This is a genomic window from Streptomyces sp. NPDC005728, assembly GCF_040630895.1.
Lineage (GTDB): Bacteria > Actinomycetota > Actinomycetes > Streptomycetales > Streptomycetaceae > Streptomyces.
Genome location: NZ_JBEXYL010000001.1, coordinates 57,672 through 115,107, shown reverse-complemented (window position 1 = coordinate 115,107; position 57,436 = coordinate 57,672). Strand labels below are relative to the sequence as shown.

Annotated in this window: 48 protein-coding genes and 3 pseudogenes (2 of these 51 only partly in view); 34 read left to right on the top strand and 17 right to left on the bottom strand. The window is 73.1% G+C overall.

Translation table 11 applies throughout. From position 1 onward, the window contains the following. The 12 genes from ABZ471_RS00480 to ABZ471_RS00425 all read left to right on the top strand — a co-directional run. Positions 1 to 344: the 3' portion of an SRPBCC family protein gene (locus ABZ471_RS00480; RefSeq protein ID WP_359060778.1), read on the top strand. It extends 100 nt beyond the left edge of the window; 344 of the gene's 444 nt are visible here — the last part of the coding sequence; its start codon lies beyond the left edge, outside the window; it ends in the stop codon at positions 342 to 344. Between the two features lie 153 nt (positions 345 to 497). Beyond that, the gene (locus ABZ471_RS00475) at positions 498 to 2,894 is read left to right on the top strand and encodes an MFS transporter (protein ID WP_359060776.1); all 2,397 of its coding nucleotides are present in this window, start codon (positions 498 to 500) and stop codon (positions 2,892 to 2,894) included. Positions 2,895 to 3,047: 153 nt separating this feature from the next. Continuing rightward, on the top strand, positions 3,048 to 5,519 hold the full coding sequence (locus ABZ471_RS00470; RefSeq protein WP_359060774.1) for a SpoIIE family protein phosphatase: 2,472 nt from the start codon (positions 3,048 to 3,050) through the stop codon (positions 5,517 to 5,519). A 139-nt stretch (positions 5,520 to 5,658) separates the two neighbouring features. Beyond that, positions 5,659 to 6,378: a class I SAM-dependent methyltransferase gene (locus ABZ471_RS00465; RefSeq protein ID WP_359060772.1), complete on the top strand. Its 720-nt coding sequence runs from the start codon at positions 5,659 to 5,661 to the stop codon at positions 6,376 to 6,378. A gap of 104 nt (positions 6,379 to 6,482) precedes the next feature. Then, on the top strand, positions 6,483 to 7,316 hold the full coding sequence (locus ABZ471_RS00460) for a M55 family metallopeptidase (protein ID WP_359060770.1): 834 nt from the start codon (positions 6,483 to 6,485) through the stop codon (positions 7,314 to 7,316). Further along, entirely contained in the window at positions 7,309 to 8,613 is a 1,305-nt protein-coding gene (locus ABZ471_RS00455) for a M20/M25/M40 family metallo-hydrolase (protein WP_359060768.1), read from the top strand. Before ABZ471_RS00460 ends, ABZ471_RS00455 begins: the two co-directional genes overlap by 8 nt. Positions 8,614 to 8,617: 4 nt before the next feature. Next, positions 8,618 to 10,582 carry a prolyl oligopeptidase family serine peptidase gene (locus ABZ471_RS00450; RefSeq protein WP_359060766.1) on the top strand — a complete coding sequence of 655 codons (1,965 nt, stop codon included), beginning with the start codon at positions 8,618 to 8,620 and terminating at the stop codon, positions 10,580 to 10,582. Next, the gene (locus tag ABZ471_RS00445; RefSeq protein WP_359060764.1) at positions 10,579 to 11,502 is read left to right on the top strand and encodes an LD-carboxypeptidase; all 924 of its coding nucleotides are present in this window, start codon (positions 10,579 to 10,581) and stop codon (positions 11,500 to 11,502) included. Before ABZ471_RS00450 ends, ABZ471_RS00445 begins: the two co-directional genes overlap by 4 nt. Before the next feature lie 104 nt (positions 11,503 to 11,606). Then, entirely contained in the window at positions 11,607 to 13,394 is a 1,788-nt protein-coding gene (locus ABZ471_RS00440) for a CocE/NonD family hydrolase (protein ID WP_359060762.1), read from the top strand. 59 nt (positions 13,395 to 13,453) lie between these two features. After that, positions 13,454 to 13,699 (top strand): DUF1049 domain-containing protein, encoded by a 246-nt coding sequence (locus ABZ471_RS00435; RefSeq protein ID WP_359060760.1) that lies wholly within the window; start codon positions 13,454 to 13,456, stop codon positions 13,697 to 13,699. A gap of 16 nt (positions 13,700 to 13,715) precedes the next feature. Then, on the top strand, positions 13,716 to 14,267 hold the full coding sequence (locus ABZ471_RS00430) for a GNAT family N-acetyltransferase (RefSeq protein WP_359060758.1): 552 nt from the start codon (positions 13,716 to 13,718) through the stop codon (positions 14,265 to 14,267). 99 nt (positions 14,268 to 14,366) lie between these two features. Continuing rightward, positions 14,367 to 16,361 carry a DUF5107 domain-containing protein gene (locus tag ABZ471_RS00425; protein ID WP_359060756.1) on the top strand — a complete coding sequence of 665 codons (1,995 nt, stop codon included), beginning with the start codon at positions 14,367 to 14,369 and terminating at the stop codon, positions 16,359 to 16,361. Here the strand turns inward: ABZ471_RS00425 and ABZ471_RS00420 are convergent. After that, a complete protein-coding gene (locus tag ABZ471_RS00420; RefSeq protein WP_359060754.1) occupies positions 16,358 to 16,705 on the bottom strand; it encodes a VOC family protein in 348 nt (115 codons plus the stop codon). The genes ABZ471_RS00425 and ABZ471_RS00420 overlap by 4 nt on opposite strands. 92 nt (positions 16,706 to 16,797) lie before the next feature. Here ABZ471_RS00420 and ABZ471_RS00415 point away from each other — a divergent pair, with 92 nt between their 5' ends. From ABZ471_RS00415 to ABZ471_RS00395, 5 genes and pseudogenes are all read left to right on the top strand, one after another. Beyond that, positions 16,798 to 17,232, top strand: coding sequence for a phage holin family protein (locus ABZ471_RS00415; protein WP_359060753.1), 435 nt, complete (start codon positions 16,798 to 16,800; stop codon positions 17,230 to 17,232). Positions 17,233 to 17,352: 120 nt separating this feature from the next. Then, on the top strand, positions 17,353 to 18,714 hold the full coding sequence (locus ABZ471_RS00410) for an NAD(P)/FAD-dependent oxidoreductase (RefSeq protein WP_359060752.1): 1,362 nt from the start codon (positions 17,353 to 17,355) through the stop codon (positions 18,712 to 18,714). Further along, positions 18,711 to 20,558, top strand: a complete 1,848-nt coding sequence (locus tag ABZ471_RS00405) for a transketolase (protein ID WP_359060750.1) — start codon at positions 18,711 to 18,713, stop codon at positions 20,556 to 20,558. The genes ABZ471_RS00410 and ABZ471_RS00405 overlap by 4 nt, the downstream gene beginning before the upstream one ends. Positions 20,559 to 20,670: 112 nt before the next feature. Further along, positions 20,671 to 20,856, top strand: a pseudogene (locus ABZ471_RS00400) (gas vesicle protein); the annotation flags it as partial. Next, entirely contained in the window at positions 20,853 to 21,611 is a 759-nt protein-coding gene (locus tag ABZ471_RS00395; RefSeq protein WP_359060748.1) for a GvpL/GvpF family gas vesicle protein, read from the top strand. The pseudogene ABZ471_RS00400 and the gene ABZ471_RS00395, both read left to right, overlap by 4 nt. 63 nt (positions 21,612 to 21,674) lie before the next feature. Here the strand turns inward: ABZ471_RS00395 and ABZ471_RS00390 are convergent, their stop codons facing one another. After that, entirely contained in the window at positions 21,675 to 22,496 is an 822-nt protein-coding gene (locus ABZ471_RS00390; protein ID WP_359060746.1) for a class I SAM-dependent methyltransferase, read from the bottom strand. A gap of 145 nt (positions 22,497 to 22,641) precedes the next feature. Beyond that, the gene (locus ABZ471_RS00385) at positions 22,642 to 24,129 is read right to left on the bottom strand and encodes a diacylglycerol kinase family protein (protein WP_359060744.1); all 1,488 of its coding nucleotides are present in this window, start codon (positions 24,127 to 24,129) and stop codon (positions 22,642 to 22,644) included. Between the two features lie 80 nt (positions 24,130 to 24,209). On the opposite strand from ABZ471_RS00385, the gene ABZ471_RS00380 reads away from it, so the two are divergent. The 6 genes from ABZ471_RS00380 (at position 24,210) to ABZ471_RS00355 (ending at position 30,593) form a co-directional block, all read left to right on the top strand. Then, positions 24,210 to 24,866, top strand: a complete 657-nt coding sequence (locus ABZ471_RS00380; RefSeq protein WP_359060742.1) for a histidine phosphatase family protein — start codon at positions 24,210 to 24,212, stop codon at positions 24,864 to 24,866. A 93-nt stretch (positions 24,867 to 24,959) separates the two neighbouring features. Further along, positions 24,960 to 26,579, top strand: a complete 1,620-nt coding sequence (locus ABZ471_RS00375; protein WP_359060740.1) for an ATP-binding cassette domain-containing protein — start codon at positions 24,960 to 24,962, stop codon at positions 26,577 to 26,579. An 85-nt stretch (positions 26,580 to 26,664) separates the two neighbouring features. Beyond that, positions 26,665 to 26,922 (top strand): DUF6158 family protein, encoded by a 258-nt coding sequence (locus ABZ471_RS00370; protein WP_359060738.1) that lies wholly within the window; start codon positions 26,665 to 26,667, stop codon positions 26,920 to 26,922. 218 nt (positions 26,923 to 27,140) lie between these two features. Then, on the top strand, positions 27,141 to 28,019 hold the full coding sequence (locus ABZ471_RS00365; protein WP_359060736.1) for a hypothetical protein: 879 nt from the start codon (positions 27,141 to 27,143) through the stop codon (positions 28,017 to 28,019). Positions 28,020 to 28,251: 232 nt separating this feature from the next. Next, positions 28,252 to 29,508: an aminotransferase class I/II-fold pyridoxal phosphate-dependent enzyme gene (locus ABZ471_RS00360; RefSeq protein ID WP_359060734.1), complete on the top strand. Its 1,257-nt coding sequence runs from the start codon at positions 28,252 to 28,254 to the stop codon at positions 29,506 to 29,508. Then, positions 29,505 to 30,593 carry an MBL fold metallo-hydrolase gene (locus tag ABZ471_RS00355; protein WP_359060732.1) on the top strand — a complete coding sequence of 363 codons (1,089 nt, stop codon included), beginning with the start codon at positions 29,505 to 29,507 and terminating at the stop codon, positions 30,591 to 30,593. The genes ABZ471_RS00360 and ABZ471_RS00355 overlap by 4 nt, the downstream gene beginning before the upstream one ends. A 68-nt stretch (positions 30,594 to 30,661) precedes the next feature. On the opposite strand, the gene ABZ471_RS00350 is transcribed toward ABZ471_RS00355, so the two are convergent. Both ABZ471_RS00350 and ABZ471_RS00345 read right to left on the bottom strand, forming a co-directional pair. After that, positions 30,662 to 31,276 (bottom strand): VTT domain-containing protein, encoded by a 615-nt coding sequence (locus ABZ471_RS00350; protein WP_359060730.1) that lies wholly within the window; start codon positions 31,274 to 31,276, stop codon positions 30,662 to 30,664. A gap of 14 nt (positions 31,277 to 31,290) precedes the next feature. Next, on the bottom strand, positions 31,291 to 32,064 hold the full coding sequence (locus ABZ471_RS00345) for an MBL fold metallo-hydrolase (protein ID WP_359061268.1): 774 nt from the start codon (positions 32,062 to 32,064) through the stop codon (positions 31,291 to 31,293). Positions 32,065 to 32,149: 85 nt separating this feature from the next. On the opposite strand from ABZ471_RS00345, the gene ABZ471_RS00340 reads away from it, so the two are divergent. From ABZ471_RS00340 to dnaK, 6 genes are all read left to right on the top strand, one after another. Continuing rightward, positions 32,150 to 32,587, top strand: coding sequence for a hypothetical protein (locus ABZ471_RS00340; RefSeq protein WP_359060728.1), 438 nt, complete (start codon positions 32,150 to 32,152; stop codon positions 32,585 to 32,587). A gap of 102 nt (positions 32,588 to 32,689) precedes the next feature. Then, positions 32,690 to 34,840, top strand: coding sequence for a phage holin family protein (locus tag ABZ471_RS00335; RefSeq protein ID WP_359061266.1), 2,151 nt, complete (start codon positions 32,690 to 32,692; stop codon positions 34,838 to 34,840). Positions 34,841 to 34,917: 77 nt separating this feature from the next. Continuing rightward, positions 34,918 to 35,979 carry a MoxR family ATPase gene (locus tag ABZ471_RS00330; RefSeq protein ID WP_359060726.1) on the top strand — a complete coding sequence of 354 codons (1,062 nt, stop codon included), beginning with the start codon at positions 34,918 to 34,920 and terminating at the stop codon, positions 35,977 to 35,979. Next, a complete protein-coding gene (locus tag ABZ471_RS00325) occupies positions 35,976 to 37,778 on the top strand; it encodes a hypothetical protein (RefSeq protein WP_359060724.1) in 1,803 nt (600 codons plus the stop codon). The genes ABZ471_RS00330 and ABZ471_RS00325 overlap by 4 nt, the downstream gene beginning before the upstream one ends. A gap of 66 nt (positions 37,779 to 37,844) precedes the next feature. Then, positions 37,845 to 38,270 (top strand): OsmC family protein, encoded by a 426-nt coding sequence (locus tag ABZ471_RS00320; RefSeq protein ID WP_359060722.1) that lies wholly within the window; start codon positions 37,845 to 37,847, stop codon positions 38,268 to 38,270. Positions 38,271 to 38,410: 140 nt separating this feature from the next. Further along, positions 38,411 to 40,276: a molecular chaperone DnaK gene (dnaK, locus tag ABZ471_RS00315; protein WP_359060720.1), complete on the top strand. Its 1,866-nt coding sequence runs from the start codon at positions 38,411 to 38,413 to the stop codon at positions 40,274 to 40,276. A 286-nt stretch (positions 40,277 to 40,562) separates the two neighbouring features. Here the strand turns inward: dnaK and ABZ471_RS00310 are convergent. From ABZ471_RS00310 to ABZ471_RS00270, 9 genes and pseudogenes are all read right to left on the bottom strand, one after another. Continuing rightward, positions 40,563 to 40,907: pseudogene (locus ABZ471_RS00310) on the bottom strand (response regulator); the annotation flags it as partial. Positions 40,908 to 41,140: 233 nt separating this feature from the next. Then, entirely contained in the window at positions 41,141 to 41,338 is a 198-nt protein-coding gene (locus ABZ471_RS00305; RefSeq protein ID WP_359060718.1) for a hypothetical protein, read from the bottom strand. A 200-nt stretch (positions 41,339 to 41,538) separates the two neighbouring features. Next, on the bottom strand, positions 41,539 to 42,261 hold the full coding sequence (gene narI, locus ABZ471_RS00300) for a respiratory nitrate reductase subunit gamma (protein ID WP_359060716.1): 723 nt from the start codon (positions 42,259 to 42,261) through the stop codon (positions 41,539 to 41,541). Further along, positions 42,258 to 42,752 carry a nitrate reductase molybdenum cofactor assembly chaperone gene (gene narJ, locus ABZ471_RS00295; protein ID WP_359060714.1) on the bottom strand — a complete coding sequence of 165 codons (495 nt, stop codon included), beginning with the start codon at positions 42,750 to 42,752 and terminating at the stop codon, positions 42,258 to 42,260. The genes narI and narJ overlap by 4 nt, the downstream gene beginning before the upstream one ends. Next, positions 42,752 to 44,356: a nitrate reductase subunit beta gene (gene narH / locus ABZ471_RS00290; RefSeq protein WP_359060712.1), complete on the bottom strand. Its 1,605-nt coding sequence runs from the start codon at positions 44,354 to 44,356 to the stop codon at positions 42,752 to 42,754. The genes narJ and narH overlap by 1 nt, the downstream gene beginning before the upstream one ends. Further along, positions 44,356 to 48,051 (bottom strand): nitrate reductase subunit alpha, encoded by a 3,696-nt coding sequence (locus tag ABZ471_RS00285; protein WP_359060710.1) that lies wholly within the window; start codon positions 48,049 to 48,051, stop codon positions 44,356 to 44,358. The genes narH and ABZ471_RS00285 overlap by 1 nt, the downstream gene beginning before the upstream one ends. 79 nt (positions 48,052 to 48,130) lie before the next feature. After that, on the bottom strand, positions 48,131 to 48,949 hold the full coding sequence (locus tag ABZ471_RS00280; protein ID WP_359060708.1) for an SAM-dependent methyltransferase: 819 nt from the start codon (positions 48,947 to 48,949) through the stop codon (positions 48,131 to 48,133). A 93-nt stretch (positions 48,950 to 49,042) separates the two neighbouring features. After that, on the bottom strand, positions 49,043 to 49,906 hold the full coding sequence (locus ABZ471_RS00275; RefSeq protein ID WP_359060706.1) for a helix-turn-helix transcriptional regulator: 864 nt from the start codon (positions 49,904 to 49,906) through the stop codon (positions 49,043 to 49,045). A 96-nt stretch (positions 49,907 to 50,002) separates the two neighbouring features. Then, positions 50,003 to 50,878, bottom strand: a complete 876-nt coding sequence (locus ABZ471_RS00270; protein WP_359060704.1) for a helix-turn-helix transcriptional regulator — start codon at positions 50,876 to 50,878, stop codon at positions 50,003 to 50,005. A 68-nt stretch (positions 50,879 to 50,946) separates the two neighbouring features. Here ABZ471_RS00270 and ABZ471_RS00265 point away from each other — a divergent pair, with 68 nt between their 5' ends. The 3 genes from ABZ471_RS00265 (at position 50,947) to ABZ471_RS00255 (ending at position 53,218) form a co-directional block, all read left to right on the top strand. After that, positions 50,947 to 52,023, top strand: coding sequence for an ADP-ribosylglycohydrolase family protein (locus tag ABZ471_RS00265; protein WP_359060702.1), 1,077 nt, complete (start codon positions 50,947 to 50,949; stop codon positions 52,021 to 52,023). A gap of 134 nt (positions 52,024 to 52,157) precedes the next feature. After that, positions 52,158 to 52,463: a 4a-hydroxytetrahydrobiopterin dehydratase gene (locus tag ABZ471_RS00260; protein WP_359060700.1), complete on the top strand. Its 306-nt coding sequence runs from the start codon at positions 52,158 to 52,160 to the stop codon at positions 52,461 to 52,463. A 5-nt stretch (positions 52,464 to 52,468) separates the two neighbouring features. Continuing rightward, positions 52,469 to 53,218 (top strand): class I SAM-dependent methyltransferase, encoded by a 750-nt coding sequence (locus tag ABZ471_RS00255; RefSeq protein ID WP_359060697.1) that lies wholly within the window; start codon positions 52,469 to 52,471, stop codon positions 53,216 to 53,218. On the opposite strand, the gene ABZ471_RS00250 is transcribed toward ABZ471_RS00255, so the two are convergent. Both ABZ471_RS00250 and ABZ471_RS00245 read right to left on the bottom strand, forming a co-directional pair. Next, on the bottom strand, positions 53,196 to 53,321 hold the full coding sequence (locus ABZ471_RS00250) for a hypothetical protein (RefSeq protein WP_359060695.1): 126 nt from the start codon (positions 53,319 to 53,321) through the stop codon (positions 53,196 to 53,198). The two genes, ABZ471_RS00255 and ABZ471_RS00250, sit on opposite strands and share 23 nt — an antisense overlap. Positions 53,322 to 53,488: 167 nt before the next feature. Then, positions 53,489 to 54,010, bottom strand: coding sequence for a hypothetical protein (locus ABZ471_RS00245; protein WP_359060693.1), 522 nt, complete (start codon positions 54,008 to 54,010; stop codon positions 53,489 to 53,491). A gap of 40 nt (positions 54,011 to 54,050) precedes the next feature. On the opposite strand from ABZ471_RS00245, the gene ABZ471_RS00240 reads away from it, so the two are divergent. After that, positions 54,051 to 55,019: a YafY family protein gene (locus tag ABZ471_RS00240; protein WP_359060691.1), complete on the top strand. Its 969-nt coding sequence runs from the start codon at positions 54,051 to 54,053 to the stop codon at positions 55,017 to 55,019. A gap of 38 nt (positions 55,020 to 55,057) precedes the next feature. Further along, positions 55,058 to 56,935 carry a rhamnogalacturonan lyase gene (locus ABZ471_RS00235; protein ID WP_359060689.1) on the top strand — a complete coding sequence of 626 codons (1,878 nt, stop codon included), beginning with the start codon at positions 55,058 to 55,060 and terminating at the stop codon, positions 56,933 to 56,935. Positions 56,936 to 57,187: 252 nt separating this feature from the next. Here the strand turns inward: ABZ471_RS00235 and ABZ471_RS00230 are convergent. Beyond that, a pseudogene (locus tag ABZ471_RS00230) lies at positions 57,188 to 57,436 on the bottom strand (cellulose-binding domain-containing protein) (its annotated part continues 159 nt past the right edge of the window); the annotation flags it as partial.

Here is a 57,436-nt window from a genome sequence, read left to right as displayed (position 1 = left end):
TCCCCGAACACTTCAGCGAGTACGAGGTGCGCGAGGGCGGTGACGGCGAGGGCACCCTCGTCCACTGGAAGCTCCAGGCCACCAGCAAGCGCGTGCGTGACTGCCTCCTGGAGGTCGGCGAGCCCACCGAGGGCGAGCTGGTCGAGAAGGACCGCAACTCCTCCATGGTCACCACCTGGCGCGTGACCCCGGCCGGCGAGGGGAAGTCCCGGGTCGTCGTCACCACCACCTGGACGGGCGCCGGCGGCATCGGCGGCTTCTTCGAGAAGACGTTCGCCCCCAAGGGCCTCGGCAGGATCTACGACGCGATCCTCGCCAACCTCGCCGCCCAGGTGGAGAAGTAACCCCAAACCCCGGCCGGCGAGGGGGTGTTGCACCCCTCACCGGTTCGAGTGGATCGCCGTCCTGTCCGGGATGACGCCGTAACTTGCCGTACTTGTTCGCAGTTGTCGCCTTACGCGGGAAATCTGTGACAGGTGTGACGAGGGGAGCGGTACGTGGGCGGGACGACTCTGGTGCAGCACGAGACGGCCGTGGCGCGGGCTCCGAAGGAGACCGCCGCCGAACCGCCGCCACCCGCCCCGGCCCCCGAAATCGGCGCGCGCCGGGTGCGGTTGGTCTTCCTCGGACTCATGCTGGCACTGCTGCTCGCAGCGCTGGACCAGATGATCGTCGCCACCGCGCTGCCGAAGATCGTCGGCGAACTGCACGGCCTGGACCGGATGTCCTGGGCGATCACCGCCTATCTGCTCACCTCCACCATCGGCCTGCCTCTGTACGGCAAGCTCGGCGACATCGTCGGCCGCAAGGGCGTCTTCCAGTTCGCGATCCTGGTCTTCGTCGTCGGCTCCGCGGCCGCCGGGCAGGCCCGGAGCATGGACCAGCTGATCGCCTTCCGCGCCGTCCAGGGAGTCGGCGCGGGCGGGCTCATGATCGGCGTGCAGGCGATCATCGCCGACATCGTGCCGCCCCGACAGCGCGGCCGCTACATGGGCCTGATCGGCGCCGCGTTCGGCCTAGCCTCCGTCGCCGGCCCGCTGCTCGGCGGCTACTTCACCGACCACCTCTCCTGGCGCTGGTGCTTCTACATCAACGTCCCCTTCGGGCTGGTCACCCTCGCCGTCGTCGCCGTCGTCCTCAAGCTGCCCAAACCACAGGTCCGCGCCCGCCTCGACGTGCTCGGCGCACTGCTGCTCGCCACGGCCTCCACCTGCCTGGTGCTGCTGACCAGCTGGGGCGGCACCGAGTACGCCTGGGACTCCCGGCAGATCCTCGGCCTCGGCGCCGGCGCCCTCGCCGCCACCGCCCTCTTCCTCGTCGCCGAGCACTTCGCCGCCGAACCCCTCATCCCGCTCCGGCTGTTCAGGGACTCCGTCTTCAACGTCACCGGCCTGGTCGGCCTGGTGATCGGCGTCGCCCTGTTCGGCGCGGCCAGCTATCTGCCGACCTTCCTGCAGATGGTCGACGGGGCGAGTGCCACCGAGTCCGGCCTGCTGATGCTGCCCATGATGGCCGGCATCGTCGGCGCCTCGATCATCGGCGGGCAGCTCATCAGCCACACCGGCCGCTACAGGATCTTCCCCGTCCTCGGCGGCGCCCTCTCCGCCGTCGGCATGTGGCTGCTGTCCCGCCTGGAGACCGACACACCCCGGCTGCACTACAGCATCTGGATGGCGGTCCTCGGCGCCGGCATCGGCCTGGTGATGCCCGTCCTGATCCTCGCCGTGCAGAACTCCGTGCGCCCCGCCGACCTCGGCACCGCCACCAGCGCCAACAACTACTTCCGGCAGATCGGCGGCAGCGTCGGCGCCGCCGTCTTCGGCACCCTCTTCGCCGACCGGCTCACCGACGCCCTGCGCCGTGAACTGCCCCCGCGCGCGGGCGCCGGGCTGCCCGACCCGGAATCCCTCACCCCGCAGCTCGTCCACACGCTGCCACCGGCCCTGCGCGACGCCTACATCCGCGCCTACGCCGACGCGATGCCCCGGATCTTCCTCTACCTCGTCCCGGTGCTCGTCCTCGGCCTGCTCATCGCCTTCTTCCTCAAGGAGAAACCGCTGGTGTCCCACAACGCCACCGAGACGGAGCCCGCCACCGTGAACACCCCGATCCCACAGGCCCGTTCGCCGCATCCCGCCGGACTCCCGGTGTGCGGCACGGTCCAGCACCCCGACGGGACCCTGGTGCCCCGCGCCGCGCTCACCCTCATCGACGTCGCCGGCCGGCAGATCGGGCGGGGCGCGAGCGGCGAGGACGGACGGTACGCGCTCGCCACCCCCGGCTCCGGCTCGTACGTGCTGATCGCCGCCGCGGGCGGCCACCAGCCGCAGGCCGTCTCCGTCACCGTCGGCGAGCGGCCCGTCGAACTCGACGTCGTCCTCGGCGGCGCCGGACGCCTCGCCGGCAGCGTCCTGACCGCCGACGGCAGCCCCGTCCGGGAGGCCACCGTCACCCTCACCAACGTGCACGGCGAGGTCGTCACCGCCACCCGCAGCGGCCGCGAGGGCGGCTACGTCATCACCGAACTGGTCGCCGGCGAGTACACCCTCGCCGCCAGCGCCCCCGCCTTCCGCCCCGCCGCGCTCCCGGTCACCGTCCAGGCCGCCCGGGAGACCCGGCAGGACATCGAACTCGCGGGCGGCGCCGTCCTGAAGGGCACCGTCCGGGCGGGCGGCGGCCGCCCCGTCCAGGACGCGCGCGTCACACTCCTCGACGCAGCCGGCAACGTCGTCGACACCCTCACCACCGGAGCCGACGGAACGTTCCGGTTCGTGGATCTCTCCTCCGGCGAGTACACCGTGATCGCCGCAGGTTACCCGCCGGTCGCCACCGTGCTGCAGGTCGCGGGCGGCGGCCGCACCGAACGCGACCTGCAACTCGGCCACGAGGACTGAGACGGAGCGCCGCAGGGCGCTGAGCTGCGCGCCGGTGCGATCCGGTGAAACCAATTCCAGGATTGCCACACATCGCCACCGGCCACCGCCGTACCGTAGTGGCGGGCGGCACAGATCGTTTGCGAACAGCCGTGGGGAGAGAGGGCCTGGGCCATGGACCGTGGCAGCGAGCGGGACACACCTCCCGGCCGCGGCGCCGGCGACAGCGCTGCAGGCCGGATTCCGCTGGCCGTGGTGGTCGTCGACCGCGGCGGTCTCGTCTCCCACTGGAGCAGCGGCGCGCGCCGCCTTTTCGGCGTGGACAGGGAGGACGCGATCGGGCGTTCCGCCATGGACCTCCTGCCGGTCTCCGGCGCCCTCTCCGACGACCTGCACGGCGACGCGATGCCCGACGCCCACGGCTCCTTCGCGACGTACGACGGGCTCGGCCCCGACCTCGAGGCCTCCCTCGGCGGCCGCACCGACTACCCGACCGCGGGCCGCGCCCGCCTCTTCCCCCACCAGGACGAACCGTCCGGCACCCCGCCGGCCGACGGCACGCGGATCGACGTGCTGTGGTGGGCCTACCCGCTGGTCGGCCCCGGCCCCGCCCGGCTGCTGGTGCTCGCCGCCGACGCCACCCGGCTGCGCGACGAGCGCGGCTACGACGACGAGACCGCCGAACGCATCGCCCCCGGCTTCGCCCGCCACACCGAACTGCCCGCCTCCGCGGAACTGGAGCGCCGGCTCCCCGAGATCCTGCCCAACATGGGCCCCGGACTCAGCAGCCGGATCGTCTCCCAGGTCCTCGAACTCGGCTACCCCGTCCTGGAGTTCAGCCAGTACGACCGGGTGCCCGTCACCCCCTACTGGGGTGTGCCGCGCCGCCCCGGCCGCACCGAGGCCGTCGTACCGCAGCAGCGCACCGCGTCCGTGATCCTCGCCGGCGCCGAGCAGGACCTCGAGTACGCCGCCGTGCGTGAGCGGCTGGAGTTCCTCAATGAGGTCAGCTCCGGCATCGGCACCTCGCTCGACCTCGGTGAGACCATCCGCGAGGTCACCAGCGCCGCCGTGCCCCGCTTCGCGGACTTCGCCGGCACCCATCTGCGCTCGGCGGTCCTGGCGGGCGAGGGTTTCCCGGACGGCCCGCCCGACGCGACCACCGTGATGCACCGCGTCTGGGTCGAGCACAACGACGAACCCGGCCGCTGGGACGACACCGTGCCGGTCGGCGAGACGTTCGCCTTCCCCGAACACACCCCGTTCCACAAGTGCATGGTCACCGGCGAACCGGTCCTCATCCCGAGGGTCACCGAGGAGCTGTCCAACCGCATCTCCGGCGAGTTCGAGAAGCGCGACCTCAGGCCTCTGATCGGCGGCCGCTCCCTGCTCATCGTCCCGCTCAAGGCGCGCAACGTCGTCCTCGGCTTCATGGTGCTCATGCGCCGCCCCGACCGCCCGGCGTTCGACGACATGGACCGCACCACCGGCGCCGAACTCGCCGCCCGCGCAGGCCTCGTGCTCGACAACGCCCGCATGTACACCTACCAGGAGAACGTCGCCGACACCCTCCAGGACAACATGCTGCCGCAGGTGACCCCGCGGATGGCCGGCTGCGACGTGGCGACGCGCTATCTGCCCGGCACCCGGCTCGGCCGGATCGGCGGCGACTGGTTCGACACCGTCAAACTGCCCGGATCGCGCACCGCCCTCGTGGTCGGCGACGTCATGGGTCACGGCCTCAACTCGGCCGCCATGATGGGCCAGTTGCGCACGGCCGTGCAGACCATGGCCGCCATGGAGACCCCGCCGGCCAGGCTCCTGCGCAACCTCGACGACCTGGCCCGGCGCCTCGGCGAGAACTACCTCGCCACCTGTCTGTACGCGGTCTACGACCCGATCCGCGGCGAACTCCACCTCGCCAACGCCGGACACATCCCGCCCGTCCTGGTGCACGCCGAGGACGGCCGCAGCGAACTGCTCGACCTGCCGACCGGCGCCCCCATAGGAGTCGGCGGTGTCGCCTTCGAATCCACCGTCGTCCCCGTCTCACCCGGCGACCGGCTGGTGCTGTGCACCGACGGACTGGTCGAGGTGCGCGGCTCCGACATCGGCGAGGGTCTCGCCGCGCTCTGCGAGTCCGCCGCCCACCCCGCGGCCTCGATGGACGCCGCCTGCGACACCATCATCCGCGCCCTCAACACCCGCGGCGGCCGCAAGGACGACGTCGCCCTGCTCATGGCCCGGCTCAACGGCATCCCCGACGACCACGTCGCCGAATGGCACCTCGAAGCCGACCCGCGCGAGGTGGCACGGGCCCGGCGCCTGGTCCGCGAGCGGCTGGCCGACTGGGGCCTGCCGCAGGCGGTGGAGACGGCGCAGCTGCTGGTCAGCGAGGTCGTCACCAACGCCGTCCAGTACGGCGGAGGCGGTCGGGTGGGACTGCGCGTGGTCCGCACCGACGCCCTGCTGTTCGAAGTCACGGACGACGAACCGGGCCTGCCCGCCATGCTCGGCACCGGGCCCCACGACGAGTCGGGCCGCGGCCTGCGCGTGGTCAGCCGGCTGGCCCGGGAGTGGGGCGCCACCGCAACCGGGCACCGTAAGACCGTCTGGTTCGAACAGGCCCTCACAGGAAGACGCTGAACAGGGGGCGTGCGGCCTGCCTGCGCGCCCCCGCGGGTGACCGGGGTCCACACATCCGGTGAAGGTGACCTCCCGACCCTTGCCCCGCGTACCGCCCTCGCGATATCCCGATCACGGAACCGACCGTGGGGAGAGCGCGATGAACGTCTCGGACAACTACCGCAACGCGTGGGAGAGTTACTGGCGCGAAACCTCCGACGCGACGGGCGAGGCGATCTGGGACTCCGATCCCGCGCTCACCGCCGTGCCGCACAGCGAACTGCTGGTGCCCCACGCGGACACCACACGCACCATCGTGGACCTCGGCTGCGGCAACGGCACCCAGACCCGCTACCTCGCCACCCGGTTCGCCCGCGCCGTCGGCGTCGACCTCTCGCACGCCGCCATCGCACACGCCCGCCGCTCCACCAGCGGCGGCGATGTCGAGTTCCAGCAGCTCGACCTGACCGACACCGACGCCGTACGGGCCCTGCACGACCGGCTCGGCGACAGCAACGTCTACATGCGGGCCGTCATCCACCAGAGCGAACCGGACGCCCGCGCCTCGGTGGCCGCCGCCGTCGCCGAGATCATCGGCAGCGAGGGACGCGCCTTCGTCGTCGAGCTCACCTCCGGCTCGCGGGACGTCCTCAAGCGCGCCTCGGCCGGCCCCGACGGCCCGGGACCCAAGCTGCGCCGCGTCTTCCACCACGGCCTCAAGCCCGCCGACGCCGACGACGAGGAGATCCCGCGCCTGCTCGTCGAGGCCGGCCTGGAGGTCCTCGCCGACGGCGCGACGACCCTGCCGCAGACCGAGTACCTCGCCGACGGCACCCGCATCGACCTGCCGGCGCGCTGGTTCGTACTGACCGGAAAGTGAGCCGGTCCCGGACACCGGATCACGGGGGGGCGGCAGGGCGGGCGGGACACCGCGCCGCCGCCCCGTCGTAGCCTGTCCCTGCCGGGACGCGTAACGTGCGCAGCATGAAGATCCTGATCAGCGCGGACATGGAGGGTGCCACCGGCGTCACCTGGCCGGCCGACGTGCTCCCGGGAACACCGCAGTGGGAGCGGTGCCGGTCGATGTTCACCTCCGACGTGAACGCCGCCGTACTCGGCTTCTTCGACGGCGGCGCCGACCAGGTGCTCGTCAACGAGGCCCACTGGACCATGCGCAACCTGCTCCTGGAGCAACTGGACGAGCGGGTGGAGATGCTCACCGGGCGGCACAAGGCGCTGTCCATGGTGGAGGGCGTACAGCACGGCGACGTGGACGGCATCGCGTTCATCGGCTACCACGCGGGCGCCGGCATGGAGGGCGTCCTCGCCCACACCTACCTCGCGAACCAGATCACCGGGGTGTGGGTGAACGACGTCCGCGCGAGCGAGGGTCTGCTGAACGCGCATGTCGTCGCCGAGTACGGCGTACCGGTCGTCCTCGTCACCGGCGACGACCTGGCCTGCGAGGATGCGCTGGGATACGCCCCCGAGGCGCTGAAGGTCGCGGTCAAGGACCATGTGTCCCGGTATGCGGCGGTCTGTCGCACTCCGGCCCGGACCGCCGCCGACATCCGCGCGGCCGCCGAGGAGGCCGCCGGGCTGGCCGTGCGCCACGAACCGGTACGGGGCGGCCCGTTCACCGTCGCCGTCGAGTTCGACGCCGAGCACCTGGCCATGGCGGCTACCGTCGTCCCGGGCGTCGCCCGCACCGGCGAGCGGAAGGTGGCGTACACCAGCGACACCATGTACGAGGGAATCAGGACCTTCAAGGCGGTCACCACGATCGTCTCGGCCGCGGTGGAGGAGCAGTATGGCTGACCAGCAGGCACTGGACGAGGTGGTCGAGTTCACGTCCGGTCTGATCCGGATCGACACCACCAACCGGGGCGGCGGCGACTGCCAGGAGCGGCCCGCCGCGGAGTACGCGGCCGAGCGCCTGGCCGCAGCGGGCCTGGAGCCCCTGCTGCTGGAGCGGACAGCGGGGCGCACCAACGTCGTCGCCCGGCTCGAGGGCGCCGACCCGTCCGCCGACGCCCTGCTCGTGCACGGCCACCTGGACGTGGTGCCGGCCGAGGCCGCCGACTGGAGCGTGCACCCGTTCTCCGGCGAGATCCGCGACGGCGTCGTGTGGGGCCGCGGCGCCGTCGACATGAAGAACATGGACGCGATGATCCTCGCGGTCGTCCGTTCCTGGGCCCGGCAGGGCATCCGCCCCCGCCGCGATCTCGTCATCGCGTTCACCGCCGACGAGGAGGCCAGCGCGGAGGACGGTTCCGGGTTCCTCGCCGACCGGCATCCGGAGCTGTTCGAGGGGTGCACGGAAGGCATCAGCGAGTCCGGCGCCTTCACCTTCCACGACGGCGCCGGACGGCATATCTACCCGATCGCGGCGGGGGAGCGCGGCACCGGCTGGCTGAAGCTCACCGCACGCGGCCGCGCCGGGCACGGCTCCAAGGTGAACAAGGAGAACGCGGTGACCCGGCTCGCCGCCGCCGTCACGCGGATCGGCGAGTACGAGTGGCCGCTGAGGCTCACCCCGACCGTCCGGGCCGCCCTCACCGACCTCGCCGCCCTCTACGGCATCGACCCGGACTTCTCCGACATGGACCGGCTGCTGGACAAGCTCGGCCCGGCCGCCAAGCTGGTCGAGGCGACCGTACGCAACAGCTCCAACCCGACCATGCTGGACGCCGGCTACAAGCTGAACGTGATCCCCGGGGAGGCGGTCGCCTTCGTGGACGGCCGCTATCTGGCGGGCGGCGAGGACGAGTTCCGCACCACCCTCGACCGGCTCACCGGCCCGGACGTGGACTGGGAGTTCCACCACCGCGAGGTCGCCCTCCAGGCCCCGGTGGACTCGCCGACCTTCGCGAAGATGAGCGCGGCCGTCCAGGAGTTCGCCCCCGAGGGACACGTGGTGCCGTACTGCATGTCCGGCGGCACCGACGCCAAGCAGTTCTCGCGGCTCGGCATCACCGGCTACGGCTTCGCGCCGCTGAAACTCCCCGAGGACCTCGACTACCAGGCGCTGTTCCACGGCGTCGACGAGCGGGTCCCCGTCGAGGCGCTGCACTTCGGCGTCCGGGTCCTCGACCGCTTCCTGCGGACGGCCTAGGCGCATGGCGGACGAGGTGCTGAAGCAGGCGTACGGTTCCTGGCCCTCGCCCATCGACGCGGCGCTGGCCGCCGCGCACGACGGGCAGCCGGAGTGGGTGGGGTTCGTCGGGGACGAGGTCTGGTGGACCGAGCCCCGGCCGGCCGAGGGCGGCCGCCGGGCACTGGTGCGGCGCACCGCCGACGGCGTGGAGGAGTCGGTGCTGCCCGCGCCGTGGAACGTGCGCAGCCGGGTCATCGAGTACGGCGGCCGGCCCTGGACCGGGGCGATGCGGGAGAGCGGACCCCTCGTGGTGTTCACGCACTTCGCCGACCAGCGGCTGTACCGGTGCGAGCCCGGCGGCGAACCACGCCCGCTGACCCCCGTCTCGCCCGTGGGCGGCGGGCTGCGCTGGGCGGAACCCCAGGTGGACCTCGCCCGCGGCGAGGTGTGGTGCGTTCTGGAGGAGTTCACCGGGGACGGCCCGGACGACGTGCGGCGGGTCCTGGCCGCCGTGCCGCTCGACGGCTCGGCCGCCGACGACCGGGCCGCCGTACGCGAACTCACCGACGGCCGGCACCGGTTCGTCACCGGCCCCCGGCTCTCGCCCGACGGCCGCCGGGCCGCCTGGCTCGCCTGGGACCATCCGCGGATGCCGTGGGACGGCACGGAGCTGCTGGTCGGCGAGGTAAGTGACGACGGCACACTGCATACGGTCGACACGGTCGCCGGCGGTCCGGAGGAAGCCGTCGCGCAGGTGGAATGGTCTACAGACGGCCGTCTTCTGTATGCAAGCGACAGCAGCGGCTGGTGGAACCTCTACCGGGACGGCACCCCGCTGTGCCCGCGCGAGGAGGAGTTCGCCGGGCCGCTGTGGAAGCTCGGCCTGCGCTGGTTCGCGCCGCTGGACAACGGACTGATCGCGGTCGTACACGGTCGAGGGTCGACCGTACTCGGGATACTGGATGCAGAATCCGGCGAGCTCGTCGACACCGCCGGACCGTGGACCGAGTTCGCGCCCGCCGTCGCGGCCCACGGCACCAGGGTGGTCGCCGTCGGCGCCGGCGCGCATACCGCATACGAAGTGGTCGAGCTGGACACCAGGAGCGGACGTGCCCGGGCGATCGGCGCCCGGCACCGGGATCCCGTCGACCCCGCGTACTACCCCGAGCCGCAGATCCGCACCTTCACCGGGCCCGGCGGCCGCGAGGTGCACGCCCACGTCTACCCGCCGCACCACCCCGGCCGCACCGCCCCCGACGGCGAGCTGCCGCCGTACGTCATCTGGGCGCACGGCGGACCCACCAGCCGGGTGCCGCTCGTGCTGGACCTGGAGATCGCCTACTTCACCTCGCGCGGCATCGGTGTCGCCGAGGTGAACTACGGCGGCTCCACCGGATACGGCCGTGCCTACCGCGAGCGGCTGCGCGAGCAGTGGGGCGTGGTGGACGTCGAGGACTGCGCGGCCGTCGCCCTCGCCCTCGCCGAGGAGGGCACCGCCGACCGGAGCCGGCTCGCAGTCCGGGGCGGCAGCGCGGGCGGCTGGACCACCGCCGCCTCTCTGACCACGACCGACGTCTACGCCTGCGGCACCATCATCTACCCCGTCCTCGACCTCGCCACCTGGGGCTCCGGGGAGACCCACGACTTCGAGTCGCGGTACCTGGAGTCGCTGGTCGGCCCGCTCGCCGAGGTACCCGCCCGGTACGCCGAGCGCTCGCCCACCGCGCACGCCGACCGGCTCACCGTGCCCTTCCTGCTGCTCCAGGGCCTGGACGACGTGATCTGCCCGCCCGCCCAGTGCGAACGCTTCCTCGCCCGGATCGAGGGCCGCGGCGTGCCGCACGCCTATCTCACCTTCGAGGGGGAGGGACACGGGTTCCGGCGCGCCGAGACCCTGGTCCGCGCCCTGGAGGCCGAGCTGTCCCTGTACGCCCGGGTGTTCGCGCTGGACGCACCCGGTGTCCCGGAGCTGGAGCTGCACACGTGAGAGAACTGGTACGGCCCGCCCGGCTGGCCCCCGGAGCGCGCGTGGCCGTCGTGGCCACCAGCGGCCCGGTGCCCGAGGAACGGCTCCAGGCGGGGCTCGACGTGCTGCGCGGCTGGGACCTCGACCCGGTGGTGGCCCCGCATGTGCTGGACCGGCACGGGGAGTTCGGCTACCTGGCGGGCACGGACGCCGACCGGGCCGCCGACTTCCAGCGCGCCTGGTGCGACCCGGCGGTGGACGCGGTGCTGTGCGCCCGCGGCGGGTACGGCGTGCAGCGGATGATCGACCTGCTCGACTGGGAGGCGATGCGCGCGGCCGGGCCGAAGGTGTTCGTCGGCTTCAGCGACCTCACCGTCCTGCACGAGGCCTTCGCCACCCGCCTCGGACTCGTCACCCTGCACGGGCCCATGGCGGCCGGCATCGACTTCGTCAAGAACGAGCGGGCGCAGCGGCATCTGCGGGCCACGCTCTTCGCGCCGGAGACCGTGCGCACCATCACTTCCGGCGGGACGGCCCTGGTCCCCGGCCGGGCCCGCGGTGTCACCCTCGGCGGCTGCCTGGCCCTTCTCGCCGCCGAACTCGGCACCCCGCACGCCCGCCCCTCGGCGCGCGGCGGACTGCTGTGCCTGGAGGACGTGGGCGAGGAGACGTACCGGCTGGACCGCTACCTCACCCAACTTCTTCGATCGGGCTGGCTGGAGGGCGTGCGCGGGGTGCTGCTCGGCTCCTGGGAGAACTGCGATCCCTACGAACGGGTGCGGCCCATGCTCGCCGACCGTCTCGGTCCGCTCGGCGTCCCCGTCGCCGAGGAGTTCGGGTTCGGGCACTGCGCGGGCGCGTCGACCCTTCCCTTCGGAGTCGCGGCCGAACTCGACGCGGACGCGGGCACATTGACGCTGGACGAGCCCGCCCTGCGCTGAGCCTCGCTACTGAATCTCCGTCAAGAAACCACCCGCACGGTGGTTGACCATGATCTGACACGTGTCACAGCATGACTTCCGGCCGGTATCCGCGTTGCCTCAGTATGGAGGTATCCGTGTCCCGACGCGTGCCCAGATTCCGGGCCCCGCTCGCTCTCGTCCTGGGCGCCGCCCTCGCCGCGCCCCTCGCACCCACCGCTCCCGCTGCCGCGGCCGGCCAGTACAGCGTCACCGCGCTGAAGTTCACCGTCCGGGCCGGCGGTCGCACCTGTACGGTCGACGCCGACCTCTACCGCCCCGCGGGCGTGGACAGATCCCGCCCGGCACCCGCCGTGCTCGCCACGAACGGCTTCGGCGGGAGCAAGTCCGACGGCTCGACCGACGCCATCGGCAAGGCCTTCGCCGAGCGCGGATACGTCTCGCTCGTCTACTCCGGTCTGGGATTCGGCAGGTCCGGCTGCCTCATCTCGCTCGACGACCCCGGTGTCGACGGCACGGCCGCCTCCCGGCTCATCGACTTCCTGGGCGGGAAGCGGGCCGCCGACGACGGCACCGAGGCCGACTTCGTCACCCTCGACTCCGCCGGCGACCCGCGCGTCGGCATGGTCGGCGGTTCCTACGGAGGCGCGATCCAGCTGGCGACGGCTTCCGTCGACCACCGCGTCGACGCGCTCGTGCCCATGGTCACCTGGAACGACCTGGTCTACTCGCTGACCCCGAACAACACCTCCCGGACCGTCCCGGGCGCCTACAAGTGGCAGTGGGCCAACGGCTTCTACCTCACCGGCGAGAGCCAGCCGCTGACCGTGCCCGACCTCGACCCGTCCCGGATCAACTCCCTCGCCTGCCTGCACTTCGTCACCAAGGTCTGCGACACCATCCACACCCTCAACTCCGGCAGCTACCCGGCCCGCGCCACCGCCGAACTGCTCGCCTACGCCCGGAGCGTCTCCCCGGTGTCGTACCTGAGCCGGGTCGAGGCGCCCACCCTGCTGGTGCAGGGGCAGGCCGACACTCTCTTCAACCTCAACGAGGCGACGGCGACGTACAGGACACTCACGTCCCAGGGCACGCCCACGAAGATGATCTGGCAGTCCTGGGGCCACAGCGGCGGCACGACCGACCCGGCCGCCGGCGAACTCGACCTCTCCCCGGGCAGCTTGGAGTCCACGTACGTCGGCAGGCGCATCCTCGCCTGGTTCGACCGCTACCTCCACCGGCGAGGCGACGTCGACACCGGCCCGGCCTTCGCCTACTACCGTGACTGGATCACCGACCCGCACCGTACCTATGCCACCGCCGCCGGCCTTCCCGTCCTCAGCCGGAAGCTCTACCTCTCCGGCGACGGCAAACTCGTGGACAACCGCACGAAGGTGGCCCGCGGCGGCCGCACCTACCGCAACCGGCTCGTCTCCACGAGCCATTCGGAAAGCTCCCTGACCGGGACCGCCGGGCTGCAGGACCCCGTGCCGTACGACACCCCGGGCACGTACCTGGGCTGGACCAGCGAGCCGCTCGCCCGCACCACGGACGTCGTCGGCGCGCCCCGGGCCACCCTGAAGGTCGTCTCGCCGCAGGCCGAGCGGACGCAGAACTCGGGCGACGCCGCCGACAAGCTCGTCCTGTTCGCCAAGGTGTACGACGTCGCGCCCGACGGGACGCAGACGCTCGTGCACCGGCTGGTCGCGCCGGTCCGCGTGCCCGACGTGACCCGGACCTTCACCGTGACCCTGCCGGGCATCGTGCACCGGTACGACAAAGGACACCGGCTGCGGTTCGTGATCGCGGCGAGCGACGACGCGTACTTCGGCAACCGGGGGATCAAGCCGGTCACCGTGGTGAGCGCGCCCGGGGACACCGGGGAACTGGAGCTGCCGGTGCTCGGCGGGTGAGTCACCCGGAGGGCGCCGCCCGCCGTGCGGCCCGGCGCCCTCGGCCCCAGCCTGGTCGCATGAGCCCGAAGACCTCGGACGGCGGCAACGCCACCGGCGGCCGGGGCGGGCTGACGACCCCCGCCCGGATCACCGTGTACGCCCTCGCCCTCCTCGCGCTGATCTTCGTCTTCGAGAACACCGGTGCCACGAGGATCCGGCTGCTGGGTCCCGAGGTCACCATGCCGCTGTGGACGGCCCTGCTCGCCACCGGCCTCATCGGTGCGCTGTGCGGGGCCTACGCCATGAGGCGCCGCGACCGCTGACGCGTACCCTTGCCGGATGCCGCACACCGCCTCCCACTACCTCGCCGAGGGCCCCCGCGTGGGCATCCGCCCCTTCACCCCCGAGGACGGCGCCGAGTTCACGGCCCGGGCCAGACAGAGCAAGGACCTGCACCGGCCGTGGCTGTTCCCGCCGGACACCGACGAGGCCTACGCCGCCTACGCCGAGCCGCTCATCAAGGACCCGGCCCGGGCCGGGTTCCTTGTGTGCGAGAGGGACACCGGGGACATCGCCGGGTTCATCAACATCAACAACATCGTCCGGGGCGGCTTCCAGTGCGGCGCCCTCGGCTACGGCGCCTTCGTGCACGCGGCCGGCCGGGGGCTGATGCGCGAGGGCCTGGAGCTGGTGATCGGATACGCGTTCGGGCCGCTGGGACTGCACCGGCTGGAGATCAACGCCCAGCCCGGCAACGCCGCCTCCGTCGCACTGGCACGGGGCGCCGGCTTCCGCCTGGAGGGCTTCTCGCCGGCCATGATCTTCATCGACGGCGCCTGGCGGGACCACGAACGCTGGGCCCTCACCGCCGAGATGCGCTCCGGCGGCTGACCGTCTCCCCGGCCAGGGCGTACGGCAGGCGCCACGGCCCGGGCTTTGCGCAATCCTGACCGGCAGCTCCCCTGGCCGACTCGCCGCACGCCGGGTTCCATGGCCATCGTGACGAGGATCCGACGTGAGGTACTGACCCTGCCCGCCGCGCAGTTGGGACCCGACAACCCCCTGCCCCCGCTCCGCCTGCTCGACGAGGCCCCCCAGGGTGACGACCGGGAACGCGACGACCTCCCCCGGGACGTGGCCCGCCAGCTCGCTTACGAGCCCCTGCGCAGCCTGCTCCCGGCGCGGGTGCGCGACGGGTACGGCAGAACCCGCGAGCCCCGCACCCTCGACGCCCTGGTGATCGAGAACGACCTGCTGCGCGCCACCGTCCTGCCCGGCCTCGGCGGCCGGATCGCCTCCCTGGTCCACCTGCCCACCGGCCGTGAACTCCTCTACCGCAACCCGGTGTTCCAGCCCGCCGACTTCGCCCTCAACGGCGCCTGGTACTCCGGCGGCATCGAATGGAACATCGGTGCCACCGGCCACACTGCCCTCTCCTGCGCACCCCTGCACGCCGCCCGTGTCCCCGCCCCGGACGGCGGCGAGATGCTCCGGCTGTGGGAGTGGGAACGGCTGCGCGACCTGCCCTTCCAGGTCGACCTGTGGCTTCCGGAGGGCTCCGGCTTCCTCCACGTCGGTGTCCGGATCCGCAACCCGCACGAGCGCCCGGTGCCCGCGTACTGGTGGTCCAACACCGCCGTACCCGAGGACCGCCGGATCCTCGCCCCCGCCGAGGAGGCCTGGCTCCCCGACTCCCCCGAGGGCGCGGCGGGCACCCCCGACGGCTGCCGGCGCCGCCTGCGCCGGGTGCCCGTCCCCTCGTACGACGGCATCGACCGCACCCACCCCCTCAACAGCCCTTACGCCGCCGACTACTTCTACGAGGTGCCGAACGGCCGCCGCCGCTGGATCGCCGCGCTGGACGCCGACGGGCACGGGCTGGTGCAGACCTCCACCGACGTGCTGCGCGGCCGCAAGCTGTTCGTCTGGGGCAGCGGGCCCGGCGGCCGGCGCTGGCAGCAGTGGCTGACCGAGCCCGGCACCGGCGGCTACTGCGAGATCCAGGCCGGACTCGCCCGTACCCAGCTGGAACACGTCCGGCTGGAACCGGAGAGCGAGGTGTCCTGGATGGAGGCGTACGGGCCGCTCGACGCACCGCGCGACGGCGAGTGGACCGCGGTCCTCCAGGGCGCCGAGGAGCGGCTGGCGGCGGTGCTGCCGCGCGATCGCGTCGAGGAGGCGTACGCGGCCTGGAGGCCGTACGCCGACACCGAACCCGGCGAGACCCTGGCCACCGGCTCCGGCTGGGGCGCGCTGGAAGCCCTGCGCGCCGGCTGGAAACTGCCCGGGACGCCCTTCCCCGAGACCACCCTCGGCGACGCGCAGGCGCCCTGGCTGGAGCTGCTGCACACCGGCTCCCTGCCGGAGCCGCGCCGGGTCCGACCGCCCGGCGAGACACTGGTCGCCCCGCACTGGCGGGACATGCTGGAGACCGCGCCCGCCACCCCGCACACCGAGTACCACCTCGGCGTCGCCCAGTGGCACGCCGGCGACCGCGCCCAGGCGGTCCGCAGCTGGGAGCGGGCCGTCCCGCTCGCGCCGTCCCAGTGGCCCCTGCTGCGCTGCCTCGCCGTCGCCGACCAGGAGGCCGGCCACCACGAGCGGGCCGCCGAACGGTACGCGGAGGCCTTCGAGGACCTGTGCCGGGAGCGGCGCGACGACGGCGAGACCTGGACGGCCGCCGTGGCCGCGCTCGGCCGGGAAGCCCTGGAGGCGCTTCTGCGGGCCCGGCGCACGGCCGACGCCCGCGCCGTCTGGGACGGGCTGCTGCCCGCCGTCCGCCGGCGCGGCCGGTTCCGGCTGCTGGAGGCCGAGCTGCTGCTCGCCGAGGGGCGCCGCGCCGACGCCCGGGCCGTCTTCGACGCGGGTTTCGAGGTGGCGGACCTGCGGGAGGGCGCGGAGGTGCTCGGCCGGCTCTGGGCCCGTCTCACCGACGAGCCCCTGCCGGCCCGCTACGACTTCCGGATGCGCCCGGACAGCCCCTAGCCCGCTTGGTCGACGTACTCGAAGACCGAGCCGTCCGGATGCACCGCGATCAGGTTCCGGCCCACCGGCGTCGGCACCGGTCCCGCGAGGATCCGGGCGCCCAGGTCCGTGAGCAGCCGGTGCGCCTCGTCCACGTCCTTCACCGCGATCGTGGCCGCCACCTTGCGCAGCAGTTCCAGCTCGGACTCGGGTCCGCTCATCAGCAGGAAGGACCCGATCGCGGCGACCTCGACGTCCCCGCGCCGGAACCGGAGCGCCCTGCCGCCCGCCAGACGCTCGTAGAAGGGGATCGTGGCTTCGAGGTCGTCGACGCAGATGCGCAGCGAGGCGCCCAGAATCTCCATGCGCAGGAGCCTAGTTGGGGCGGCCGGGCCCGCACAGACCGTGGGCGATGCCGGTGCCGTTACGCATCCTGCCGGGCGGGTACCCGCAGTTCATGGACCGTTTGGATCACCTGGAACATCTGGACAAGCACCTCGTCGACGAGCTGGCCCAGGTGGCGCGCGAGACGGTACGCGACGAGCTGCGCGAGCAGACCCGCAAGCAGCGCCGCACGGCCGTGCTCTACGCCGCCTCGGGCACCCTCGCCCTGTACGCGGGCGGCGCCCTCGCGCTCGCCCTGGGCCTCGGCCTGGCGGCCGGCCTGCCCGGCTGGGCGGCCGCGCTGATCACCGCCGCGATCCTGGGCGTCCTCGCCCACGTGCTGCGCGGCGCCGCCCACCCGAGACACCCCCACGGCTCCGCCGCGGGCCCGGGCGGCACCTCCACGGCCACCCCGCCCGGCGGGCTCGGCGTGCCCTACCCACCGATGCCGCCCCAGTCCCCGACCCGCCCGGACCTCGACCCCGAGGGCCCGCACCACCGGGCCTGACCGCATGGCCGCGCAGCCCGCCGGGACGGACCGGCGTCCGGGTGAGACGAGCGGCGTTTGGGTGGCGCGGCCCCGGTTACGCGGAAGGCCTCGGAGGAACCACACCGCCGGAGGCACACCGTGAGCCGACCACGCGTCGTCATCGTCGGCGCCGGTTTCGCCGGGTACCGGGCCGCCCGCACCCTCGCCCGCGTGACCCGGGGCCGCGCCCGCATCACGCTCCTCAACCCGACCGACTACTTCCTGTACCTGCCCCTTCTGCCCCAGGTGGCCGCCGGGATCCTGGAACCCCGCCGGGTCACCGTGTCGCTGCCCGGCACCCTGCACGGGGTGCGGCTGCTGCTCGGCGAGGCGGACGGTGTCGACCTCGACCGGCGCAGCATCCACTACACGGACCCCGAGGGCGGCACCGGCAGCGTCGGCTACGACCGGCTGGTGCTGGCCGTCGGCAGCGTCAACAAGCTGTTGCCGGTCCCCGGCGTCGCCGAGCACGCGCACGGGTTCCGCGGGCTGCCCGAAGCGCTGTACCTGCGCGACCACGTCACCCGGCAGGTGGAGCTGGCCGCGGCGGCCGACGACCCGCGCCACCGTGCCGCCCGGTGCACGTTCGTCGTGGTCGGCGCGGGCTACACCGGCACCGAGGTGGCCGCGCAGCTGCAACTGCTCACCGACAGCCTCGCGCGCCGCCTGCTGCCCGGCACCGCGCGGCCGCGCTGGATCCTGCTGGACGTGGCACCCCGAGTACTGCCCGAGCTGGACGAGCGGCTCTCCCGCGCGGCCGACCGGGTGCTGCGGGCGCGGGGCGTCGACGTACGGACGGGCACCTCCGTGAAGGAGGCCACGCGCGAGGGGGTGCTGCTCAGCGACGGCGGGTCCGTCCCGTCGCGGACCCTGGTGTGGTGCGTCGGGGTCCGGCCGGATCCGCTGGTCGAAGCGGTCGGGCAGCCGGTGGAGCAGGGACGGCTGATCGTCGATCCGTACCTCCAGGTGCCGGGCCGCTCCGACGTCCACGCCTGCGGGGACGCGGCGGCCGTGCCCGATCTGGAGCGCCCCGGCAGGTTCACGCCCATGACGGCCCAGCACGCCTGGCGGCAGGGCAAGGTGGCCGGCGAGAACGTGGCCGCCTCCCTCGGCCTCGGCCGGCGCCGGCGCGCCTACCGCCACCGCGACCTGGGCTTCGCCGTCGACCTCGGAGGCGTCCAGGCGGCCGCCAACCCGCTCGGCGTCCCGCTGTCCGGCCTGCCCGCCGGCGTGGTCACCCGCGGCTACCACCTGGCCGCGCTGCCCGGCAACCGCGTCCGCGTCGCCGCCGACTGGCTGCTGGAGGCCGTACTCCCGCGCCAGGCCGTCCAGCTGGGCCTCGTACGGTCCTGGTCGGTCCCCCTGGACACGGCCTCACCGGAGCCGGCCCGGCAGCGGCCCGGCGGCGAGCCCGCCCGGCAGCAGACCCTTCCCCGGAATCCGCTCCAAGGAGACTCATGAACACCGCCGAACTCGCCGAACTCGGCCAGCAGTTGCGTGTGGACAGTGTGCGGGCCGCCGCCGCGGCGGGGTCGGGGCACCCGACCTCCTCGATGTCCGCCGCCGACCTGATGGCCGTCCTGCTCGCCCACCACCTGCGCTACGACTTCGAACGCCCCGAACACCCCGCCAACGACCGCTTCGTCCTGTCCAAGGGACATGCCTCGCCCCTGCTGTACGCCGCCTTCAAGGCGGCCGGTGCCATCGAGGACGGCGAGATGGTCACCTTCCGCAAGCTCGGCAGCCGCCTCGAAGGACACCCGACCCCGCGCCGGCTGCCCTGGGTGGAGACGGCCACCGGCTCGCTCGGCCAGGGCCTGCCGGTCGGCGTCGGCATCGCGCTGGCCGGCAAGCGCCTGGACCGTGTCGGCTACCGCGTGTGGGTGCTGTGCGGGGACAGCGAGCTGGCCGAGGGCTCGGTGTGGGAGGCCGCCGAACACGCCGCGTACGAGCACCTGGACAACCTGATCGCGATCGTGGACGTCAACCGGCTCGGCCAGCGCGGCCCGACCCGGCACGGCCACGACCTGGGCGCCTACGCCCGCCGCTTCCACGCCTTCGGCTGGCACACGATCGAGGTCGACGGGCACGACGTCGACGCGATCGACCGGGCCTACGGTGCGGCGCTGGCGACGACCGGGCAGCCCTCGGTGATCCTCGCCCGCACCCTCAAGGGCAGGGGTGTCGCCTCGGCCGAGGACCGCGAGGGCCTGCACGGCAAGCCGCTGCCCGAGCCCGAGGAGGCCGTCACCGAACTGGGCGGACGGCGCGACCTGCACGTCCGGGTCGGCGAGCCGCCCGCCGCCGCGATGCTCCGCTCCGCCACCACCGAGGTCCTGCGGCTGCCGCACTACGACCAGGGGGACCAGGTCGCCACCCGGGACGCCTTCGGCGCGGCCCTCGCCGCGCTCGGCACCGCCCGCGGCGACGTCGTCGTCCTGGACGGCGAGGTCGGCGACTCCACCCGTACCGAGGTGTTCGCCAAGGAGCACCCCGACCGCTTCTTCGAGTGCTACATCGCCGAACAGCAGCTCGTCGCCTCCGCCGTCGGCATGGCGTCACGCGGCTGGACGCCGTTCGCCGCCACGTTCGCGGCGTTCTTCACCCGCGCCCACGACTTCGTGCGGATGGCGGCGATCAGCGGCTCCGGGATCAACCTGGTCGGCTCGCACGCCGGCGTCGCGATCGGGCAGGACGGGCCCTCGCAGATGGGCCTGGAGGACCTGGCGATGTTCCGGGCCGTGTACGGCTCGACCGTGCTGTACCCGTGCGACGCCAACCAGACCGCCCGGCTGGTCACGGAGATGGCCGCCCTCGACGGCGTCCGCTATCTGCGGACCTCGCGCGGCAAGAGCCCGGTCGTCTACGGACCCGAGGAGGAGTTCCCGGTCGGGGGCAGCAAGGTGCTGCGCTCCGGTGACCGGGACCGGCTGACGCTCGTCGCCGCCGGGGTCACCGTGCACGAGGCGCTCGCCGCCGCCGACCGGCTCGCCGAGGAGGGCATCGCGGTGCGGGTGGTCGACCTGTACTCCGTCAAGCCCGTCGACGCGGAGACCCTGCGCCGGGCCGCCGAGGAGACCGGCTGTCTGGTGACCGTGGAGGACCACCACCCGGAGGGCGGCCTCGGCGACGCGGTCGCGGAGGCGTTCGGCGACGGCCGGCCGGTGCCCCGCCTGGTCCGGCTCGCGGTGCGCACCATGCCCGGCTCGGCCGCGCCCGACGAGCAGCTGCACGCGGCCGGCATCGACGCCGCGGGCATCGCGGCCGCGGCGAAGCTGCTGGTCGAGGAGGCGATCGTGCGGTGAGTACGGACCCCGACGACGGGGTGCGGACGATCCGGGCGGGCCGCCGTACGGTGGAGATCCAGCGGCCCGGGAAGGTGCGCCCGCGGGCGGCCGCACGTTCGCCGAGGAAGATCTTCGGCTCATCGTCGCATCGGTCGACAAGGCCGCGGAGATGGGCATTGACTGGTGGGAGACCGACCCCGCTCTCTCCGCCCGGGCCCGCCAGGACGCACCCGCCCGGGAGAACGCCGAGCCGAGGGAGCGGCCGGCGCGTCACGAGGAGCTGGAACCCGGCCGTGTGCCGAAGGAGGCCCCATGACCGGACTGCGGTACGTCTACGCCGTCTGCCGCCCCCTCGGCGCGCCCCTGCAGGCCGAACTGACGGGCATCGGGGGCGCCCCGGCCGCGCTGCTGCACCACCACGGCCTGGTCGCGGTCGTCAGTACGGTCCCGGAGCAGGACTTCTGCGAGGAGGCACTGCGGGCCCGCCTGGAGGACCTCGACTGGCTGGCCGCCACCGCCCGGGCCCACCAGGGCGTGATCGACGCGCTCACCACCGTCACCACCCCGCTGCCGCTCCGGCTCGCGACCGTCTTCCTGGACGGCAGCGGGGTGCGCGCGATGATCGAGGACCGCGAGGACGACTTCCGGCGCATCCTCGACCGGCTGGAGGGCCGGGTCGAGTGGGGCGTCAAGGTGTACGTGGAGAGCGAGCCCACCGAGCCCGCCGCCTCCGCCGCGGCGCCCCCGTCCAGCGGGCGGGACTACCTGCGCAGGCGCCGTGAGTCCACGCATGCGCACGAGGAGAGACGGCGCAGTGCCGAGACGTTCTCCCGGACCCTGCACGAGCGGCTCTCCCGGTGTGCCGAGGACTGCCGGCTGTACCCGCCGCAGAATTCCGCGCTCTCCGGAACGCCGGACCGTAATGTGCTCAACGCGGCCTATCTGGTGTCCCGGGCGGACTCCGAGGAATTCGTGGAACTGGTGGACCGCACGAAGGACGAGCTGCCCGGGACACATGTGGAACTCACCGGCCCCTGGGCCGCCTACTCGTTCACCGGGGAGGACCGGTGACGCCGGGCGCCGGGAGACCGACCTGAACGCGCTGATCGGCTCAGCCGGTGCGGTGGGCCGGACTCAGGCCTCCTTACGGCACAGAATCTCCCCGTGGAGCACCGCGAACCAGCCGTCCTCCCGCCGGCCCCACTCCCGCCACGCCTCGGACACCGCCCGCAGGTGCTCCGGCGTCGCGTGGCCGCCCTGCGTGGCCCGGTCGGCGTAGGCCGAGGCGAGGGTGCGGTCCGCCCACAGCCCGCTCCACCAGGCCCGCTCCTCGGGCGCGGCGAACGTCCAGGTGCCGGTGGTGGCCGTGAGGTCCCGCAGGCCCGCGGCCAGCGCCCAGGACCGCAGCCGGCGCCCGGCGTCGGGCTCGCCGCCGTTGGCCCGGGCGACCCGCTCGTACAGGTCCAGCCAGTCGTCCAGGCCCGGCACCGCCGGATACCAGGTCATCGCCGCGTAGTCGGCGTCGCGTACGGCGATGAACCCGCCGGGCTTCGTCACCCGGTGCATCTCGCGCAGCGCCTGCACCGGGTCGCCGACGTGCTGCAGGACCTGGTGGGCGTGGACCACGCAGAACGTGTCGTCGGGGTAGTCCAGGGCGTGGACGTCGGCGACCGCGAAGTCCACGTTGGCCAGGCCGCGGCCGGCGGCGGTGTCCCGGGCCTGTTCCAGGATCCCGGGCGCCCGGTCGACACCGGTGACATGGCCCTCGGGGACCAGTTCCGCCAGGTCGGCGGTGATGGTGCCCGGGCCGCAGCCGATGTCCAGGATCTTCATGCGGGGCTTGAGCACGCCGAGCAGATAGGCCGCGGAGTTGGCGGCGGTCCGCCAGGTGTGCGACCGCAGCACCGACTCGTGGTGCCCGTGTGTGTAGACGGCGGTCTCCTGCGCTTGCGGCATGGCTGTACCCCTTCGCCCCTCGTCGACGGACCGGGCAGGCGGGCCCTGCGACCCCCTGACGCGGTACGTCGAACGGTACGCGCACGTGCCGAATAATGAGACCCGCGTTTCAAGATATGGACAACAGGCGCCTGGTGACCCCTGGTCAGGGCAGGGGCCGGTACACCGTCAGCGCCTCGGGCAGCTTCTCCACCAGCACCTCGCCGCCGACCTCGGCGACCTCGCCGTCGTACGCCAGCGGCGTCCCGGGCGCCAGACCGGTCAGCCGCAACCGGGTCACCTGCTCCGCCGCATGGGCCCGGGACCGGGTGAGCGGACCCGCCGCCGCGGCCGCCAGCAGCCTGAGCGCCGGCCGGCGGCCGCCGTGCACGACCCGCACGTCCAGCCGCCCGTCCGCCAGGTCGGTCCGGCGGCCGGGCGCGAGCCCCATGCGGTGGTACACCCCGTTGCCCACGAACAGCAGCCACAACGGGCCGCGCCGCCCGCCCAGGTCCGCCTCCAGCGGATGCCGGTCGGCGCGCAGCACCCGCCACGCCCCGAGCACCCCGGCCGGCCAGCCGCCGATCCGGGACGACCAGCGCTCCCGCTCCCGCACCAGCTCCGGATAGACGCCCAGAGCGAGCGTGTTGAGGAAGACACCCTCGCGGTCAGCCGCCTCGAACCGGCCGACGTCCACCCGGACCGCCTCGCCCCGCCGGACCGCGCGGGCCGCCTCGCGCTCGTCCTCCACCCCGAGATCGTGGGCGAAATGGTTGAGCGTGCCCCCGGGCAGCACCGCGAGCGGCAGACCGTGCCGCAGGGCGACCGCGGCCGCCGCGTTCACCGTCCCGTCGCCCCCGCACACCCCGAGCGCCCGCGCCCGCACGGCCGCCCTCTCCAACTCGGCCCGCACGTCCGGAGGTTCGCACTCCACGACCTCCGCCTCGGGCAGCGCCTCCCGGAGGACACGCACCCCCTCCGAGCCGCCCGAGGCCCGGTTGGCGACGACCACGAGCCCCTCGCCCTCGGACAGCGCCGGCGCCCCGGCCCGCGGCCGGGCCGGCGGCGCGACCTGGGCACGGGTCGGCACCAGGCCCCGTACGGCGAACGCGGCACCCGCGCCCAGCGCGGCCCCCGCGAGCACGTCGCTCGGAAAGTGCACGCCCGTGTAGACGCGGGACATGGCCACCGAGAACGCCACCGGAGCCACCACCGCCCCCCACGCCGGTGACTCCAGGGCCACGCCGGTCGCGAAGGCGGCGGCCGACGCGGCGTGACCGGACGGGAACGAGGTGGTGATCGGCTGCCGCCCCAGCCGCCGGACATGCGGCACCGGGTCAAGCGGCGGCCGCGCGCGCCGCACCGACCGCTTGCCGAGGGTGTTGATGGTCACGGAGGCCAGGCTCAGCGAGGCGATCCCGCGGAGGGCGGCACGCCGGGCCCGCGGCGTACGGCTCGCCGCGATCACCGCGGCCGTCGCGAACCACAGCACCCCGTGGTTCGCGCTCCGGCTCAGCAGCGGCAGCACCCGCTCGGCGCCCGGCCAGTGCCGGCCGGCAGCCGCCTCGAACAGCCGGGCGTCCAGGGCCAGCGGCACCTGCAGGGCACGCCGGCCGGTCGTCGGGACAGCGGTGAGATCCACGTCAGGGCTCATGGGATGCGGTTACCCTGAAGCGGTCGTTTCTTGCGCTTTTCCTACGCTGACGGCCTGACCGAAGCGAGAGGAACCCCCGGATGCGCCTGCTCCTCGTCCGCCACGGCCAGATCCCGTCCAACGTGGACCACCTGCTGGACACCGCCGTACCCGGCCCGGGCCTGACCCCGCTCGGCGAACGGCAGGCCGCCGCCCTGCCCCGGGCGCTCGCGGGCGAGGACATCGAGGCCCTGTACGCCTCCACCCTGATCCGCACCCGGCTGACGGCCGCCCCGCTGGCCGCCGCCCGCGGCCTGGAGGTGATCGTCCGCGCCGGCATCCGCGAGGTCTCCGCCGGCGACCTGGAGATGCGGCCCGGCGACTCCCCGGAGGGCAGGCAGTACATGCGTACGGTGTTCGCCTGGGCGGCCGGGGACACCGCTCTGCGGATCCCCGGCGGCGAGAACGGGGAGGAGGCCCTGTCCCGGTACGACGCGGTGATCGCCGAGGCCGCCGCGAGCGGCGCCGGAACCGTCGCGATGGTCAGCCACGGCGCCGCCGTCCGCCTGTGGACCGCCGCCCGCGCCGACAACGTCGACATCGCCTTCGCCGCCGCCCGCCCGCTCGACAACACCGGCGTGGTGATCCTGGAGGGCTCCCCGTCCGACGGCTTCAAGGCCCTGACCTGGGCCGGCGCCACGGTCGTACCGGCGGGCGACAGCGGCCCGGCCGGAGAACCCGTGGACGCGGCCGGCTGAGCGGGCAGCCGCCGCCGGTCCCGGCCGGACCGGCGTGCCCCGGTCGGATATGCGTTTGCCCCAGGTCGGGGGTGCCCCACAGAATGCCTCCTCATGGGACACCTGGAAGCCGCGCACCTCGAGTACCACCTCCCCGACGGGAGGACGCTGCTCGGCGATGTCTCCTTCCGGGTCGGCGAAGGCGCGGCCGTCGCTCTGGTCGGCCCGAACGGCGCCGGCAAGACGACCCTGCTCCGGCTGATCTCCGGCGAGCTGAAACCGCACGGCGGCACGGTCACCGTCTCCGGCGGCCTCGGTGTGATGCGCCAGTTCGTGGGCTCCGTCCGGGACGAGACGACGGTACGCGACCTCCTCGTCTCCGTGGCACCGCCCCGCATCCGCGAGGCGGCCGAGGCCGTCGACCGGGCCGAGCACGCCCTCATGACCGTCGACGACGAGGCCGCCCAGCTCACCTACGCCCAGGCCCTCGCCGACTGGGCAGAGGTACGCGGGTACGAGGCCGAGACGCTGTGGGACATGTGCACCACCGCCGCACTCGGCATGCCGTACGAGCGGGCCCAGTGGCGGCAGGTGCGCACCCTCTCCGGCGGCGAGCAGAAACGCCTCGTCCTGGAGGCGCTGCTGCGCGGCACCGACCAGGTCCTGCTCCTGGACGAGCCGGACAACTACCTGGACGTCCCCGGCAAGCGGTGGCTGGAACAGCAGCTGAAGGAGACCCGCAAGACGGTCCTGTTCGTCTCCCACGACCGCGAACTCCTCGCCCGCGCCGCCGAGAAGATCGTCTCCGTGGAACCCGGCCCGGCCGGCGCCGACGCCTGGGTGCACGGCGGCGGCTTCGCCACCTACCACGAGGCCCGCCGCGAACGCTTCGCCCGCTTCGAGGAACTGCGCCGCCGCTGGGACGAGAAGCACGCCCAGCTGAAGAAGCTCGTCCTGAACCTCCGTCAGGCCGCCGCCGTCAGCCACGAGATGGCCTCCCGCTACCAGGCCGCGCAGACCCGCCTGCGCAAGTTCGAGGAGGCCGGCCCGCCGCCCGAGCCGCCGCGCGAACAGGACATCACCATGCGCCTGAAGGGCGGCCGTACCGGCGTGCGGGCCGTCACCTGCAAGGGACTCGAACTGACCGGCCTGATGCAGCCCTTCGACCTGGAGGTCTTCTACGGCGAACGGGTCGCCGTGCTCGGCTCCAACGGCTCGGGCAAGTCGCACTTCCTCAGACTCCTCGCCGGCGAGGACGTGGCACACACGGGGGAGTGGAAGCTCGGCGCACGGGTCGTCCCCGGCCACTTCGCGCAGACCCACGCCCACCCCGAGCTGCAGGGCCGCACCCTGCTCGACATCCTGTGGAAGGAACACGCCCAGGACCGGGGCGCGGCCATGTCCCGGCTGCGCCGCTACGAACTGACCGGCCAGGCCGAACAGTCCTTCGACCGGCTCTCCGGCGGCCAGCAGGCCCGCTTCCAGATTCTCCTGCTGGAGCTGCAGGGAGTCACCGCGCTGCTGCTCGACGAGCCCACCGACAACCTCGACCTGGAGTCCGCCGAGGCTCTCCAGGAGGGCCTGGAGGCCTTCGAGGGCACGGTCCTCGCGGTCACCCACGACCGCTGGTTCGCCCGCTCCTTCGACCGCTTCCTGGTCTACGGCAGCGACGGCCGCGTCCGCGAGACCCCCGAGCCCGTCTGGGACGAACGCCGGGTGGAACGGACCCGGTAGCCCCGAGCTGCGCCAAAGGGCCCGGGGAGCCGGATCTTCGTACAGTGGATGCAGGAACGCGAGCTACGACGAGCGGGGCACCACCATGACCGGAGTCGACCCCAGCCGACTGGACGACCAGCAGCTCATGAAAGAGCTGGAGACGATCCACCGCACGCGCCACGACACCCTCCTGTACGGCTCGAACGACGCGCTGCGGGCCCACAACGAGCGCATGGCGCAGCTCGAGGGCGAGTACCTGCGCCGTAACCCGCGCCGCCTGGTCAGCTCGGGCCGCACCCGCGAGGGCGCCCGCGAGCGCGGCTGCGGCGAAACGGCGGCTCCGGGCACGTCCGGCACCTGAGGCGGCCTCCCCCTTTCCTGTCTCTCCACCTCCGCGGAAACGGTCGCGGCGGCCGGCGCAGGGTCACCCGTCAGGCCGTTCGCGTCCCGCTAATGGGGTCCGGCCGCGCGCGGTACGGCGTCCGCCGGGCTGTGATGGCAACGAGGGGCACGCAGGCCGTGTCCCACGGCCGCACCACCGGCCGCCTCCGTTCGCCGTCTCGCCGAGGAGCCCGCCCCATGCGCCGCACCGCCCGTGCCCTGTCCGTCACCGTTCTGGCCGGCGCCGCGCTCGTCATGGCGGGGCCCGCCGCGACCGCGCACCCCGCCGACGGGGAGATCCCCGGACCCGCACCCTCCGGCAGCACCCTCACCCGGTCCGTGCCCTGCGACGACCTCGCCGGGCCGCCACCGGACACCCTGGACGTCCCCTCGCAGCTGACTGCGGACGGCACCACCCGGTGTGCCGAGGGCCTGGAGTCCGAGGGCCTGGAGTCCGAGGGCCTGGCGGCCGACGGCCAGGAGAGGGGCCAGGGCCAGGGGCAGGAGCTGGAGCAGGGAGAGGTGCCGGGTCCGGCGCTGGAGCCGGGACAGGAGCCTGGGCCGGCCCAGGGGCAGCGGCAGGAGTCGGGGACGGCCCAGGAGCCAGGGCAGGGGCAGGAGTCCGGCCAGGGGCAGGAATCCGGGGCGGGGCAGGCTTCAGGTGAGGGGCAGTGGCAGGAACCCGGGTCGGGTGAGGACTCGGGGCAGTGGCAGGAGGCCGGGGCCGGGCAGGCCTCGGGTCAGGGCCAGAGTCAGGGCCAGAGTCAGGAGCAGGGGCAGGTTCCAGGCCAGCGGCCGGAGGAGGGGCGGGAGTGCGCGGCGGGCGGCTCCTGCACCGGTGACCAGGAGTGCGGGGACTCCCCGGACGCGTCCTGCTCCGAAGGGCACGGCTGCCGCGAGGCCGGCGACGACGCCGACTGCGGCTCGGCGTCCGAACAGCAAGGGGTCGCGGCGGGGCAGGGCGGCACCTTCGACGACTCGGTTCCGGCACTGGTCGTCGGCGGTGTGCTGATCGCCGCCGCCTTCGGCGGCGCCGGCTACCGGCTGTGGGGCCGCCGACGGCCGTCGGCCGGCTGACGCGTCGCCCGGACCAGCGCGGTGACCGGGACGACTCCGGATCACCGGCCACGGCCGTCCGTCCGCCGGGCACGGATTCCCGGGGCACCACCAGCAGACACCGTACGCACGAGCCACGCTCCCGGCGGCCCGGGAGCAGCCACACTGGAGCATCCGGGCGGGAGCGGCCGACGAGGAGAGCACGGCCCGGACGGGAACACCACACGGCACCACGGACTGCGCGGAGGCGGACATGCGGCGGACGCACCCGGAGGGCCACGGCCCCGTCCGTTACGGGCCGCCGCTGCCCGGCGACGGCCTGCCCGTCCTCCCGGAACTCGTCGCCGTCCTCGCCGCCGCCGCAGGCCGCTCCGAAGCCCAGCCCGTCGGCGGGTCTCCCGCCCTGCTGGAGGCGGCCTGCGGCTACTGGACCCGGCGCGGACTGCCCTGCGTCCCCGACCGCGTGGCCGCCGGCCCCGGCGCCCCCGCGCTGCTGCTCGCCCTGACCGCCGCGCTCGCCGGCGACACCGGTGACGTGCTCGTGCCGCGCCCGTGCGCCGCCTGGTGGGCGCCCTACGCCCGGCTGCTGGGCAGGCCCGTCTTCCATGTGCCGACCCCGGCCGAGAGCGGCGGCGTCCCCGACCCGTACGCCCTGCTGGAAACCGTCCGCAGGGTTCGTACCGAGGGCGGCGATCCCCGGCTGCTGGTGCTGTCCGTCGCCGACGACCCCACCGCCACCGTCGCCCCGCCCGAGCTGCTGCACGAGACCGTCGAGGCGGCTGCCGCCGAGGGCCTGCACCTGGTCAGCGACGAGACCTGGCGCGACACCCTGCACGACCCGCACGCGACCGTCCTGCTCAGCCCCGCCGAGATGCTGCCCGACCGGGTCACCGTCGTCACCGACCTGGCCGGCGCCCTGCTGCCGGCCGGCTGGCCCGCCGCGGTCGCCCGCTTCCCCTCCACCGGTGCGGGGGAGCACCTCCACGCGCGCGTGCTCGACATCCTCACCGCGCTCGGCGCCCGGATCGCCGCACCGGTCGCGGCCGCGGCCGGGTACGCCCTCGACGAACCCACACCCGCCACCGAGCGCCGCGAGGCCGTCGTACGCCTGCACGCGCGCGTGGCCGCCGCCGCGTACGGCACGGTCGTCGCCGCGGGCGCCTTCGCCCGGCCGCCACAGGCCGGCCGCCACCTGTACACCGACCTCGGCCCGCTGCGCGAGGCGCTCGCCGCACAGGGCGTCGGCGACGCCCAGGAACTGGAGGACCTCCTCACCACCCGGCTCGGCATGCCCGCGCCCGGCGGCCACCGCTTCGGCGACGACCTCGGGGCGCTGCGCGTACGGCTCGCCACGGGGCCCCTGCTGGGCGGCACGGACGAGGAACGCACGGAATGCCTCACGTCACCCGCACCGCTGGAACTGCCACACGTGCAGCGCGCGTTGACGTCCTTGGGGTCGGCCTTCGGCGATCTCCGCGACGACGCTCGGCGACGGGAGCCTCCTCGATGACGCAGCAGACGCACGAGCCCGAGTCCGCCACCCAGGCCCCGGCCACCCGCAGCGGCGAGGCCGGCGCCCCCGCAACCCCGGCCCCGGCCCCCCTCGCACCCCCGTTCCCGCCGCTGGCCGAGCCCCGCCCGCTGGGCGAACACCGGGTGTGGCCGCGGACCTTCCACGACCGGCTCACCGCGCCCCTGCCCGGCCTCAAGGCCCTGGCCCGCTTCGCCCGCGAGGGCGCCGTACGCCCCGGCCTCGAAGGCCTCACCGACGTCCCCCGGATCCCCTGCGCACCCGGCCCGCTGCCCCGCACCGACAGCCGCACGCTCGCCGTCACCTGGGCGGGACACGCCAGTTGGATCGTCCGGGCCGGCGGTCTGACCGTCCTCACCGACCCCGTCTGGTCCCGCCGCATCATCGGCACCCCGGCCCGCATCACCCCCGTCGGCATCGACTGGGACACCCTCCCGCGCGTCGACGCGGTCGTCATCAGCCACAACCACTACGACCACCTGGACGCCCCCACCCTGCGCAGGCTCCCGCGCGCCACACCGGTGTTCGTGCCTGCCGGCCTCGGCAGCTGGTTCCGGCGCCGCCGGTTCACCTGCGTCACCGAGCTGGACTGGTGGGAGGGCGCCGAACTGTCCGGCGTCCGCTTCGACTTCGTGCCCGCCCACCACTGGTCCAAGCGCACGCTGACCGACACCTGCCACAGCCTCTGGGGCGGCTGGGTTCTCACCACCCCCGACGGACAGCGCCTCTACTTCGCCGGCGACACCGGCTACGGCCACTGGTTCTCCCGCATCGGCCGCCGCTACCCCGGGATCGACCTGGCCCTCATGCCCATCGGCGCCTACGACCCCCGCTGGTGGCTCCGCGACGTCCACTGCGACCCGGAGGAGGCGGTACAGGCCACCCTGGACCTGGGCGCGAGAAGAATGGCGCCGATGCACTGGGGCACGTTCGTCCTCTCCGCCGAGCCGGTCCTGGAACCGCTGACGCGGGTGCGGACGGCATGGGAGAAGGCAGGGATGGACCGGCAGGACCTGTGGGATCTGCCGGTCGGGGGCTCGAGGGTCCTGGACCGCACTTCCTAGGGGCGCGGCGAACCGCCCGACCGGCCGCTGCGCACCCGTACTCGGAGGACGACCGAACCCCGACGGCGCTACCGCGAAACGCGCCGCACCACACTCGGAACCGCACTGATCACCAGCGTCACCCCGACCGCGGCCACCACACCCTCCCACGGCTCCGCGAACAGGGACCCACCGAGGATCCCGATCACCTGGTACGTCAACGCCCACGCGAGGCACGCCGGCAGGTTCCCCCTGCTGAAGCGCCGCAGGGGCCACTCGGCCACCAGGCAGGCCAACATCACCGGCAGCCGCCCGGCCGGCACCAACCGCGACAGCACCAGCACGGCCACCCCGTGCTCGGCCAACTTCTCCCGGGACCGAGCCAACCGCTCCTCCGGCGCCCGAGCCCGGATCGCCTCCAGCCAGCGCGACCCGTTCCGCGACCGCATCCCCCGCTGCCCCAGCCAGTACAGCGTCGCATCCCCCAGAAAGGCCGCCAGCGAAGCCGTGAGGAACACCAGCAGCAAAGAGAACGGCGCCGTCTGATGAAACGCCACCACGGCCGCCGAACTCACCAGCGCCCCGGTAGGCACCACCGGCACCAACGCCCCGATGAGCACCAGCAGGAACAGAGACGGATACCCCACCGCCTGCTGCGTGGACTCCGGCGGCACCGTGGACGTCGAAGCAGCGGCCAGCGCCACCGCGGCCGGCCATCTCACCGCGCGACCTCCAGACGCACACTCTCCCCGTGCCCGAGCTTGTGCACCGCCACCTGCGGAGCGGCCGCGGCCGCCAGGCGTACGAACTCGTCGCCCGGCGCGTGGAATTCGTGCGGGCGCACCGCGTCCATGCCGATCGGCCAGTACGTCCCGTAGTGCACCGGCACCGCGGCCCGCGGCGCCAGCCGGGCCAGTGCCCGCGCCGCCCGCCCCGGGTCCAGGTGCCCCTCGCCGAGGTACGGTCCCCAGCCGCCCACCGGCAGCAGGGCCACGTCCACCGGCCCGACCTCCTCGGCCATGCTGTCGAACAGCCCCGTGTCCCCGGCGAAGTAGGTCCGCGCCTCGCCCTCGACGACGTACCCGAGCGCGGGGGAGCGGTGCGGGCCGACCGGCAGCCGGCGCCCGTCGTGCCGCGCGGGCACCACCCGCACCAGGAGGCTCCCGACCCGGACCTCGTCCCCCGGGACCACCTCGGAGATCCGCAACTGCCGCAGCCTGCGCAGCCCGGGCACCGCGCGTGGTGCGCCCCGGGGCACGAGCAGGCGCGTGCCCGGGGCGAGGGCGGCCAGCGAGGGCACGTGCAGATGGTCGGCGTGCAGATGGGAGACCAGCGCCACGTCCGCGCGGCGGGCCTCGGCGGGGGGCACCGCGCCCCGGCGGCGCCTCAGATGCGCGAGCCAAACGGCGAACAGAGGATCGGTGAGCACCCGTATGTTCGAATCCTGGAGCGTGCAGGTGGCGTGACCCCACCAGGTGATCTCCACCGGCACCCTCTTCGCCCCCTTCACGCGACTCCCCCGAAGCCTACGGGCAGGAGTAGGGTCGGCGGCGAAACCCGGAGGTGAGGGGGACGCCATGGGACAGCTGCGGGGTGCCTCGGGCGGGCTCGGGCTCGTGCCGGTGCGGGTCACCGCCATCGCCAGCCTGACACCCCTGGAGGAGCTGGAGGCCGACCCCTTCCTGGTGGACTCCCGCAGCCAGCACGCCATGTGCGCCCGATGGGCGGCGGAACGCGGCTACGTGGTGGTGCGGGAACTGCTCGTCGGCGGGCTGCGTTTCGACCACTGCAAACTGTGGGACGGGGTCCGGCCCGGCGTCGACCTGTTCGTCGCACCCAGCCGGCGCGTACTGGAGCGCGCCCTGTCCTCGGTGGAGGAGTTCACCGCCGAGTGCGCACGGCGCGGGGTGCGCGTGGAGACCGTGGGCCGCGCCGAGCCGTCGTACGACGCGCAGATGAAGGCACGCGTGCACCGCCGGCTGTCGATGCCGACGGCCGGCTACGACGGACGCTGACGCAGCCGACCCGACCGGGCCTCCCACTCCCCGTGTGACAAGGTGGAGTCAGGCCCGGCGAGCGAGCGGGCCGGGACGTGAGGTGTACGGGGCGTGCGGGGCGTGCGGTGCGTACGGTGGCGGCGGATCGCCAGCCAGGTCGGGCGGAGCGCCACGGTATGGGCGGTCTCCACGCTCACCATGCTCGTGCTCGCCGGCCTCCTGCCCGACTTCCGGCTCCAGTCCGCCGACGGCGACAGCGCCACGCAGATAGCCGTCACCGCCGCGTGCGGCGCCGGCGCCTTCGGTGTGCTCTCGGTCGTGGTGTGGCCGCTCCTGATACGCCTCCTGCTGCTCGTGCCCGCCCTCGTCCTCGGCCTGCTGGTCTTCTTCCTCAACGGCTCCCTGCTGCTGCTCGCCCTGCGCATCAACCCCTCCGGGCGCGGCGAGGCCGCCCCGGAGACCGCCGTCATCGTGGCCGCCGCGATGTCCGCCGTCGCCTCGGCCACCGGCGCCGCCCTCGCCGTACGCGACGACGACGCCTACCGCCGCCGCCTGCTGCGCCTCGCCGACCGCCGCCGCAGAGCCGGTCCGCCGTGTGCGGTCACGCCCGGCCTGGTCTGCGTCCAGCTCGACGGCGTCGGCCACGACGTCCTCACGGAGGCGATCCGCAAGGGCCTGATGCCGACCGTCGGCCGCTGGCTGGCGACAGTTGACGGTATGCAGGAGACGGGTGACGTTATGCGGGAGACGGGCGACGGTATACAGCCGACCCACCGGCTCACCCCCTGGCGCACCGACTGGTCCAGCCAGACCGGCGCCAGCCAGCTCGGCATCCTGCACGGCAGCACCTTCGACGTCCCGGCCTTCCGCTGGTACGAGAAGGACCGCGGCGAGGTGATGGTATGCAATCGCCCGACGAGCGCCGTCGAACTGCAACGCCGCGCCATACTGCATACAGGCGACGGTGGACTGCTCACCGTCGACGGCGCCAGCCGCGGCAACCTGTTCGGCGGCGGCGCCGGCGAACAGGCCCTCGTCCTGTCCATCGCCACCCGCCGCCGCGGCCGGGACCACCGTTCCCGCGCCGGCTACTTCGCCTACTTCTCCGACCCCGCCAACGCGGTGCGCACCGCCCTGTCCTTCGTCGCCGAGGTCGCCCGCGAGATCGGCCAGTCCGTCCGGGCCCGGATCCGCAGGCAGCGGCCCCGGGTGAGCCGCGGCGGCCTCTACCCCTTCGTGCGCGCCTTCGCCACCGTCGTCGAACGGGACGTCGTGGTCGCCGCCGTGATGGGCGATCTGCTCGCCGGCCGCACCGCCGTCTACGCCGACCTCGTCGCCTACGACGAGGTCGCCCACCACTCCGGGCCGCACAGCCAGGACGCCGAGAAGGTCCTCCAGCGCCTCGACCGGTCCCTCGCCCTCATCGAGAAGGCCGCCGAACACGCCCCGCGCCCCTACCGGATCGTGATCCTGTCCGACCACGGCCAGAGCCCCGGTGAGACCTTCCGCGCCCGCTACGGCCTCACCCTCGCCGACCTCGTCCGCGCCGGCTGCGGACTGCCCGTGCCGCGCCGGGCCATGGGGGTCCCCCCACGCGTCGAGCAGTGGGGGAGCACCCGCAGCGGCGCCGAGGCACGCACCGCCGTCCGCGCAGCCCTGCGGCGTCCCGTGGAGGAGAAGGGCGAACGGCACCGCCCCTCCCGCGGCTCGGAACCCATCGTGCTGGCCTCCGGAAACCTCGGCCTGGTCTCCTTCCCGGACGTCTCCCACCGCATGACCAAGGAGGAGATCGAGGCCCGCCACCCCGCCCTGCTCACCACCCTCGCCGACCACCCCGGCATCGGCTTCCTGCTGGTGCGCAGCGAGGCACACGACGGCGTGCTCCTCGGCCCCTACGGCACCGAGATCCCGCTGGCGGAACTGGACGAGCGCCCCGGCCCCCTGGCCCGGTTCGGCCCCGGCGCCGCCGACGCCGTCCGCCGCACCCACTCCTTCCCGCACACCGCCGACATCATGGTCAACTCCTGCCACGACCCCGCCGACGGCGAGGTCCTCGCCTTCGAGGAGCAGATCGGCTCCCACGGCGGCCTCGGCGGCGCCCAGTCCCGGCCCTTCCTGCTCTCCCCGCTCACCCTGTCCGCGCCGGCCGGGGAGGGCGAGGAGCTGACCGGCGCCGAGCACGTGCACCGCGTCCTGCGCCGCTGGCTGCGCGAGGCGAACGGCCCCCAGGTGCCGATCGGCACGGAGGCCGAGGAGGAGCGGGCCGCCTGAAAATCGGCTGCGCCCGAGGGGACGGACACCCACACTGTCCGAGTCGCACATCCTCGACCCCCCAAGGAGCCTCTGCTTTGCAGGCTGCCGTCACGGTCACCCCCGCCCGCCTTCCCGAACTGCTGCTCGGCCTCGCCACGGTCCGGCCCGTCTTCGTCTGGGGTGCCCCCGGCATCGGAAAGTCGTCCCTGGTACGGGAGTTCGCTGCCTCGCTCGGCCTGGAGTGCGTGAGCCTGCTCGGCACCCAGCTCGCCCCCGAGGACCTGATCGGCGTGCCGCAGATCCGCGACGGGCGCTCCGTGTTCTGCCCGCCGGAGACCATCGCCCGCGACGAGCCGTACTGCCTGTTCCTGGACGAGCTGAACGCGGCCACCCCCGATGTGCAGAAGGCCTTCTACTCGCTCATCCTCGACCGCCGCATCGGCAGCTACGAGCTGCCCGAGGGGTCCATCGTCATCGGCGCCGGCAACCGCGCCACCGACAACGCCCTCGCCCGGCCCATCGCGTCCGCCCTGGTCAACCGGCTCGCCCACGTCCACCTGGAGGCCTCCCCGAAGGACTGGCTCGCCTGGGCCGCGGGCCACGGCATCCACCCGTGGATCCTGGACCACCTCACCGACCGGCCCGACCACCTGTGGTCCAAGCCGCCCAGGACCGAGGAGCCGTTCTCCACGCCCCGCTCCTGGCACATGCTCTCCGACGCCCTGCACTCCTTCGGCCCCGGCCTCGACGAGCCCACCCTGACCGTCCTCGCGCACGGCACCCTCACCCCCGCGCACGCCACCGCCTTCTGCGGCTACGTCAAGATCGTCCGCAGCCGGTTCGGCATCGAGGCGATCCTCCGGGGCGACGCCCGCTGGCCGCACCGCCCGGAGGACCGCGACCTGCTCTACTACCTCGCCGAGTCCTTCCGCGGCCGCCTGGTCAAGGAGCTGCCGGCGAGCAAGGAGCACATGTCGGCGAACGGCCGGCAGACCGCCTACCGCGCCAAGTCGCTGCTGGTGCAGCTCGCCGAGATCTCCGTCGAGGTCGCGCAGAGCGTCATCGCCGCCGACGCCGACGGCAACCCCGTCCTGCCCGCCTGGTTCCTCATCGAGGCCGCCCGCGACATGCCCCGGCTGGTCGAGGCCCGGCGATGAGCAGCCGTACGGCGAAGAGCAGGAAGAAGCCGGATCCGGCCGCCGAGGACTGCGCCAAGGGCGTCCAGCTGGTGTGGGCCAACCCGGCGCTCGCCGCGATCGAGGCCGACATGTGCCGCCGCGAGGACTGCCCCGACTCGCCCCGCCAGGGCCTGGTCCGCATCGACTCCGGCGGCCGCGCCCACCTCCACCCCACCCGCCGCGCGGAGCCCGCCGAGTGGGCCTGGGCCATCGCCCACGGCCTGATCCACCTCGGCTTCGGACACGTCCCCGCCGCCAGGGGCGAACGCGTCCGGCCGGACCGCTACGACCTCGCCGCACGCTGTGCCGTCGTCAACCGCTTCCTGCTCACCTTCCCCGTCGGCCGCACCCCCGACGACCTGCCCGCCTCCTACCCCGCCGGAGACGAGGAGCAGATCGCCGCCCGCTGGCGCCGTGCCGCACACATCCCGGCGAGGTACGAGCACTGCGGCACCGCCGGCACCGAACCCGACCAGCTCCTCGTGCCCTGGACCGGACACCTCCAGCGGCCCCCCGACTGGCAGCTCGCGTTCGCCCACGGCCTCACCCGCACCATGGCCACCGCCATGGACCTGGCCGGCGGCCGCCGCGACGCCATGACCGGCGGCCCCACCCGGCTGCGCCCCTGGGAGCGGGCCCTGAGCTGGTTCGTCTCCTCCTACCCGCTGCTCGGCGGCATCGCCGCCGGCATCACGCTGGTCGCCGACGCCGAACTCGCCCGCGCCCACGGCATCGCCGTCGCCGCCGTCAACGCCGAGGCCGGCGAGATATACGTCAACCCGCTGCGCACCTTCGAGGACGAGGAGTGGCGGTTCGTCCTGGCCCACGAGATGCTGCACGCCGCCCTGCGCCACGGAGACCGCTGCGGCACCCGCGACCCCTACCTGTTCAACGTCGCCTGCGACTACGTCATCAACGGCTGGCTCGCCGAGATGCAGGTCGGCACCATGCCCGACGGGCTGCTGCACGACCCGCAGCTGGCGGGTCTGTCCGCCGAGGAGGTCTACGACCGCATCGCCGGCGACCTGCGCCGCATCCGCCGCCTCGCCACCCTGCGCGGCAAGGGCCTCGGCGACGTCCTCGGCGCCCCCCTCGGCCCGCCCGGCACCCCCGTGGACCTGGACGAGTTCTACCGCCGCGGCCTCGTGCGGGGCCTGGACCTGCACCAGGGGCAGCAGCGCGGCCTCCTGCCCGGCGGGCTGGTCGAGGAGATCCGCGCGCTCAGCCACCCGCCGCTGCCCTGGGACGCCCGACTGGCCCGCTGGTTCGACGAGTTCGTGCCGAGCCCGCAGCCGGTACGGTCCTACGCCCGCCCCTCGCGCCGCCAGTCCGCCACCCCCGACATCCCCCGCGCCGGCCGCCACTTCCCGCCCGAGGAGATCGCCCGCTGCACCTTCGGCGTGGTCCTCGACACCTCCGGCTCGATGGACCGCACCCTGCTCGGCAAGGCCCTCGGTGCGATCGCCTCCTACGCCGGGGCCCGGGACGTACCGGCCGCCCGTGTGGTGTTCTGCGACGCAGCCCCGCACGACGCGGGCTATGTGCCGGTCACCGAGATCGCCGGCCGGGTACGGGTGCGCGGGCGCGGCGGTACGGTCCTGCAGCCCGGCATCGACCTGCTGCACCGCGCCGAGGACTTCCCGCCGGGCGCTCCGGTGCTGGTCATCACCGACGGCTGGTGCGACACCCTGCGGGTGCGGCGCGAGCACGCCTATCTGATCCCGCAGGGCGGTCGCCTCCCGTTCACCCCGCGTGGCCCGGTCTTCAAGGTGCAGTGAGCCCGGATGTGATCGGATGGGGGACGCAGGAACCCGTACACGGGACCACACGCGAAAGGAACCACCGTGGCTACCACGCGCACCGCACACACCGTCTGGGAAGGCAACCTTCTCGAGGGCAACGGCGTCGTCAGCTTCGACTCCTCCGGTATCGAGCGGCAGCCGGTCACGTGGGCCTCGCGCGCCCAGGACGCGAACGGCAAGACCAGCCCGGAGGAGCTGATCGCGGCCGCCCACTCCAGCTGCTTCTCCATGGCCCTCTCGCACGCCCTGGCCGGCGCCGGCACCCCGCCCGCCCGCCTGGAGACCAAGGCCGACGTCACCTTCCAGCCCGGTGAGGGCATCACCGGCATCCACCTCACCGTCCGCGGCGAGGTGCCGGGCCTGGACGCGGACGGCTTCGCCTCCGCCGCCGAGGACGCCAAGAAGAACTGCCCGGTCAGCCAGGCCCTGACCGGCACGACCATCACCCTGACGGCCGAGCTGGCCTGACCGTCGTACCACCTCGGCGCTGCCGCACTCCCGTGCAGGGGGTGCGGCAGCGCCGTTTCCGGGAACCCTTGCATTGACAGCGCTGTACGGACGTCTTGTGCTGGAAGGGCGTGAGGCGCCCGGGCGGAAGGGGACGGACCATGGCACGTGCGGTCGGGATCGATCTCGGGACGACGAACTCGGTGGTGGCCGTCCTGGAGGGCGGCGAGCCCACCGTCGTCGCCAACGCGGAGGGCGCGCGCACCACACCCTCCGTGGTGGCGTTCGCGAAGAACGGCGAGGTACTGGTCGGCGAGGTGGCCAAACGGCAGGCCGTGACGAACGTGGAGCGCACCGCGCGCTCGATGAAACGGCACATGGGCGACGCGCACTGGCGCTTCCCCGAGCAGGGCTCCGTCGACGGCGCCCGGCTGCGCGCACAGGAGCTGTCGGCGCGGGTGCTGCAGAAACTGAAGCGGGACGCCGAGGCCTACCTCGGCGAGGACATCACGGACGCCGTGATCACCGTACCGGCGTATTTCGACGACGCCCAGCGGCAGGCGACCAAGGAGGCCGGGGAGATCGCCGGCCTCAAGGTGCTCAGGATCATCAACGAGCCCACGGCCGCCGCCCTCGCCTACGGCCTGGACCGCGGCGAGGAGCAGACCGTCCTCGTCTTCGACCTGGGCGGCGGCACCTTCGACGTGTCCCTGCTGGAGATCGGCGACGGCGTCATCGAGGTGAAGGCCACCAACGGCGACACGCACCTCGGCGGCGACGACTGGGACCAGCGGGTCGTCGAGTACCTGGTCAAACGGTTCAAGGGGCAGTACGGCATCGACCTCGGCGCCGACAAGATGGCCGTGCAGCGGCTGCGCGAGGCCGCCGAGAAAGCCAAGATCGAACTGTCCTCGTCCTCGGAGACCTCGATCAACCTGCCCTACATCACCGCCTCCGCCGAGGGCCCGCTGCACCTGGAGGAGAAGCTGACGCGCGCCCAGTTCCAGGAGCTGACAGCCGACCTGCTGGACCGCTGCAAGCAGCCCTTCCACCAGGCGGTCGAGGACGCCAGGGTGCAGTTGTCCGCGATCGACCACGTCATCCTGGTCGGCGGCTCGACCCGGATGCCCGCCGTCACCGACCTGGTCAAGGACCTCACCGGCAAGGACCCGCACAAGGGCGTCAACCCCGACGAGGTGGTCGCGGTCGGCGCGGCCCTCCAGGCCGGAGTCATCCGCGGCGACGTCAAGGACGTCCTGCTCCTCGACGTCACCCCGCTGTCCCTCGGCATCGAGACCAAGGGCGGCATCATGACCAGGCTGATCGAACGCAACACCACGATCCCGACCCGGCGTTCGGAGATCTTCACCACCGCCACCGACAACCAGCCCTCGGTCGGCATCCAGGTCTACCAGGGCGAACGCGAGATCGCCGCCTACAACAAGAAGCTCGGCGTCTTCGACCTCACCGGCCTGCCGCCCGCCCCGCGCGGCGTCCCGCAGATCGAGGTGGCCTTCGACATCGACGCCAACGGCATCATGCACGTCTCCGCGAAGGACCTCGCCACCGGCCGCGAGCAGAAGATGACCGTCACCGGCGGCTCCGCCCTGCCCAAGGACGACATCGACCGCATGATGCGGGAGGCCGAACAGTACGCGGAGGAGGACCGCAAGCGCCGTGAGGCCGCCGAGACCCGCAACCAGGCCGAGCAACTCGTCTACCAGACGGAGAATTTCATCCGCGACAACCAGGACCGTGTGCCCGCCGGCACCCGCACCGAGGTCGAGGCGGCGGTCACGGAACTGAAGACCCTGCTGGAGCAGAACGCGGACCCGGCAGCCCTGCGCACAGGAGTCGAGAAACTCGCCACGGTCAGCCAGAAGATGGGCCAGGCGATGTACGCCCAGGCCCAGCCGTCGGCCTCCGGCGCTCCGGCCGAGGAACAGAGCACCGGTGCCGACGAAGAGGGCGTGGTGGACGCGGAGATCGTCGACGACGAACGCGACGCGAAGGGCGGTGCGGCCTAGGGCCTGTCCGGCGGATCAGGCCGACTCCGGACCGAGTACGGGTCGTCCGTCGCCCTGCCGCCGCTTCTCGGGACGAGCGGCGCCGGGAACCGATGAGTCCATGAGCCTGGGATGTTGCCGTGCCAGGTGCAGGGTGATGCCAACGGTCAGGCCGCCACCGGAATCGGCGCTCAGCGCCAGATCCGCCCGGTGTGCTGTGGCGATGGCCGAAGCGAGTGCGAGTCCCAGACCGTGGCTGCGCGGGGCTCGTTGCCGGCGGTGCGCCCTCCGCCACGGTAGAAGGGTTCAGGGCGTGCAGCCGCGCGACCGGCTCCGGGAACTCGAACGGTTTGGTCAGGTAGTCGTCCGCGCCCAGTTCCGGCCCGGCGACCTTTTCGCCCGGACGGCGTGCCGCAGTCAGCATCAGGATGCGGCAGGTCGGGTGGTTCTCCACGATCAGCTTGCAGAGCCGGTCGCCGTGGATACCCGGCAGATCCCGGTCCAGGACGGCGGCGTCGTACTCGGTCACGGCCAGGCTCTCGAGCGCCGCGTCGCCGTCGTGGACGATGTCCACCGCCATGGCTGCCCGGCGCAGCCCGCTCTGCAGCGCCTCGGCCGGCATGACCTCGTCCTCGATCACCAGCACCCGCACCGGGCCACCTCCTTGTCCACCGACCCCGCCGGCGCGCTCCGCCGCAAGCGAACGTCGTTCTCGATCAAGCACACACATCCCGCCCCCACCGGACACGGGGCCCTCGCACCCGGCAGGGATAACTCGGACAATCCTGGGTTCCGCCGATCACGGACGCGGAGGGAGGATGCACCTCGGCATCAGGCAGGCCTCCGGCTGCTCCGACCTCCGCCGACACGCCTCGGGGCGCACAGTCACCGGGCGACAGCGGCGGTGTCGGTGCCGCCGGTCCGGCCGACCTCGACCGGCTCTCCCGGCTTGACGTTGTCGAGGTTGTCGGGCTTCGCGCCCGGCACCTCCGTCAGGGTCGGGGCGGAGCCGGAGGTCGACGCGGCCGCGAAGCCGGCACCACCCGAGCACCCTGCGACGACGATCGCGGCGGCAACGGCCATCTGGGCCCTACGAGTCAGCTTCGACTTTCTCTCCTGTGGCGGTTTCCTTCCGCATGTCGAACGACACGTGGTCCGCCGGGACCGTCCGGCGACGCAAGAACGAAACCGGTTCAGGCACATGGTCAACGTCTCGTGGAACCCATAGGAATTCCATACCCGCTCCCTCCCCCTGGACCTGGCGTCCCTCGACCTCGGCATGGCTAACCGCCCAGCCGCTCCCAGCCCCGCCGCTCCGGACGCGGGCCGAGCTGCTCCGGATCCCGTGTCCTGTAGACGACATACGGCCGCGACAGGTACGGCACCGGTGCGCTGAACATGTGCACCAGCCGGGTGTACGGCACCAGTGCGATCAGGACCATGCCGACCACCGCGTGCACCTGGAACAGCACCGGGGCGTCCGCCATCAGCTGGGTGTCCGGCCGGAGCATGAACAGACTGCGCGCCCACGGAGCGATCGTCTGCCGGTAGTCGTATCCGTTGCCCGACACATGACTCAGCTTGGCGACCATGCCCAGCACGACGGCGGAGACCAGGAACAGGTACATCACCTTGTCGTTCACCGTCGTCGCCCGGAACACCGGTGCCCGCGTCCGCCGCCGGTGGACGAGAAGCCCCAGGCCGCAGAGCGCGAGAGCACCGGCGAACGTACCGCCGTACAGCGAGAACAGGTGGTACGTGTGTTCGCTGACGCCGATCGCGTGTGTCCAGGACTCGGGCACGAACAGCCCGACCAGATGCCCGGCCAGCACGAACAGGATGCCGTAGTGGAAGACGGGCGAGGCGATGTTCAGCAGCCTCGACTCGTAGATCTGCGACGAGCGCGTGGTCCAGCCGTACTTGTCGTAGCGGTAGCGCCAGGCCAGCCCGGCGACCAGCAGTGCGAAGGCGATGTAGGGCAGCGCGCCCCACAGGAGAGTGGTCATGAGCGCGCTCCGGTGTATGCGGTCGGCAGTGTGGCGCATACCGCATCCAGGACGCCTGCATACGGTGTGCCGTAGTCGGTCAACCGGGAACACAGCTGTTCCAGGCCGTCGCGGTATGCGGTCAGCAGACCGGTGTTGCCGGTGCGGGCGGTGAACTCCAGGACCGCCGGCAGGAAGTCCGGCAGCTCCTCGCCGCTGAACTCCAGCCCGTGCTCCCGGTAGACGTCCTTGAACCGGACCAGGGACATGCCGCGCCGCCGGGTGTCGCCGTCCCGCCACCAGCTCAGATACAGGCTGTGCCGGTTCCTGAAGTCGAAGACCTGCACATAGTGCGCGGCCAGCTCCTGCGGCGCGGTGACCGCCGCGTGGTCGGTGAACGTCCGCAGCTGCGGGGCGGCTTCGCGCAGCAGCGGCAGCCGGGCGAAGAAGTCGTCGTCCGGATAGGTCAGGCAGAGCGCCGCCGCCTGGTACAGCACCGCGTCCGAGGGCATCAGGTCTCCTTGGCGTCGTCCGCCTGGTCAGAGGTCTGCCGCCTGCGCAGCAGATGGAAGTTCTCCACGGACACCAGCGGCAGCTGCCTGCGGCCGGAGTCCTGGCCGAACGGGCCGTCGCCGCCCATGCCGGGCCCGCCGTCGTAGTCGAGGCTGCACCCGCCGGGCAGGGCCGACTCCTCCAGCCGGCGGGCGTCGCCGACGGCGGCGGTCGGGATGACGTACCGGTCCTCGTACTTGGCGATCGCCAGCAGCCGGTACATCTCCTCGACCTCGTGCGGTTCCATGCCGACGGCGGCGACGACCGCAGGGTCCGGTTCCTCGCCGAGGTTGATCGCACGCATGTGGGAGCGCATCGCCGCCAACTTGTCCAGCGAGGCCCGCACCGGAGCGGTGTCGCCCGCGGTGAACAGCTCCGCCAGGTACTCCAGCGGAATGCGCAGCGTGTCGATGGCGCCGAACAGGTTCTGCGCGTCCTCCCCGTCGTGCCCGGTCTCGGTCAGCGCCTCCACCACCGGCGACAGCGGCGGGATGTACCAGACCATGGGCATCGTCCGGTACTCGGGATGCAGAGGCAGCGCCACCCGGTACCTGCTGATCAGCGCGTGCACGGGGGAGCGGCGGGCGGCCTCGGTCCAGTCGCGCGGGATGCCCGCCACCGCGCAGGCCCGCCGCACCTCCTGGTCCTCGGGGTCGAGGAACACGCCCAACTGGGCCTCGTACAGGTCCTTTTCCTCCCGCACGGACGCGGCCGCGGTCACCCGGTCGGCGTCGTACAGGATCACGCCCAGGTAGCGCAGCCGGCCCACGCACGTCTCCGAGCAGACCGTCGGCAGGCCGACCTCGATACGCGGATAGCACAGGGTGCACTTCTCGGCCTTGCCGGTGGCGTGGTTGAAGTACACCTTCTTGTACGGGCATCCGGTCACGCACATCCGCCAGCCCCGGCACTGGTCCTGGTCCACCAGCACGATGCCGTCCTCGGCCCGCTTGTACATCGCCCCCGACGGGCAGGAGGCCACGCACGAGGGGTTCAGGCAGTGCTCGCAGATGCGCGGCAGATAGAACATGAAGGTCTGCTCGAACGCGAACTTCACCTTCTCCGCGGCCTGCCTGCGGGTGCGCTCGACCATCGGGTCCAGGTCCCCGTGGGCGGGGGCGCCGGCGAGGTTGTCGTCCCAGTTCGAGGACCACTCGATCTTCATCGGCTTGCCGTCGAGGGAGGACACCGGCTGCGCGACCGGATAGTCGTCACCGAGCGGGGCGTCGGTGAGGTTGCGGTACTCGTACGTCCAGGGCTCGTAGTAGTCCTTGATCTCCGGCAGCTTCGGGTTGGAGAAGATCCCGGCGAGCTTGTGCAGCCGGCCGCCCGCCTTGAGCTTCAGGGATCCGCGCCGGTTCAGCTCCCAGCCGCCGCGCCACTTCTCCTGGTCCTCGTAGCGGCGCGGATAGCCCTGTCCGGGCCGGGTCTCGACGTTGTTGAACCAGACGTACTCCATGCCCCGCCGGTTGGTCCACGCCTGCTTGCAGGTGACCGAACAGGTGTGACAGCCGATGCACTTGTCGAGGTTCATGACCATCGCGATCTGGGCCATCGGGCGCATCAGTACTCGACCTCCTGGCCGCGGCGGCGGATCACCGTCACCTCGTCGCGCTGGTTGCCCGTCGGACCCAGGTAGTTGAACGCCCAGGACAGCTGGGCGTAGCCGCCTATCAGGTGGGACGGCTTCAGGATCAGACGGGTGAGCGTGTTGTGGATGCCACCGCGCATGCCGGTCGTCTCCGTCTTCGGGACGTTCACGGTGCGCTCCTGCGCGTGGTGCATGTAGACGGTGCCGGCCGGCATCCGGTGCGAGACGACCGCGCGGGCCACGACCACACCGTTGCGGTTGACGGCCTCGATCCAGTCGTTGTCCTTCGCCCCGATGGCGTCCGCGTCCTCGGGGGACATCCATATGTTCTGGCCGCCCCGGGACAGGGCGAGCATGAACAGGTTGTCCTGGTACTCGGAGTGGATCGACCACTTGTTGTGCGGGGTGAGGTAACGGACCGTCACCTCCTGCTGCCCGTCCGGACCGAGCCGCGGCTCGCCGAAGAGTCTGCTCATGTCCAGCGGCGGCCGGTACACCGGCAGCGCCTCGCCGAGTTCGTGCATCCAGTCGTGGTCGAGGAAGAAGTGCTGGCGGCCGGTGAGCGTGTGCCACGGTTTACTGTGTTCGGTATTCAGCGTGAATGCGGTATACCGTCGACCGCCCGCCTCGCTCCCCGACCACTCCGGCGAGGTGATCACCGGCACCGGTGCCGCCTGCGTGTCGGCATACGTGATCCGCTTGCCCTCGTGCTCGGCGGCCAGCTGCGCCATCGCCTGCCCGGTGCGCCGCTCCAGCGTGCGGAAGCCCTGGGTGGCGAGGCGGCCGTTGGTGGTGCCGGACAGCGCCAGAATGGTGTCGGCGGCCTTCACCGCCGTGTCCAGCGAGGGACGGCCGTCGGCCGGTCCGCCGCGCACCGCACCGTTCAGCTCCCGCAGGTGCGCGACCTCTTCGTCCGGTCTCAGGACGATCCCCTTGACGGGCAGCCCGAGTTCCTCCACCAGCGGGCCGAGCGCGGCGAACCTGGCGCCGACGGCGGTGTAGTCGCGCTCGACGACGGTCAGGTTCGGCAGTGTCTCCCCGGGCACGGGGTCGCACTGCCCCCGCTTCCAGTCCAGGACCACCCCGCCGGGCTGAGCCGTCTCGCCCGGCGTGTCGTGCTGGAGCGGGCTCGCCACCAGGTCCTTGCGGACGCCCAGGTGGTCCACGGCCAGCTCGCTCAGCTTCTCGGCGAGTGCCTTGAAGGTGTCGAAGTCGGTGCGGGCCTGCCAGGGCGGGTCCACGGCCGGCGTGAAGGAGTGCACGAAGGGATGCATGTCGGTGGAGGACAGGTCGTGCTTCTCGTACCAGGTGGCCGCCGGCAGCACCACGTCCGACAGCAGGGTGGAGGAGGTCTGCCGGAAGTCCAGCGACAGCAGCAGGTCGAGCTTGCCCTCCGGTGCCTGCGTCCGCCAGGTGACATCGCGGGGCCGTTCGCCGGGCGCGGCCTCCTCGGCACGCAGCGAGGAATGGGTGCCCAGCAGGTGTTTGGTGAAGTACTCGGCGCCCTTCGCGGACGAGCCCAGCAGATTGGCCCGCCACAGGGTGAGCACGCGCGGCCAGTTCTCCGGCGCGTCCGGGTCCTCGCACGCGAACTTCAGGGTGCCCTCCCGGAGTTCGGCCACCGCCTCGGCCACCGGGTCGCCGAACACCTCGCCCAGCCGGAGCGGGTTGCGGTCGAAGGTCGGATACGACGGCATCCAGCCCGCGCGGGCCGACAGGGCCAGACAGTCGGCGCCCGTCATCCCCTCGAACCTGCCCTCGCCGAGCGGCGAGGCCAGCACCTCGGCGCCGAAACGGTCGTAGCGCCACTGGCCGGTGTTGAGGAACCAGTACGCGGTGCCGATCATCTGCCGGGGCGGCCGCGCCCAGTCGGAGGCGCCGGCCAGCGTCGCCCAGCCGGTCACCGGCCGGCACTTCTCCTGGCCGACGTAGTGCGCCCAGCCGCCGCCGTTGCGGCCCTGGCAGCCGGTGAGCTGCAGCAGGGCGAGGAAGGCGCGGTAGATCGTCTCGGAGTGGAACCAGTGGTTGGTGCCGGCGCCCATGAGGATCATGCAGCGGCCCTGGGACCGCTCGGCGGTCCGCGCGAACTCGCGGGCGATCTTCACGCACTTGGCCGCCGGCACGGAGGTGTGCTTCTCCTGCCAGGCGGGCGTCGCCGGGGAGCGGGCGTCCTCGTAGGAGGCGGGCCAGTTGCCCGGCATTCCGGTCCGCCATATACCGTATTGCGCCAACAGTAGATCGTATACAGTCGTCACGAGTGGGCCGTCCGCCCCGCCCAGCCGCGTCGCCGGCACACTGCGCCGCAGTACCTCCCCGCGCCCCTGCCCGTGCTCCCCGCCCTCCGTGTCGAACCGGGGCAGCAGCACCTCGACCTTGGCCGCGGCGGCATGGTCGTACAGACTCAGCTCCGGCTCCACCGCGCCGAGTTCCAGGTTCCACCTGCCCTTGCCGGACTCGGTCCAGCGGAAGCCCAGGGAGCCGTTCGGGACGACCGCACGCCCCGTCACCCGGTCCAGGACCACCGTCTTCCACTGAGCGCCCTCGCCGTCCTGCCCCAGGCCGGCCGCGCGCAGGAACTTGTCCGGCACGTACGCCCCGTCCCGTTCGCCCAGCGTCACCAGGAACGGCAGGTCGGTGAACTTCCGTACGTAGTCCGCGAAGAACGGGGTCTGCCGGTCGACGAAGAACTCCTTGAGGATCACATGCCCCATGGCGAGCGCCAGCGCGCCGTCGGTACCGGGGTGCGGGTGCAGCCACTCGTCGGCGAACTTGGCGTTGTCGGCGTAGTCGGGCGCCACCACCACGACCTTCTGGCCGCGGTAGCGGGCCTCCGCCATCCAGTGCGCGTCCGGTGTGCGCGTCACCGGCACGTTCGAGCCCCACATCACCAGATAGGCGGCGTCCCACCAGTCACCGGACTCCGGCACGTCCGTCTGGTCGCCGAAGACCTGCGGGGAGGCCACCGGAAGGTCCGCGTACCAGTCGTAGAACGACAGCATCGGCGCGCCGATCAGCGAGTGGTACCGGGCGCCGGCCGCGTGCGACACCATCGACATCGCCGGGATCGGCGAGAACCCGGCTATGCGGTCGGGGCCGTAGGTCTTGATGGTGTGCACCTGGGCGGCGGCGACCAGCTCCACCGCCTCGTCCCAACTCGCCCGCACCAGACCGCCCTTGCCGCGCGCCTGCTGGTAACGGCGCCGCCGCTCCGGGTCGTTCTGCAGGTCCGCCCAGGCCAGCACCGGATCGCCGAGCCGCTGCTTCGCCTCCCGGTACAGCTCCAGCAGCACGCCCCGGACGTACGGGTAGCGCACCCGGGTGGGGGAGTAGGTGTACCAGGAGAACGCGGCGCCGCGCGGGCAGCCGCGCGGCTCGTACTCGGGCCGGTCCGGGCCCACCGACGGATAGTCCGTCGCCTGGGTCTCCCAGGTGATGATCCCGTCCTTGACGTACACCTTCCACCGGCAGGAGCCCGTGCAGTTCACCCCGTGCGTGGAGTGCACCACCTTGTCGTGGCTCCACCGGTCCCGGTAGAAGGCGTCCGCCCCCCGGCCGCCGGTCAGCGTCACGCTGTGCAGGTCCCGCGCCGGGGTGCCCGGCCGGAAGAACCGCCCGGCACTCAGCAGCGCCGCGCCGGGCTCCCTGGGTGGTTGCTGCGTGTCCGTCACGTGCGCTCCCTTGCTCACCCCGTGGTTCAGAACCTAGGGGAGGGCAGGGGAGCGCACCTGTTCAGACCACCCGTCCGGGTCAGGGCTTGCGTGCCACCCCCGCGTACACCGGCACGACGCCCTCCGCCTGTACCGCCACGTCCTCCGGCTCCGGGCGCCAGCCGTGCACGGGCATCACCCCCGGACCGAGGAGTTCCAGACCGTCGAAGAACCGCCGGAACCCGGCCAGCGTGCGCGGGTGGAACGGTGTGCCGCTGCGGCGGAACAGTTCGGCGGCCCGCGCCACCCCGTCGGGGCTGAGGTCCTGCGTGACCTGGGAGAGGATCAGGAAGCTGCCCGGGGCGAGCCGCGCGACATAGCGTTCGACCAGCCCGTACACGTCGTCTCCGTCGGCCGCGTCGTCCAGGTAGTGGGTCAGCGCGACCAGCGACAGAGCCACCGGCCGGCCGAAGTCGAGACTCTCCCCGGCCCGCCGCAGGATCGTGCCGGGGTCACGGACGTCGGCGTGGATGTACTCCGTGCTGCCCGCGGCCGACCCGTGCAGCAGTGCCTCGGCGTGCCGCAGCACGATCGGGTCGTTGTCCGCGTACACCACCCGGGACTCCGCGGCCGCACCCTGCGCCACCTGGTGCAGGTTGGGCTCGGTCGGGATGCCCGTGCCGATGTCCAGGAACTGGCGGATCCCCGCCTCGGCCGCCGCACGGACGGCGCGGTGCATGAACCGCCGGTTGGCACGCGCCCCGCGCACCGCCGTGCCGTCCGCGGCCAGGATCCTGCGCGCCAGCTCCTCGTCCACCGGGTAGTTGTCCTTGCCGCCCAGCCACCAGTCGTACACCCGCGCCGGGTGCGGCCTGCCGGTGTCGATCGCGGTGGGGGGCTCGGCGTGCGGTCCGGTCATGCGGTGTGTGCTCCTCGTCCGGTCACAAGCGGTCATGGGTCTCAGGAGGTCCCTGGTCACCCCGGGGCCGCAGGTGCGCCGCCCGCCCGGGGCTCAGAGGGTCTCGCGGTACTCCCGCAGGATCTTCTGTGTGCGCTGCGCGGAGGCCGCCCGGGCCGTCATGTGGTCCAGGACCTCCAGATGCGCGGCGACCTCCTGGCGGGAGTCCAGGTACAGGGCGCCGGTCAGGTACTCGGTGAACACCATGTCCGGCAGCTCCGGTTCGGCGAACCGGAACAGGGTGAACGGGGCGTACGTCCCCGGGTGCGGGCCGGCCGCGAACTCGGCGAGCTGCAGGGTGACCCGGTCCCGTTCGGCGTACTCCAGCAGCCGGTCCAGCTGGTCGCGCATCACCTCGGACCGGATGCTCACCGGGCGCCGCAGCACCGTCTCGTCCATGATCACCCACAGGTGGGGCGGATCGTCCCGCTCCAGCAGCCGCTGCCGCTCCAGGCGCAGCGACACATGCCGCTCGACCGTCTCCGGACCGGTCTGCCCTATCGTCCCGGCCTCCATCACCTCGCGCGCGTACGCCTCGGTCTGCAGCAGGCCGGGCACGAAGTGCGGCTCGTAGGAGCGGATGATCCGGGCGGCGCCCTCCAGGCTCACGTACAGGCTGAACCAGTCCGGCAGCACATCGTGGAACCGCTGCCACCAGCCCGGCTGGTTCGCCTCCTCGGCCAGCCGCACGAACGCGGCGGCCTCCTCCGCGGCCACCCCGTAGGTGGACAGCAGCACCTGCACGTAGGGGATCTTCAGCGCGACCTCGGCCATCTCCATCCGCCGTACGGTCGCCGACGCCACCCGGAGCACCCGGGCGGCCTCCTCGCGGCTGAGACCGGCCGCCTCCCGCAGCTCCTGCAGCCGCTTGCCGAGCACCACCTGGCCCACGGTGGGCGCAGCCCGCCGCTCACTCACGCCACGCCCTCCCCTACGCGCCGAAGTACGCGGGCAGTCTGTCATGCGCCGCCGCTTCGCACAGGCGGTCGAGCCGACCCGGTCCGGCGTTACCCGTCAACCGGCCAGTGTGTGCAGGTACTTGGCGGTCGCCGGGTCCGCGGGCAGGAACGTCTCTATGGCGAGTTCGGCGACCGTGACGTCCATGGGCGTGTTGAACGTGGAGATCGACGACACGAACGACAGGACCCGTCCCCCGTGCTCGATACGCAGCGGCAGCGCGAAGTACGGCACCGGCTCGGCCGGTTCGCCGCCCGGCGCGTCCTCGGGCACCGGATAGGCGGACACCTCCTCGTACAGGGTGCGCAGCGGCTCCGAGCGGTGCAGGGCGAGCTGCCGCTCCATCTGCGCCAGCAGATGCCCCCGCCACTCGCGCAGATTGCGGATGCGGGGCGCGAGCCCCTCCGGGTGCAGGGTCAGCCGCATCGCGTTCTGCACCGGCGTCATCAGCCGCTCGGGCACGCCCTCCAGCAGCATGGCGATGCCCCGGTTGGCGGCGACCACCGTGTACCCGGCGTCGACCACCAGCGCCGGATACGGCTCGTACCCCTGGATGAGCCGCTGCATGCCGTCGCGCAGCGCGTCCAGCGCCGGGTCGTCCAGCGGGGTCTCCGGATAGTGCGGGGCGTAACCGGCCGCCAGCAGCAGGGCGTTGCGCTCGCGCACCGGCACGTCCAGGTGTTCGGCCAGCCGCAGCACCATCTCCGCGCTGGGCCGGGACCGGCCGTTCTCGACGAAACTGATGTGCCGTGCGGAGGAGTCGGCGCGCAGCGCCAGCTCCAGCTGCGAGATCCGGCGCCGCTCCCGCCAGGCGCGCAGCAGCGGACCGACGCCCTTGTCGCCCTTGTTGTCCTTGTCGGCCTTGCGGTTCCTGCCGGTCCTGTCGGCGGGGGTGGCGGCGGAGGCGGAGGGGCCGGTCGCGACAATGGTCATACGGACGACCGTAGTCGAGGAGTCCGCCCGGCGACCGCAGCCGGCGGCCCCAGTCGAGGAGCATGCACATGAACCAGCCGTGGAAGCCGTCCTGGGAGGCCGCGGCCGTCCACCGGTCCAGGGTCCGCGGCTGCCTGCTCGGCGGCGCCGTCGGCGACGCCCTCGGCTACCCCGTCGAGTTCGCCTCCCTCGACCGCATCCGCGCCGCGCACGGTGAGCGCGGGGTGACCGGCCTCGTGCCCGGAGCGCACGGCAGGATCGGCCTGGTCAGTGACGACACGCAGATGACCCTGTTCACCGCCGAGGCCCTGCGCCAGGCCCGTGCCCGGGAGCGGGAGAAGGGGATCGGCGGCGGCTGGGCGCTGCTGCTGCGCCAGGCGTACGAGCTATGGCTCACGACCCAGTCGACGCCGGGCCCCGAGGAGACCGAAGTGCCGCACCACGGCGGCCTGCTCGCCGAGGCCTGGCTGTATGCCCGCCGCGCCCCCGGCAACGCCTGCCTGTCCGGCGTCGCCCAGATGTACGCCCCCGACCCCCTGCTCCCGCTCGACGGCAGGCCCGGCCAGGTCAACCCGGACTCCAAGGGCTGCGGCACAGTGATGCGCTCGGCACCCTTCGGTCTCGTCGACACCGCCGACGGGGCCTTCGCCATGGCCGCCCGCAGTGCCCAGATCACCCACGGCCACCCCACCGGCTACTACGCGGCGGGCGCCCTGGCCGCGATCGTCGCGCACCTGGTCGCCGGCGAGTCCCTGGAGGGTGCGGTGCTGCGCACGCTGCGCCTGCTGGCGTGCCACCCCGGCCACGAGGAGACCACGGCCGCCCTGCGCGAGGCCCTCGACCTGGCCGCGCAGGGGTCACCGACCGCTGAGAAGGTCGAGTCCCTGGGCGCGGGCTGGGTCGCCGAGGAGGCCCTCGCCATCGGCGTGTACTGCGCGCTCGCCGCGCCCCGCGTCGAGGAGGCCCTGCTGCTGTCCGTCAACCACTCGGGTGACAGCGACTCCACCGGCTCCCTCTGCGGCAACCTGCTCGGCGCCCGGCACGGCGATGTCGGCCTGCCCCACACCTGGGTCGAGCGGGTGGAGGGTCGCGCCACGATCGCCGCACTCGCGGACGACCTCGCGGCGGAGTGCGCCCGGGGCTGAACGTGGCAGGCTGAAGACGTATCCGGCGCTCCACGAACCAGGGACCGGCCGCGACGAGCACGTATCCGGCGCTCCACGAACCACGGACCGGCCGCCACGAGCACGTATCCGGCGCTCCACGAAGGGAGACAGGCATGGCCGTCGAACCGCTGTCGCAGAAGGAGATCGAGGACCGGCTGGCCGAGCTGCCCGGCTGGTCGCTGGACGGGGACCGACTCACCCGCACCTACCGGCTCGGCTCGCACTTCGCCGCGACGGCACTGGTCGTGCACATCGCGCGGATCCAGGACGAACTGGACCACCACTCCGACCTCACCCTCGGCTACCACACCGTCTCCCTCAGCGTGAACACCCACAGCGTGGGCGGCGCCGTCACCGCGAAGGACTTCGAACTCGCCCGCAGGGTGGAGGACATCGCCCCAGGTCACGGACCACACTGAGGGGCATGCTCGACTACGACAAGGAAGCCGGCGCCTACGACGCGTCCCGCGGCGGCGAGCCGCGCGCCGAGGCGGCCGCAGCCGCCGTTCTCCGTCTGGTCCCCGCCCGGCCGGGCCGTCTCCTCGACGTCGCCTGCGGCACCGGCATCGTCACCCGGCGCCTGGCAGCCGCCCGGCCCGGGCTGCGGGTGACGGGCGCGGACCTCGCCCCCGGCATGGCCCGTATGGCGGCCGCCCGGCTGCCCGGCGCGGTCCTGCGGGCCGACAGCCGCCGCCTGCCCTTCGCCGACGCCACCTTCGACGCGGTCACCAGCGTCTGGCTGCTGCACCTGCTGTCCGGGCCCGCCGACGTCCGCGCCGTCGTCGCCGAGTGCGCCCGCGTGCTGCGCCCCGGCGGGGTCTACGTCACCACCGTCGACAAGGCCGCCGCGCACGACGTCGGCAGCGACATCGACGGCGTTCTCGCCCCGCGCCCGCGCAGGCCCGCCCAGGACGCCGCCGCCGCCGTGGCGGCCCACGCGGCCGAGCACGGGCTGCTCCCCTGCCAAGAGGCCTCCTTCCCCGGCCTGGGGCAGGGCCGCAGCCCCCGTTCCACCATCGCCGACCTGCGGCGCGGCTGGTTCACCGTGCTGCCGCCCGGCGATCCGCGCACCGAGGAGTTCGCCGCACAGCTGGCCCGCCTCCCGGACCAGGACCGCCCCCGCCCCGACCCCGTCTTCGGCGTGCGCGCCTTCAGGAAGCCGGCGGCCGTGTGAAGTCCGTCGTCCAGTCGGTCACCCAGGTCTCCCCGCCGTCCGCCGAGAACGCCTGCTCCCAGCGGGCACCCGCCGGGGAGACGCCCGACCGGACGAACCGCACCCGCACGTCCTTGCCGCCGTGCGTGTCGCAGCAACTCGCCGGCGCCGGTCGGCAGAATCCAGCCCGTCCGGCGTTCGAGGACGAGGCCGTTCAGGCCGACGGGGGTCTGGGGGCGGAGCCCCCGGCTCGAGCCGCGGACGAGGGCACGCGTCGGGCCAACAGGCTCCTCAATTCGGCCGAGGCCGGCGCAGCGAAGTCGTGCGGGCTGCTCCTGAGCGGTCTCCCGTGGTTCCCTCGGGCAGGCTGTCGGCCAAGTAGGCGTCGAGGTCGGGGACTTCGGGGGCCAGCAGGTGCCGTACCCAGGCGTCCCGCTCGTGCAGGATCGGCGGCAGCTCCCAGACGCAGCCGATCCACGGCAGATCCGGCCGGACGAAGCGGGCAGGATCGCGGTCCGGGCAGCCGAGCACCGGCTGGCCCGCCGCCGCCCCCCGGAAGTGCAGGACGTTGTCCCACACCCAGCTGTACGCGTTGAGATAGGCGCCGTCGTCGTCGCCCCGGTGCAGCACCACGAACGTCGCCGGCGGCGTCCCGTCCGGCTCCGGCAGCAGCTCGGGCAGGATCGCGTACGCCGCCTTCTCGACCTCGGGCGCGATGCCCGCCGGGTCGGCGGTGACGTGGTAGCGCTTGACGTGCCGCCCGGCCACCTCGATCGGCGGCGGCACGGTCAGCAGTTTCTCTCGGAAGACCATGGCCGCGACGCTAGAACCCCTTCACTGACACCATGTGTCAGTGAAGTCCAGCCGTCTCGTCTCGATCCTGCTCCTGCTCCAGACCCGGGGCCGGATGACCGCCGCCCAGCTCGCCGAGGAGCTGGAGGTCTCCGTGCGCACCGTCTACCGCGACGTCGAGGCGCTGAGCGCGGCGGGCGTCCCGCTGTACGGCGACGCGGGCCACGCCGGCGGCTACCGCCTCCTCGACGGCTACCGCACCCGTCTGACCGGCCTCACCACGTCCGAGGCCGAGGCCCTGTTCCTGGCCGGCGCCCCCGGCCCCGCCGCCGACCTGGGGCTCGGCCCGTTCCTGGCCGCCGCCCAGCTCAAGGTCCGTGCCGCGCTGCCGCCCGAACTGCGCGGCCACGCCGACCGGATCAGCGGCCGCTTCCACCTCGACGCCCCCGGCTGGTACGCCGCCCCGGACGACACCCCCCACCTGCCGGCCGTCGCCGACGCCGTCTGGAACAGCCGCGTCCTCGACGTCCTCTACCGCCGGTGGCGCGAGCCCACCGACGTCCGCCGCCGCCTCGAACCGTACGGCCTGGTCCTCAAGGCGGGCCGCTGGTACGTGGCCGCCGGCCCGGGCCCGCGCACCTACCGCGTCGACCAGATCCTCGAACTCACGGCGACCGACGACGCGTTCACCCGGCCCGACGACTTCGACCTGGCCGCGTACTGGTCGGCGTACCGGCACGACTTCCACGACCGCCTGCACCGGGGCGAAGCGGTGGTACGGCTGGCCCCCGGCGCCCGCCTCAGCGGCCCTGCGGGCGAGGCCGTACGTGCCGACGGGCGCCCGGAGCCGGACGGCTGGACCCGCGCCACCGTCCCCATCGAGTCCGTCGACCGCGCACACGCCGAGTTCCTGAGCCTCGGCACGGACATCGAGGTCCTGGCACCGGCCGAGCTGCGCGAGCGCATCGCCCGCACCGCGAGCCGACTGGCCGCCAGGTACGGCAACTTCCGTGCGGGCGGCGGCGACTGAGAGGCGACCCAGTCCGTCCTCCCTGGGAGGTACGCCCCGTGCAGCACCCGCACCCCCACCGCAGACGCCGAGGCGCCGTCCTGGCCGCGACTGCCGCCACCGCGGCCCTGATCGGCGCAGGCCTGACGGCACTCTCGCCCGGATCCGCCCAGGCCGCCACCGCCCGGCAGGTCGAGAAGCTCGACCGCGGCGTCGTCAGCGTCCACACCGACAGCGGCAACCTCGTCGGCTGGCGCTGGCTCGGCACCGACCCCGACAACGTCTCCTTCAACGTCTACCGCGCCGGTACGAAGGTCAACCCGACCCCGATCACCGGCTCCACCACCTTCTTCCACGCCGGCGCCCCCGCCCAGGCCGACTACACGGTCCGCGCCATCGTGGGCGGCGTGGAACAGGGCGAATCCGTCAACGCCGTCCAGTTCCGCACCGGCTACAAGGACGTACCGATCACCCCGCCCGCCGGCGGCACCACCCCCGACGGAGTGTCGTACACCTACGAGGCCAACGACGCCTCCGTCGGCGACCTGGACGGCGACGGACAGCTGGACTTCGTCCTCAAGTGGCAGCCGACCGACGCCAAGGACAACTCCCGGTCCGGCTACACCGGCGACACCTACCTCGACGGCATCAAGCTGGACGGCACCCGCCTGTGGCGCATCGACCTGGGCCGCAACATCCGCTCCGGCGCCCACTACACCCAGTTCCAGGTGTACGACTACGACGGCGACGGCAAGGCCGAGATCGCCCTCAAGACGGCCGACGGCACGGTGGACGGCACGGGCACCGTGATCGGCAGCGCCTCCGCCGACCACCGCAACTCCGGCGGCTACGTCCTTTCCGGACCCGAGTACCTCACCCTGTTCAACGGGCAGACGGGCAGGGCCATGCAGACCGTCGACTACGTCCCGGCGCGCGGCACGGTCTCCTCCTGGGGCGACTCCTACGGCAACCGCGTCGACCGCTTCCTGGCCGGCACCGCCTACCTGGACGGCTCCCGCCCCTCCCTCATCGAGGCCCGCGGCTACTACACCCGTACGGTCATCACCGCCTGGGACTGGCGAGGCGGCACCCTCACCCGCCGCTGGACCTTCGACACCAACTCCTCCACCAACAGCGGCAAGGGCTACGACGGCCAGGGCAACCACCAGCTGTCCGTCGCCGACGTCGACGGCGACGGCAGGGACGAGATCGTGTACGGCTCGATGACCGTGGACGACAACGGCAACGCCCTGTGGACGACGAAGAACGGCCACGGCGACGCGATGCACGTCGGCGACCTGGACCCGTCCCGGCCCGGCCTGGAGGAGTTCAAGGTCGACGAGGACTCCTCGAAGCCGTCCTCCTGGATGGCCGACGCGAGGACCGGTCAGGTCCTGTGGTCCACGGCCCCGAACGGCGACAACGGCCGGGGTGTGTCCGGGGACGTCTGGGCGGGCAGCCCGGGCGCCGAGTCCTGGTCGTCGGCCGAGAGCGGCATCCGTGACCCGAAGGGCACGGTCGTCGCGAGCCGCAAGCCGGCCGGCACCAACTTCCTCTCCTGGTGGGACGGTGACACCGTCCGCGAGCTCCTCGACGGCACCCACATCGACAAGTACGGCACCACGTCCGACACCCGCCTGCTGACCGGCGCATCCGTCCACTCGGACAACGGCACCAAGGCGACCCCGGCCCTGTCCGGCGACATCCTCGGCGACTGGCGCGAGGAGGTCGTCTGGCCGACGACGGACAACACGGCCCTGCGTATCTACTCCACCCCCTACGACACCAGCACCCGCATCACGACCCTCCTCCACGACAGCCAGTACCGCACGGCGCTGGCCTGGCAGAACACGGCCTACAACCAGCCACCCCACCCGAGCTTCTTCATCGGCGACGGCATGGCGACGGCGCCACGGCCGGCCGTGTTCACGCCGTGAGCCGACCGCACCCCGAACGCGTGAACGTCTGAACGCGTGAACGTCTGAAAGGGCGGGAAGGGCTCCATCCACTTCTCGCGGATCCCGATTGCGCGGTGCGCGGCTCCCAGCCGCTTCCCCGCGTCTCCTGAGGGTCCTTCCCGCCACCTCCAGCACACCACGGGAAGCGCCGTTCCACCAGTGCCGGGCGGCCCCGATCCCGCCCCGCGATCACGCGGAGTCAATGCTCATGACCACAGCGCATCCCGGCGTTCAGGCGACCGTGCAGCTCCGGTCGCCCAGTTCGAAGGACGTCGGTTCGGCGTCGGCGCCCGTCCAGGAACCGGTGAAGCCGAAGCCCACCGACGAACCCGACGCCACCGTGCCGTTCCGGCTCACGTTCCTCACGGTCACCGACGTGCCCGACTGGGTCCAGTCGGCGTTCCAGAGCCGGGTGATCTTCTGGCCGTCCGCGAAAGGCCAGGTCAGGGACCATGCGGACCAGGCGGTCGAGCCGGTGTT

What these genes read in the sequence shown, in the direction of transcription:
- ABZ471_RS00395 (WP_359060748.1), top strand. Translation starts at nt 20,853, where the DNA reads ATGACCGGACTGCGGTACGTCTACGCCGTCTGCCGCCCCCTCGGCGCG.
- ABZ471_RS00430 (WP_359060758.1), top strand. Translation starts at nt 13,716, where the DNA reads ATGCCGCACACCGCCTCCCACTACCTCGCCGAGGGCCCCCGCGTGGGC.
- narH (WP_359060712.1), bottom strand. Translation starts at nt 44,356, where the DNA reads ATGCGCCCGATGGCCCAGATCGCGATGGTCATGAACCTCGACAAGTGC.
- ABZ471_RS00360 (WP_359060734.1), top strand. Translation starts at nt 28,252, where the DNA reads ATGCGGCGGACGCACCCGGAGGGCCACGGCCCCGTCCGTTACGGGCCG.
- narJ (WP_359060714.1), bottom strand. Translation starts at nt 42,752, where the DNA reads ATGCCCTCGGACGCGGTGCTGTACCAGGCGGCGGCGCTCTGCCTGACC.
- ABZ471_RS00460 (WP_359060770.1), top strand. Translation starts at nt 6,483, where the DNA reads ATGAAGATCCTGATCAGCGCGGACATGGAGGGTGCCACCGGCGTCACC.
- ABZ471_RS00455 (WP_359060768.1), top strand. Translation starts at nt 7,309, where the DNA reads ATGGCTGACCAGCAGGCACTGGACGAGGTGGTCGAGTTCACGTCCGGT.
- ABZ471_RS00270 (WP_359060704.1), bottom strand. Translation starts at nt 50,878, where the DNA reads ATGACCATTGTCGCGACCGGCCCCTCCGCCTCCGCCGCCACCCCCGCC.
- ABZ471_RS00380 (WP_359060742.1), top strand. Translation starts at nt 24,210, where the DNA reads ATGCGCCTGCTCCTCGTCCGCCACGGCCAGATCCCGTCCAACGTGGAC.
- ABZ471_RS00425 (WP_359060756.1), top strand. Translation starts at nt 14,367, where the DNA reads ATGGCCATCGTGACGAGGATCCGACGTGAGGTACTGACCCTGCCCGCC.
- ABZ471_RS00340 (WP_359060728.1), top strand. Translation starts at nt 32,150, where the DNA reads ATGGGACAGCTGCGGGGTGCCTCGGGCGGGCTCGGGCTCGTGCCGGTG.
- ABZ471_RS00440 (WP_359060762.1), top strand. Translation starts at nt 11,607, where the DNA reads ATGGAGGTATCCGTGTCCCGACGCGTGCCCAGATTCCGGGCCCCGCTC.
- ABZ471_RS00465 (WP_359060772.1), top strand. Translation starts at nt 5,659, where the DNA reads ATGAACGTCTCGGACAACTACCGCAACGCGTGGGAGAGTTACTGGCGC.
- ABZ471_RS00385 (WP_359060744.1), bottom strand. Translation starts at nt 24,129, where the DNA reads ATGAGCCCTGACGTGGATCTCACCGCTGTCCCGACGACCGGCCGGCGT.
- ABZ471_RS00365 (WP_359060736.1), top strand. Translation starts at nt 27,141, where the DNA reads ATGCGCCGCACCGCCCGTGCCCTGTCCGTCACCGTTCTGGCCGGCGCC.
- ABZ471_RS00470 (WP_359060774.1), top strand. Translation starts at nt 3,048, where the DNA reads ATGGACCGTGGCAGCGAGCGGGACACACCTCCCGGCCGCGGCGCCGGC.
- ABZ471_RS00355 (WP_359060732.1), top strand. Translation starts at nt 29,505, where the DNA reads ATGACGCAGCAGACGCACGAGCCCGAGTCCGCCACCCAGGCCCCGGCC.
- ABZ471_RS00255 (WP_359060697.1), top strand. Translation starts at nt 52,469, where the DNA reads ATGCTCGACTACGACAAGGAAGCCGGCGCCTACGACGCGTCCCGCGGC.
- ABZ471_RS00420 (WP_359060754.1), bottom strand. Translation starts at nt 16,705, where the DNA reads ATGGAGATTCTGGGCGCCTCGCTGCGCATCTGCGTCGACGACCTCGAA.
- ABZ471_RS00265 (WP_359060702.1), top strand. Translation starts at nt 50,947, where the DNA reads ATGAACCAGCCGTGGAAGCCGTCCTGGGAGGCCGCGGCCGTCCACCGG.
- ABZ471_RS00415 (WP_359060753.1), top strand. Translation starts at nt 16,798, where the DNA reads ATGGACCGTTTGGATCACCTGGAACATCTGGACAAGCACCTCGTCGAC.
- ABZ471_RS00325 (WP_359060724.1), top strand. Translation starts at nt 35,976, where the DNA reads ATGAGCAGCCGTACGGCGAAGAGCAGGAAGAAGCCGGATCCGGCCGCC.
- ABZ471_RS00450 (WP_359060766.1), top strand. Translation starts at nt 8,618, where the DNA reads ATGGCGGACGAGGTGCTGAAGCAGGCGTACGGTTCCTGGCCCTCGCCC.
- ABZ471_RS00280 (WP_359060708.1), bottom strand. Translation starts at nt 48,949, where the DNA reads ATGACCGGACCGCACGCCGAGCCCCCCACCGCGATCGACACCGGCAGG.
- ABZ471_RS00405 (WP_359060750.1), top strand. Translation starts at nt 18,711, where the DNA reads ATGAACACCGCCGAACTCGCCGAACTCGGCCAGCAGTTGCGTGTGGAC.
- ABZ471_RS00260 (WP_359060700.1), top strand. Translation starts at nt 52,158, where the DNA reads ATGGCCGTCGAACCGCTGTCGCAGAAGGAGATCGAGGACCGGCTGGCC.
- ABZ471_RS00435 (WP_359060760.1), top strand. Translation starts at nt 13,454, where the DNA reads ATGAGCCCGAAGACCTCGGACGGCGGCAACGCCACCGGCGGCCGGGGC.
- ABZ471_RS00390 (WP_359060746.1), bottom strand. Translation starts at nt 22,496, where the DNA reads ATGCCGCAAGCGCAGGAGACCGCCGTCTACACACACGGGCACCACGAG.
- ABZ471_RS00305 (WP_359060718.1), bottom strand. Translation starts at nt 41,338, where the DNA reads ATGGCCGTTGCCGCCGCGATCGTCGTCGCAGGGTGCTCGGGTGGTGCC.
- ABZ471_RS00370 (WP_359060738.1), top strand. Translation starts at nt 26,665, where the DNA reads ATGACCGGAGTCGACCCCAGCCGACTGGACGACCAGCAGCTCATGAAA.
- ABZ471_RS00245 (WP_359060693.1), bottom strand. Translation starts at nt 54,010, where the DNA reads ATGGTCTTCCGAGAGAAACTGCTGACCGTGCCGCCGCCGATCGAGGTG.
- dnaK (WP_359060720.1), top strand. Translation starts at nt 38,411, where the DNA reads ATGGCACGTGCGGTCGGGATCGATCTCGGGACGACGAACTCGGTGGTG.
- narI (WP_359060716.1), bottom strand. Translation starts at nt 42,261, where the DNA reads ATGACCACTCTCCTGTGGGGCGCGCTGCCCTACATCGCCTTCGCACTG.
- ABZ471_RS00375 (WP_359060740.1), top strand. Translation starts at nt 24,960, where the DNA reads ATGGGACACCTGGAAGCCGCGCACCTCGAGTACCACCTCCCCGACGGG.